Annotated in this window: 59 protein-coding genes and 1 pseudogene (2 of these 60 only partly in view); 26 read left to right on the top strand and 34 right to left on the bottom strand. The window is 68.2% G+C overall.

Features of this window, described 5'->3' with window-relative positions; genetic code table 11:
- The 3 genes from AB0J62_RS17875 to AB0J62_RS17865 form a co-directional block, all read right to left on the bottom strand.
- Positions 1–2,011, bottom strand: partial view of a glycosyltransferase family 2 protein gene (locus AB0J62_RS17875; protein ID WP_363871460.1) — the 5' portion only. The gene continues 905 nt to the left of window position 1, outside the view; the window shows 2,011 of its 2,916 coding nt (coding positions 1–2,011); it begins with the start codon at positions 2,009–2,011; the stop codon falls past the left edge of the window.
- 169 nt (positions 2,012–2,180) lie between these two features.
- Positions 2,181–2,444: a WhiB family transcriptional regulator gene (locus tag AB0J62_RS17870; protein WP_130382502.1), complete on the bottom strand. Its 264-nt coding sequence runs from the start codon at positions 2,442–2,444 to the stop codon at positions 2,181–2,183.
- Positions 2,445–2,796: 352 nt separating this feature from the next.
- Entirely contained in the window at positions 2,797–4,038 is a 1,242-nt protein-coding gene (locus AB0J62_RS17865) for a hypothetical protein (protein ID WP_363871457.1), read from the bottom strand.
- 115 nt (positions 4,039–4,153) lie between these two features.
- Here AB0J62_RS17865 and cofD point away from each other — a divergent pair, with 115 nt between their 5' ends.
- Genes cofD through AB0J62_RS17850 form a run of 3 tightly spaced genes read left to right on the top strand, consistent with a single transcriptional unit; the run spans position 4,154 to position 6,905 of the window.
- On the top strand, positions 4,154–5,131 hold the full coding sequence (gene cofD, locus AB0J62_RS17860; protein WP_363871454.1) for a 2-phospho-L-lactate transferase: 978 nt from the start codon (positions 4,154–4,156) through the stop codon (positions 5,129–5,131).
- On the top strand, positions 5,128–6,102 hold the full coding sequence (locus AB0J62_RS17855) for a coenzyme F420-0:L-glutamate ligase (RefSeq protein WP_363871451.1): 975 nt from the start codon (positions 5,128–5,130) through the stop codon (positions 6,100–6,102). Before cofD ends, AB0J62_RS17855 begins: the two co-directional genes overlap by 4 nt.
- A gap of 44 nt (positions 6,103–6,146) precedes the next feature.
- Positions 6,147–6,905 (top strand): DUF3105 domain-containing protein, encoded by a 759-nt coding sequence (locus AB0J62_RS17850; RefSeq protein ID WP_363871446.1) that lies wholly within the window; start codon positions 6,147–6,149, stop codon positions 6,903–6,905.
- On the opposite strand, the gene AB0J62_RS17845 is transcribed toward AB0J62_RS17850, so the two are convergent.
- From AB0J62_RS17845 to AB0J62_RS17825, 5 genes are all read right to left on the bottom strand, one after another.
- Positions 6,902–7,996 (bottom strand): mannose-1-phosphate guanylyltransferase, encoded by a 1,095-nt coding sequence (locus tag AB0J62_RS17845; RefSeq protein WP_363871443.1) that lies wholly within the window; start codon positions 7,994–7,996, stop codon positions 6,902–6,904. The two genes, AB0J62_RS17850 and AB0J62_RS17845, sit on opposite strands and share 4 nt — an antisense overlap.
- Before the next feature lie 11 nt (positions 7,997–8,007).
- The gene (locus AB0J62_RS17840; RefSeq protein ID WP_363871440.1) at positions 8,008–9,078 is read right to left on the bottom strand and encodes an NAD(+)/NADH kinase; all 1,071 of its coding nucleotides are present in this window, start codon (positions 9,076–9,078) and stop codon (positions 8,008–8,010) included.
- Between the two features lie 44 nt (positions 9,079–9,122).
- A complete protein-coding gene (locus AB0J62_RS17835) occupies positions 9,123–10,181 on the bottom strand; it encodes a hemolysin family protein (RefSeq protein WP_363871437.1) in 1,059 nt (352 codons plus the stop codon).
- Complete coding sequence (locus AB0J62_RS17830; protein ID WP_363871434.1) at positions 10,178–11,515, bottom strand: hemolysin family protein; 1,338 nt, start codon at positions 11,513–11,515, stop codon at positions 10,178–10,180. Before AB0J62_RS17830 ends, AB0J62_RS17835 begins: the two co-directional genes overlap by 4 nt.
- A gap of 79 nt (positions 11,516–11,594) precedes the next feature.
- Entirely contained in the window at positions 11,595–12,434 is an 840-nt protein-coding gene (locus AB0J62_RS17825) for an SDR family NAD(P)-dependent oxidoreductase (protein WP_363871431.1), read from the bottom strand.
- A 70-nt stretch (positions 12,435–12,504) separates the two neighbouring features.
- On the opposite strand from AB0J62_RS17825, the gene AB0J62_RS17820 reads away from it, so the two are divergent.
- Positions 12,505–13,428, top strand: coding sequence for a LysR family transcriptional regulator (locus AB0J62_RS17820; protein ID WP_363871428.1), 924 nt, complete (start codon positions 12,505–12,507; stop codon positions 13,426–13,428).
- Between the two features lie 27 nt (positions 13,429–13,455).
- Here AB0J62_RS17820 and AB0J62_RS17815 read toward each other — a convergent pair whose 3' ends face one another.
- On the bottom strand, positions 13,456–13,875 hold the full coding sequence (locus AB0J62_RS17815) for a twin-arginine translocase TatA/TatE family subunit (RefSeq protein ID WP_363871425.1): 420 nt from the start codon (positions 13,873–13,875) through the stop codon (positions 13,456–13,458).
- A gap of 67 nt (positions 13,876–13,942) precedes the next feature.
- Between AB0J62_RS17815 and AB0J62_RS17810 the strand changes: the two genes are divergently transcribed.
- Together AB0J62_RS17810 and AB0J62_RS17805 are read left to right on the top strand one after the other, a co-directional pair.
- On the top strand, positions 13,943–14,620 hold the full coding sequence (locus tag AB0J62_RS17810; RefSeq protein ID WP_363871422.1) for a TIGR03089 family protein: 678 nt from the start codon (positions 13,943–13,945) through the stop codon (positions 14,618–14,620).
- Positions 14,621–14,635: 15 nt separating this feature from the next.
- Positions 14,636–15,415, top strand: coding sequence for an SDR family NAD(P)-dependent oxidoreductase (locus AB0J62_RS17805; RefSeq protein ID WP_363871419.1), 780 nt, complete (start codon positions 14,636–14,638; stop codon positions 15,413–15,415).
- On the opposite strand, the gene galE is transcribed toward AB0J62_RS17805, so the two are convergent.
- The 4 genes from galE to AB0J62_RS17785 form a co-directional block, all read right to left on the bottom strand.
- On the bottom strand, positions 15,409–16,365 hold the full coding sequence (gene galE / locus AB0J62_RS17800; protein WP_363871416.1) for a UDP-glucose 4-epimerase GalE: 957 nt from the start codon (positions 16,363–16,365) through the stop codon (positions 15,409–15,411). The two genes, AB0J62_RS17805 and galE, sit on opposite strands and share 7 nt — an antisense overlap.
- Before the next feature lie 60 nt (positions 16,366–16,425).
- Positions 16,426–17,058 (bottom strand): class I SAM-dependent methyltransferase, encoded by a 633-nt coding sequence (locus tag AB0J62_RS17795; protein ID WP_363871412.1) that lies wholly within the window; start codon positions 17,056–17,058, stop codon positions 16,426–16,428.
- The gene (locus AB0J62_RS17790; RefSeq protein WP_363871409.1) at positions 17,055–19,139 is read right to left on the bottom strand and encodes a spermidine synthase; all 2,085 of its coding nucleotides are present in this window, start codon (positions 19,137–19,139) and stop codon (positions 17,055–17,057) included. The genes AB0J62_RS17795 and AB0J62_RS17790 overlap by 4 nt, the downstream gene beginning before the upstream one ends.
- A 64-nt stretch (positions 19,140–19,203) precedes the next feature.
- The gene (locus AB0J62_RS17785) at positions 19,204–20,037 is read right to left on the bottom strand and encodes a serine protease (protein WP_363871406.1); all 834 of its coding nucleotides are present in this window, start codon (positions 20,035–20,037) and stop codon (positions 19,204–19,206) included.
- A 245-nt stretch (positions 20,038–20,282) separates the two neighbouring features.
- On the opposite strand from AB0J62_RS17785, the gene AB0J62_RS17780 reads away from it, so the two are divergent.
- Together AB0J62_RS17780 and AB0J62_RS17775 are read left to right on the top strand one after the other, a co-directional pair.
- Positions 20,283–21,767 (top strand): LCP family protein, encoded by a 1,485-nt coding sequence (locus AB0J62_RS17780; RefSeq protein WP_363871403.1) that lies wholly within the window; start codon positions 20,283–20,285, stop codon positions 21,765–21,767.
- 12 nt (positions 21,768–21,779) lie between these two features.
- Positions 21,780–22,778 (top strand): glycosyltransferase family 2 protein, encoded by a 999-nt coding sequence (locus tag AB0J62_RS17775; RefSeq protein WP_363871997.1) that lies wholly within the window; start codon positions 21,780–21,782, stop codon positions 22,776–22,778.
- On the opposite strand, the gene AB0J62_RS17770 is transcribed toward AB0J62_RS17775, so the two are convergent.
- The 6 genes from AB0J62_RS17770 to AB0J62_RS17745 are packed head-to-tail and all read right to left on the bottom strand — an operon-like array spanning position 22,775 to position 26,918.
- The gene (locus tag AB0J62_RS17770) at positions 22,775–23,551 is read right to left on the bottom strand and encodes an ABC transporter ATP-binding protein (protein WP_363871400.1); all 777 of its coding nucleotides are present in this window, start codon (positions 23,549–23,551) and stop codon (positions 22,775–22,777) included. The two genes, AB0J62_RS17775 and AB0J62_RS17770, sit on opposite strands and share 4 nt — an antisense overlap.
- Before the next feature lie 4 nt (positions 23,552–23,555).
- Entirely contained in the window at positions 23,556–24,446 is an 891-nt protein-coding gene (locus tag AB0J62_RS17765; protein WP_363871397.1) for an ABC transporter permease, read from the bottom strand.
- Positions 24,447–24,488: 42 nt separating this feature from the next.
- Positions 24,489–25,190 carry a tyrosine-protein phosphatase gene (locus AB0J62_RS17760; RefSeq protein WP_363871393.1) on the bottom strand — a complete coding sequence of 234 codons (702 nt, stop codon included), beginning with the start codon at positions 25,188–25,190 and terminating at the stop codon, positions 24,489–24,491.
- Between the two features lie 5 nt (positions 25,191–25,195).
- Positions 25,196–25,864 (bottom strand): hypothetical protein, encoded by a 669-nt coding sequence (locus AB0J62_RS17755; protein ID WP_363871390.1) that lies wholly within the window; start codon positions 25,862–25,864, stop codon positions 25,196–25,198.
- 50 nt (positions 25,865–25,914) lie between these two features.
- Positions 25,915–26,235 carry an AzlD domain-containing protein gene (locus AB0J62_RS17750; RefSeq protein WP_363871387.1) on the bottom strand — a complete coding sequence of 107 codons (321 nt, stop codon included), beginning with the start codon at positions 26,233–26,235 and terminating at the stop codon, positions 25,915–25,917.
- Positions 26,232–26,918 carry an AzlC family ABC transporter permease gene (locus tag AB0J62_RS17745; RefSeq protein WP_363871384.1) on the bottom strand — a complete coding sequence of 229 codons (687 nt, stop codon included), beginning with the start codon at positions 26,916–26,918 and terminating at the stop codon, positions 26,232–26,234. The genes AB0J62_RS17750 and AB0J62_RS17745 overlap by 4 nt, the downstream gene beginning before the upstream one ends.
- Positions 26,919–26,988: 70 nt before the next feature.
- On the opposite strand from AB0J62_RS17745, the gene AB0J62_RS17740 reads away from it, so the two are divergent.
- Positions 26,989–27,543, top strand: a complete 555-nt coding sequence (locus tag AB0J62_RS17740) for an XRE family transcriptional regulator (protein ID WP_363871382.1) — start codon at positions 26,989–26,991, stop codon at positions 27,541–27,543.
- Between the two features lie 85 nt (positions 27,544–27,628).
- On the opposite strand, the gene AB0J62_RS17735 is transcribed toward AB0J62_RS17740, so the two are convergent.
- Positions 27,629–28,459 carry an SAM-dependent methyltransferase gene (locus AB0J62_RS17735; RefSeq protein WP_363871379.1) on the bottom strand — a complete coding sequence of 277 codons (831 nt, stop codon included), beginning with the start codon at positions 28,457–28,459 and terminating at the stop codon, positions 27,629–27,631.
- A 164-nt stretch (positions 28,460–28,623) separates the two neighbouring features.
- Between AB0J62_RS17735 and AB0J62_RS17730 the strand changes: the two genes are divergently transcribed.
- The gene (locus tag AB0J62_RS17730) at positions 28,624–29,499 is read left to right on the top strand and encodes a helix-turn-helix transcriptional regulator (protein ID WP_363871376.1); all 876 of its coding nucleotides are present in this window, start codon (positions 28,624–28,626) and stop codon (positions 29,497–29,499) included.
- On the opposite strand, the gene AB0J62_RS17725 is transcribed toward AB0J62_RS17730, so the two are convergent.
- The gene (locus AB0J62_RS17725; protein ID WP_363871373.1) at positions 29,496–29,987 is read right to left on the bottom strand and encodes a helix-turn-helix domain-containing protein; all 492 of its coding nucleotides are present in this window, start codon (positions 29,985–29,987) and stop codon (positions 29,496–29,498) included. The two genes, AB0J62_RS17730 and AB0J62_RS17725, sit on opposite strands and share 4 nt — an antisense overlap.
- Before the next feature lie 6 nt (positions 29,988–29,993).
- Between AB0J62_RS17725 and AB0J62_RS17720 the strand changes: the two are divergent.
- Positions 29,994–30,437: pseudogene (locus tag AB0J62_RS17720) on the top strand (GNAT family N-acetyltransferase); the annotation flags it as partial.
- Between the two features lie 78 nt (positions 30,438–30,515).
- Here AB0J62_RS17720 and AB0J62_RS17715 read toward each other — a convergent pair.
- The 3 genes from AB0J62_RS17715 to AB0J62_RS17705 are packed head-to-tail and all read right to left on the bottom strand — an operon-like array spanning position 30,516 to position 32,621.
- The gene (locus tag AB0J62_RS17715) at positions 30,516–31,634 is read right to left on the bottom strand and encodes an epoxide hydrolase family protein (protein WP_363871370.1); all 1,119 of its coding nucleotides are present in this window, start codon (positions 31,632–31,634) and stop codon (positions 30,516–30,518) included.
- Positions 31,624–31,968 (bottom strand): extradiol dioxygenase, encoded by a 345-nt coding sequence (locus AB0J62_RS17710; RefSeq protein ID WP_363871367.1) that lies wholly within the window; start codon positions 31,966–31,968, stop codon positions 31,624–31,626. The genes AB0J62_RS17715 and AB0J62_RS17710 overlap by 11 nt, the downstream gene beginning before the upstream one ends.
- Before the next feature lie 38 nt (positions 31,969–32,006).
- A complete protein-coding gene (locus AB0J62_RS17705) occupies positions 32,007–32,621 on the bottom strand; it encodes a helix-turn-helix domain-containing protein (RefSeq protein ID WP_363871364.1) in 615 nt (204 codons plus the stop codon).
- A 214-nt stretch (positions 32,622–32,835) separates the two neighbouring features.
- Here AB0J62_RS17705 and AB0J62_RS17700 point away from each other — a divergent pair, with 214 nt between their 5' ends.
- Positions 32,836–34,266 carry an MFS transporter gene (locus AB0J62_RS17700; protein ID WP_363871361.1) on the top strand — a complete coding sequence of 477 codons (1,431 nt, stop codon included), beginning with the start codon at positions 32,836–32,838 and terminating at the stop codon, positions 34,264–34,266.
- A gap of 61 nt (positions 34,267–34,327) precedes the next feature.
- On the opposite strand, the gene AB0J62_RS17695 is transcribed toward AB0J62_RS17700, so the two are convergent.
- Positions 34,328–34,897, bottom strand: a complete 570-nt coding sequence (locus tag AB0J62_RS17695; RefSeq protein ID WP_363871358.1) for a dienelactone hydrolase family protein — start codon at positions 34,895–34,897, stop codon at positions 34,328–34,330.
- Between the two features lie 58 nt (positions 34,898–34,955).
- Between AB0J62_RS17695 and AB0J62_RS17690 the strand changes: the two genes are divergently transcribed.
- Positions 34,956–35,537, top strand: a complete 582-nt coding sequence (locus AB0J62_RS17690; RefSeq protein WP_363871355.1) for a helix-turn-helix domain-containing protein — start codon at positions 34,956–34,958, stop codon at positions 35,535–35,537.
- Here the strand turns inward: AB0J62_RS17690 and AB0J62_RS17685 are convergent.
- The gene (locus AB0J62_RS17685; protein WP_363871352.1) at positions 35,501–36,004 is read right to left on the bottom strand and encodes a MarR family winged helix-turn-helix transcriptional regulator; all 504 of its coding nucleotides are present in this window, start codon (positions 36,002–36,004) and stop codon (positions 35,501–35,503) included. The genes AB0J62_RS17690 and AB0J62_RS17685 overlap by 37 nt on opposite strands.
- A gap of 59 nt (positions 36,005–36,063) precedes the next feature.
- Between AB0J62_RS17685 and AB0J62_RS17680 the strand changes: the two genes are divergently transcribed.
- From AB0J62_RS17680 to AB0J62_RS17670, 3 genes are read left to right on the top strand one after another with little or no spacing between them, the layout of a single operon-like run.
- Complete coding sequence (locus AB0J62_RS17680; protein ID WP_363871349.1) at positions 36,064–37,032, top strand: glutamate-cysteine ligase family protein; 969 nt, start codon at positions 36,064–36,066, stop codon at positions 37,030–37,032.
- The gene (locus AB0J62_RS17675) at positions 37,029–38,030 is read left to right on the top strand and encodes a hypothetical protein (RefSeq protein WP_363871346.1); all 1,002 of its coding nucleotides are present in this window, start codon (positions 37,029–37,031) and stop codon (positions 38,028–38,030) included. Before AB0J62_RS17680 ends, AB0J62_RS17675 begins: the two co-directional genes overlap by 4 nt.
- Complete coding sequence (locus AB0J62_RS17670; protein WP_363871343.1) at positions 38,027–38,425, top strand: MAPEG family protein; 399 nt, start codon at positions 38,027–38,029, stop codon at positions 38,423–38,425. Before AB0J62_RS17675 ends, AB0J62_RS17670 begins: the two co-directional genes overlap by 4 nt.
- On the opposite strand, the gene AB0J62_RS17665 is transcribed toward AB0J62_RS17670, so the two are convergent.
- Positions 38,403–39,239: an AraC family transcriptional regulator gene (locus AB0J62_RS17665; RefSeq protein ID WP_363871340.1), complete on the bottom strand. Its 837-nt coding sequence runs from the start codon at positions 39,237–39,239 to the stop codon at positions 38,403–38,405. The genes AB0J62_RS17670 and AB0J62_RS17665 overlap by 23 nt on opposite strands.
- A gap of 70 nt (positions 39,240–39,309) precedes the next feature.
- Here AB0J62_RS17665 and AB0J62_RS17660 point away from each other — a divergent pair, with 70 nt between their 5' ends.
- Genes AB0J62_RS17660 through AB0J62_RS17645 form a run of 4 tightly spaced genes read left to right on the top strand, consistent with a single transcriptional unit; the run spans position 39,310 to position 42,681 of the window.
- Entirely contained in the window at positions 39,310–40,128 is an 819-nt protein-coding gene (locus AB0J62_RS17660) for a phytanoyl-CoA dioxygenase family protein (RefSeq protein WP_363871337.1), read from the top strand.
- Positions 40,129–40,137: 9 nt separating this feature from the next.
- Positions 40,138–40,605, top strand: a complete 468-nt coding sequence (locus AB0J62_RS17655; protein WP_363871334.1) for a pyridoxamine 5'-phosphate oxidase — start codon at positions 40,138–40,140, stop codon at positions 40,603–40,605.
- Positions 40,598–41,740 (top strand): glycoside hydrolase family 99-like domain-containing protein, encoded by a 1,143-nt coding sequence (locus AB0J62_RS17650; protein WP_363871330.1) that lies wholly within the window; start codon positions 40,598–40,600, stop codon positions 41,738–41,740. Before AB0J62_RS17655 ends, AB0J62_RS17650 begins: the two co-directional genes overlap by 8 nt.
- Positions 41,741–41,754: 14 nt before the next feature.
- Positions 41,755–42,681, top strand: coding sequence for an aldo/keto reductase (locus AB0J62_RS17645; protein ID WP_363871327.1), 927 nt, complete (start codon positions 41,755–41,757; stop codon positions 42,679–42,681).
- 5 nt (positions 42,682–42,686) lie between these two features.
- On the opposite strand, the gene AB0J62_RS17640 is transcribed toward AB0J62_RS17645, so the two are convergent.
- On the bottom strand, positions 42,687–43,508 hold the full coding sequence (locus AB0J62_RS17640) for a MerR family transcriptional regulator (RefSeq protein WP_363871324.1): 822 nt from the start codon (positions 43,506–43,508) through the stop codon (positions 42,687–42,689).
- 167 nt (positions 43,509–43,675) lie between these two features.
- Between AB0J62_RS17640 and AB0J62_RS17635 the strand changes: the two genes are divergently transcribed.
- Positions 43,676–43,996, top strand: a complete 321-nt coding sequence (locus AB0J62_RS17635; protein ID WP_363871321.1) for a nuclear transport factor 2 family protein — start codon at positions 43,676–43,678, stop codon at positions 43,994–43,996.
- 53 nt (positions 43,997–44,049) lie between these two features.
- Here the strand turns inward: AB0J62_RS17635 and AB0J62_RS17630 are convergent, their stop codons facing one another.
- Positions 44,050–45,213, bottom strand: a complete 1,164-nt coding sequence (locus tag AB0J62_RS17630) for an acyl-CoA dehydrogenase family protein (protein WP_363871317.1) — start codon at positions 45,211–45,213, stop codon at positions 44,050–44,052.
- A gap of 124 nt (positions 45,214–45,337) precedes the next feature.
- Between AB0J62_RS17630 and AB0J62_RS17625 the strand changes: the two genes are divergently transcribed.
- Positions 45,338–46,675: a UDP-glucose/GDP-mannose dehydrogenase family protein gene (locus AB0J62_RS17625; protein ID WP_363871314.1), complete on the top strand. Its 1,338-nt coding sequence runs from the start codon at positions 45,338–45,340 to the stop codon at positions 46,673–46,675.
- Here the strand turns inward: AB0J62_RS17625 and AB0J62_RS17620 are convergent, their stop codons facing one another.
- From AB0J62_RS17620 to AB0J62_RS17610, 3 genes are all read right to left on the bottom strand, one after another.
- On the bottom strand, positions 46,676–47,896 hold the full coding sequence (locus AB0J62_RS17620) for an MFS transporter (RefSeq protein WP_363871310.1): 1,221 nt from the start codon (positions 47,894–47,896) through the stop codon (positions 46,676–46,678). It abuts the gene before it with no gap.
- A gap of 75 nt (positions 47,897–47,971) precedes the next feature.
- Complete coding sequence (gene purE / locus AB0J62_RS17615; protein ID WP_363871994.1) at positions 47,972–48,457, bottom strand: 5-(carboxyamino)imidazole ribonucleotide mutase; 486 nt, start codon at positions 48,455–48,457, stop codon at positions 47,972–47,974.
- Between the two features lie 27 nt (positions 48,458–48,484).
- Positions 48,485–49,657 (bottom strand): 5-(carboxyamino)imidazole ribonucleotide synthase, encoded by a 1,173-nt coding sequence (locus AB0J62_RS17610; protein ID WP_363871307.1) that lies wholly within the window; start codon positions 49,655–49,657, stop codon positions 48,485–48,487.
- A 154-nt stretch (positions 49,658–49,811) separates the two neighbouring features.
- Between AB0J62_RS17610 and AB0J62_RS17605 the strand changes: the two genes are divergently transcribed.
- Together AB0J62_RS17605 and AB0J62_RS17600 are read left to right on the top strand one after the other, a co-directional pair.
- On the top strand, positions 49,812–50,372 hold the full coding sequence (locus AB0J62_RS17605) for a GtrA family protein (protein ID WP_363871303.1): 561 nt from the start codon (positions 49,812–49,814) through the stop codon (positions 50,370–50,372).
- A gap of 15 nt (positions 50,373–50,387) precedes the next feature.
- Positions 50,388–50,948 carry a hypothetical protein gene (locus AB0J62_RS17600; RefSeq protein ID WP_363871300.1) on the top strand — a complete coding sequence of 187 codons (561 nt, stop codon included), beginning with the start codon at positions 50,388–50,390 and terminating at the stop codon, positions 50,946–50,948.
- A 3-nt stretch (positions 50,949–50,951) separates the two neighbouring features.
- Here the strand turns inward: AB0J62_RS17600 and AB0J62_RS17595 are convergent, their stop codons facing one another.
- Positions 50,952–51,872 (bottom strand): hypothetical protein, encoded by a 921-nt coding sequence (locus AB0J62_RS17595; protein WP_363871297.1) that lies wholly within the window; start codon positions 51,870–51,872, stop codon positions 50,952–50,954.
- Between the two features lie 70 nt (positions 51,873–51,942).
- Here AB0J62_RS17595 and AB0J62_RS17590 point away from each other — a divergent pair, with 70 nt between their 5' ends.
- The gene (locus tag AB0J62_RS17590) at positions 51,943–53,163 is read left to right on the top strand and encodes a GNAT family N-acetyltransferase (RefSeq protein ID WP_363871294.1); all 1,221 of its coding nucleotides are present in this window, start codon (positions 51,943–51,945) and stop codon (positions 53,161–53,163) included.
- Here the strand turns inward: AB0J62_RS17590 and AB0J62_RS17585 are convergent.
- The gene (locus AB0J62_RS17585) at positions 53,160–53,786 is read right to left on the bottom strand and encodes a PH domain-containing protein (RefSeq protein ID WP_363871291.1); all 627 of its coding nucleotides are present in this window, start codon (positions 53,784–53,786) and stop codon (positions 53,160–53,162) included. The two genes, AB0J62_RS17590 and AB0J62_RS17585, sit on opposite strands and share 4 nt — an antisense overlap.
- Positions 53,787–53,951: 165 nt before the next feature.
- Between AB0J62_RS17585 and AB0J62_RS17580 the strand changes: the two genes are divergently transcribed.
- A protein-coding gene (locus AB0J62_RS17580; RefSeq protein ID WP_363871288.1) for an OFA family MFS transporter crosses the window boundary here: on the top strand, positions 53,952–54,345 show its start. It continues 1,001 nt past the right edge of the window; the window shows 394 of its 1,395 coding nt (coding positions 1–394); the start codon lies at positions 53,952–53,954; its stop codon lies off the right edge, out of view.

Here is a 54,345-nt window from a genome sequence, read left to right as displayed (position 1 = left end):
CCGGACCGACCGCAGCGGTCGGCGGACCGCCCGCCTCCTGGCCGAGCTTGGACGGGTGCTGCACCAGGTCGATCGTCCACGGCAGCACGAGCAGCAGACCCAGTACGACGGAGAACACCAACTGCCGGCCCTGTCGACGCCAGCCGAGCCCGAACACTGCGCCCAGCACCAGGATGACCGCGATCAGCAGACCAAGGGCCGGCGTGAACGCGAACAGCACCGCCAGACAGATACCGGCGAACCACGCAGCGCGCCAACTGCCCTGAACGTACACGCGCCGACGCCGGGCAACCGTGTGTACGGCGGCACCGAGCAGCGGCAGCACGATCGCTGCCACACACGTCCCGAGCCGCCCCTGCGAGATAGCGCCGTTCGTGAACACGGCCAGCCCGTACGCCGCTGCGCCCCAGGCCCGCGCGACGCGGTCGACGACGAACGAACGCAGCATCGCCCACGCAGCCAGAGCAGCGAGCGGCACCGCGCCCAGCAGGAGGATGTTCGTCGCACCGGATGGACCGAACATCACCGTTGAGAACGCCCAGAGCTGCCCCAGCCAAGCAGGCGGAGTCACACCGGGCGGAGCGGAAGCTGCTGCGTGCCAGAGGGCCGCGATGTTGTCGTGCGCCGGGAGCAACAGGTTCGACCGCAGGAACCCGCCGCCGATCAGGTCGCGCGCAGCAATCAGCGCACCGATCGCCAGCACGACCCAGGCGCCGAGGAACGGCCGCCGGATCAGCTGACGGCGCCACCGCGGCTGGTCGACCGCCACGCGGGCCGTGGATTTGGCTCGCCGTGCAGTGGTGACGACCTGCTCTTCGGGCTCGTCCGCCCAGGCTTCCCGGATCCGCTCGGAGATCGTGCCGGTCGTCTCCTCCAGGTTGTGCCGCAGTGCGTGCACCGACCGGGAGAACAGGCCTTTGATGTGGTCGTACGGAACCTGATCGAGATTGCGTCTGTTCTTGCGGGCCTGCGTCCAGCCGCCGGCCAGCAGCGTGCCGAGCAACGCGGTCCACTCGTCGACAGCACCTGATGGCGTCTTGCCGATCAAGAACCAGATCGAGCGCAGCACTGTGCCGAACAGGAACCGCAGGATCAGCAGCGGCAGCAGCTTGCCCGGCGCGTTCGCGAGAACCGTGTAGTAGGCATGCGCGCGGTCCAACTGGTACGCGTGCCGCCTCGTGCCGGCCAGTGCCCGCTCACCGGTCGCGGCGGCCTGTGCGTGGTAGATGACCGCGTCGGGTGCGACGCCCACCTGGTACCCCGCGCGGCTGGCGCGCCAGCCGAAGTCGATGTCGTCGCGGAACATCGGCAGCCGCGGGTCGAAACCGTGCAGCGCCTCCCAGACGTCGCGACGTACGAGCATGCCGGCCGAGCTGACCGCGAGGACGTTCCGCGGTTGGTCGTGCTGGCCCTGGTCGAGCTCACCGGTTTCGATCCCGGTGTCCCGGCGGCCGCCGAGCGAGGTGGTGACGCCGACCTCGAGCAGCTCGCGGTCACGCGGCCACAGCCGCAGCTTCGGGCCCCAGACGCCGGTCGCCGGCGACATAGTGGCCTGAAGCAACAATTTCTCCAGGGCCTTCGGCGCCGGCGCGCAGTCGTCGTGCAGCAGCCACAGCCACTCGACCACGGGCATGTGCCCGTCATCGCCGTACGGACCGACGGCGCTCGGGATCGGCGCGAAACCGTGTGCTTCGAGGCCGCGGGCGACCGCCGTACCGAAACCGGTGCGGGCCGAGACGCTGACGACAGGCTCGACGCCCGGCATCGCGGCGAGCAGCTCGGCGGTCTCGTCGGTGGATCCGGTGTCGACCGCGATCAGCCGGTCCGGCCGTGGGTTCAGCGCCCACAGTGCCTCGGACAGGCGCGGCAGCCAGGCCGCACCCTCGTGACCCACCACCACCGCGGTGACGACATGCCGGACCCGCGGACGACCCATCGGGTCGTCGATGTGATCGGTCGGGAAGTCGACGGAGTCGAAGAATTCCCAGCCGGCCGGAGCTTCTTGTTCCATGCGGAGCTGTGACACCTCGATGCTTGCGGACGGTCACCGTGACCGCAGGTCCCGGCGAGGACTCACCATACAGCCGCCCGCCGAGCGCATGGAAAGCCGCGGGCCCCGGGCGACGTTCGCCCGGGGCCTCGCGGAAGTCCTGATGTTGTGGTGCTCTGGTTACCTACGGTCAGACGGCCTTCTTCTTCAGCTTGCGGCGCTCCCGCTCCGACAGGCCGCCCCAGATCCCGAAGCGCTCGTCGTTCTGCAGCGCGTACTCGAGGCACTCGCCGCGGACGTCGCAGCCGAGGCACACCTTCTTGGCTTCGCGGGTGGAACCGCCCTTCTCCGGGAAGAAAGCCTCTGGATCGGTCTGGGCGCACAACGCCCTTTCCTGCCAGTTCGGCTCCTCCTCGATCGCCTCACCGTCGACAATCGCCATCAGCTCTGTCACGGTACGACCTCCTCGACCCTGTTCGTTCCCCTGTACATGTGGGTTTGCGGTCCACATGCCTGACCTCGTCCGTCCTGCGCTCTGCAACGGTCCCCGATACCGAGTGTCCAACGAACGACACGGTTGAAATTACATTCCTGCAATCCACGAAAGTCAAGCCGTGCTCTGCTATTGGGATCATCCGCAACATGGCCGCAAAAGAACGAGAGGCCTGCAGATACAGGCCTCTCGCGCTGGGTACCCCGGCTCAAACCTGATTCTGCCGGGATTTTCCTGCTAGCTCGGGCAAGGGCTTGCCGCTCCAGATCCCTTGCCCTGCCAGGAAAGCTGTCCTGTCAGGGACGCTGTCCTGTCAGGAAGGCTGGGACCACCAGCCCTGCTGTCCCTGACCCTGCTGGTTCGGGTCGTTCTTGTCCGGCTCGACGCGCGGGTCGACGCGGGTCTCGTCGGCCGGCTCGGTCTGCGCGGGCTCCGAAGCACTCGGCTGCTGCTCGGCGGCCGGGGTCTCCTCGGCCTGCCAGGCCTGCTCCTGCTGCCATGCCTGCGGCTGGGCGTCGGACTGCTCGTGCGAGCCCTCCTCCGTCACCGGGTGCTCCTGCTGGGCCCACTCCTGCTGCCCGGGCTGAGCCGGCTGGGCCTGCCCGTACTCCTGACCGGCCCACTGCTGCTGGCCGGCGTCTGCACCGGCCCACTGCTGCTCCTGCGGCCATTGCTGGCCCTGGGCCGCGTCCTGTCCGCCCCACTGCTGCTGGCCTTCGGAGCTCCACGGCTGGGTCGGCTCGGCGCCCTCGGCGGTCCAGGCCTGCTCACCCTGCTGCTGACCGGCAGAGTGCTGTGCGGAGTGCTGCGCCTCGGCCTCACCGGCCGACCACGCCTGCTGCTGCTCGCCCTGGTTCCAACCCTGCTCCTGCGGCCACTGCTGCTGCTCGCCCTGGCCCGCGACGTACCCGCCGGCAGCACCGGCCGCCGCGTAGCCGCCGTACTGGCCCTGACCCTGGTCGTACTGGCCGCCGTACTGCTGGCCCTGCGGGCCGGGCTGGCCGTAACCCTGCTGGCCCGGCTGGCCCTGCTGCGGGTAGCCCGGCTGACCGTACGGAGCGGTCTGGCCGTACTGCTGGCCCTGCTGCTGGAACTGACCCGGCTTCGGCGCACGCACCGGCGCGGGCATCGACTGGAAGGTCTTGAGGATGTAGAGACCTGCAGCGCCGTACAGCGCGAGGCCGCCGAGCGCGTAGATGAAGCCGACGATCTTCATGCCGGCCGTGCTGGTCTCGTTGAAACCGGCGAAGGCGGTGATCAGGCCGATCAGCGCGGTGACGCCGATGATGACGAGCGCTACCAGGGCGACGGTGCGCGCGTTCGGGGTCCGCTCATCTTCGTTGACCAGCCAGACGGCACCGACCAGGACAAGGAGAATCACCAGCCCGGAGATCGAGGGTGGGGTGACTACGCCTTGCACTGTGCCTGCGGCGGCCGTGAAGCCGGCTCCGCCGACGAACAGCCGGATCAGCGAGGCCAGCGCGAGCAGGCCGGCGAATGCGAGCAGGATGTACGCGACCGGCTCTCTGAGCTTCTTGGTTGCGTCGGTGACCACGAGGGCTCCTCGGATGTTGGGGGGCCGTACAACTGAGCTGTGCGGATGGTTCGGACCCACCGCAGCATAGTCCCGCGGTGGTTCGACGCATTGACGACTCGTGCAGACTCTTCCCATGCGATTGACAGTGCTGGCCGGTGGCATCGGCGGTTCCACCTTCCTGCGCGGGCTGCTCAAGGCCCGCCCGGACGCCGAGATCACCGTCGTGGGGAACACCGCGGACGACATCACCCTGTTCGGGCTGCGGGTCTGCCCCGACCTCGACACAGTGATGTACACGCTCGGCGGCGGCATCTCGGAGGAACGCAAGTGGGGCCGCGAGGACGAGACCTGGGTGATCAAGGAGGAGCTCGCGGCGTACGGCGTGGAGCCCACCTGGTTCGGGCTCGGCGACCGGGACGTCGCGACGCACCTGGTGCGCACGCAGATGCTCGACGCCGGCTACACGCTCAGCGCGGTCACCGAGGCGCTGTGCACGCGCTGGAAGCTCCCGGTGCGGCTGCTGCCGATGAGTGACGACCGGATCGAGACGCACGTCGTGGTGGAGGACCCGGACCAGCCGGGACGGCGCAAGGCCATCCACTTCCAGGAGTACTGGGTCCGCTGGCACGCCGAGATCACCGCGCACCAGATCGTCGCCGTCGGCCAGGACAAGGCCAAGCCGGCTCCCGGCGTACTGGAGGCGATCGCGGACTGCGACGTACTGATCATCCCGCCGTCCAACCCGGTCGTGTCGGTCGGCACGATCCTCGGCGTCCCCGGCGTACGGGATGCGGTCCGGGAGACCAAGGCTCCGGTCATCGGGTTGTCGCCGATCATCGGCAGCGGTCCGGTCCGCGGAATGGCCGACAAGGTGCTCGCCACGGTCGGTGTAGCGTCCACAGCGTCGGCAGTCGCGCGGTACTACGGTTCGCGCGCGACCGGCGGAGTACTCGACGGGTGGCTGATCGACACGTCGGACGCGATGCAGGCGGACTCGATCGCCGGCGCCGGAATTCATGTCCAGGCCGTCCCGTTGTGGATGACGGACGAGACCAAGACCGCCGCGATGGCTGACGCGGCACTCAACCTCGCGGAGGCCGTGCGGCAATGAGGAAGCACCTGGAGATCTTCCCGGTGACCGGACTGCCGGAGGTGGCGGCCGGGGCAGACCTGGCCGCACTGATCGCGGACGGCACCGACCTGCGCGACGGGGACGTCGTCGCGGTCACGTCGAAGATCGTCAGCAAGGCGGAGGGCCGGCTCACGTACGGCACCCGCCAGGAGGCTGTCGACGCCGAGCTGGTGCGGGTCGTCGCACAGCGCGGCGAGACCCGGATCGTGCAGACGCGGCACGGCCTCGTGATGGCTGCTGCCGGCACCGACACGTCCAACACGGCGCCTGGCACGGTCCTGCTGCTTCCGGTCGACCCTGACGAGTCGGCGCGGGTGCTGCGGACCGCGCTGAAGGAGCGGTACGACGTCAACGTCGGCATCGTCGTGACCGACACGCTCGGCCGCCCGTGGCGCAACGGTCAGACCGATCTGGCCATCGGTGCGGCCGGCGTGCGGGTCATCGAAGACCTGCGCGGTACGACGGACAGCCACGGGAACGTCCTCGCTGTGACGGAGCCTGCCCTGGCGGACGAGATCGCCAGTGCGGGTGAGCTCGTCAAGGGCAAGGCGGACGGCGTACCCGTCGCAGTACTGCGTGGGCTGCAGGACGCCGTACTGCCGGTCGGCGAGCACGGACCGGGTGCGCGGGCGCTGGTGCGGGACGCCGAGCTCGACATGTTCAGCCTGGGCACGCGGGAGGCCGCGCGGGCCGCGGTGCTGTCGCGGCAGGAGCCGTCCGGTCCGCGCGAGGTGGACCCGGCCGTGTGGGCCGGGTTGCTGCGCGATGTGGACGACGTACGACTCGAGTTGGCCGACAACGCTGTCACGGTGTTCGGTGTGGAGCCGGTGACCGTCGGGGTGATCGCCGAGAAGCTCGCCGTACTGCTGCACGCCGAGGGGTACGGCGTGACCGTGCGGCCGGGACCGGGCGCTGAGGCGACGGTCACGTTCGGCTCACGGTCGCGGTAGTTTTCTAGGCAACTTCTTAGGGTTGCCTCGTACACTGCCTTCGCATGGCGGCGCGGTGGCCGCCCTTAGCCGGGAAGACCAACACTGTGGGTAAAGCGTCGTCGCAGAAGCAGTCGCGCCGCGAGATGATCGAGAGGATGCAGCGCGAGCAGTCCAGGTCGGACCGCCGCCGCACCATCATCATCGTGGTGTGCTCGATCGTGGTCGGCCTGGCGATCATCGCCTACCCGGCGATCAAGCTGGTGCAGGATTCGCGGACCAAGAACCAGGCCCTGACCGACTTCGGCGTGGCCGCCTCGGCGGCATCCTGCGATCCGGCCACCAACGACGCGGCCGGCGGCACCCAGGACCACCGCCCCGACGGCGAGAAGATCCTGTACTCCGTCTCCCCGCCCTCGTCCGGCCCGCACTACGCGGTCTGGGCGCCGTTCGACAAGAAGTTCTACTCGACGAGCGACCGCCCGCCGGTGGAGAACCTGGTCCACAACCTGGAGCACGGCTACACGATCCTCTGGTACCGCGACACCCTGCCGAAGAACCAGATCGACGAGATCGAGAAGCTCTCCAAGTCCAAGCTCCCCGACAGTGCGTCCGGCAAGTTCATCGCCGCGCCGTACAAGCAGTCCGAGGGCAAGGGCTGGCCGGACGGCAAGAACCTGGCCTTCGCCCACTGGAGCGGCCCCGGCGCCGACCAGAAGTCCTTCGGCCACCGTCAGTTCTGCGGCTCGGTCAGCGGCGACGCACTGAAGCAGTTCCTGGAGAAGTACCCGGCCACGGACGCCCAGGAGCCCAACGGCGGCTAGATGTAGTTCGCGTGGTCCGACTGGACCCGGGCCACGAGATCCTTCACGCGCTCACCGTCGGACAGCGGGCAGACCATCGTGACGTCCTGGGTGTGAACGATGATGTGGCTGCGGAGCCCCACCGCAGCCACCAGGTGGTCCGGGTCGTCGGTGACGATGATGTTGTCGTGGGAGTCGAGTAGGCAGCTCAGCGTGATGCTGTCGGTGCGGTTGCCGTTGGCGTCCGCGGTGTACGTGTCGGCCAGCGCCGCCCACGAACCCACGTCCAGCCAGTGCACAGGCATCGGTACGACGACCACGTCCGCGTCGACCTTGCCCTGGGAAGCCGGCTCCATCACCGCGTAGTCGACGGAGATCTTCTGCAGGTTCGGGTAGATCTCCGCGAGCGTCGCGTCCCGCTCCGGCGTGTCCCACACCGACGCGACCTCGCGCAACTTGGCCGCCGACTCGGGCAGCAGCGAGTCGAGCACCGAAAGCACCGTCGACGCCTGCCAGACGAACATCCCGGAGTTCCACCAGAAGCGTCCAGTGGCCAGGTACTCCTCGGCCGTCTCCCGATCCGGCTTCTCCCGGAACCGGTCCACGACGAAGGCCCGCGTGCCGTCGATCGCATCGCCGCGCTCGATGTAGCCGAGCCCGGTGTGCGGATGCGTCGGCTCGATGCCGAACGTGACCAGCGACCGCCCACGAGCCTCGACGACCTCGAACCCGTGCTCGATCGCCGCCCGGAACTCGTCCTCCGGGCTGATCAGGTGATCCGATCCGACGAAGGCGACCACCGCGTCGGGATCGTTCCGCGCCACGACAGCAGACGCGAGCCCGACCGCGTTGGCAGTGTCGCGCCGAGCCGGCTCGCCGATGATGTTGTGCTCGCCGAGCTCGGGCAGTTCCTTGCGTACGACGTCCGTGTATGCACCGACCGTGCAGACGTAGATGTTCTCCGGCTCGACCAGTCCGCGGAGCCGGTTGAACGCCACCCGCAGCAGCGATTGTCCTGCCGCCAGCGGCAGCACCTGCTTCGGCCTGTCGTCTCTCGACATCGGCCACAGCCGCGTCCCCGAACCACCCGCCAGGATCACCACGTTTCGCATGAGGGAAGACCCTACCGGTCGTCACCAGGTGGCTGCGGAATCCGGAGGTGCTTGAGGTCCGGCGGGATCGGCGAATCGGCCGGCTGCCAGAACAGTTCGGGTTCGCCGTCGAGCGCCGTCGCCGGTGCGTCGGTGAGCTTGAAGCGGTCGCGCAAGCGCCCGTAGAAATCTGTCGGCCGCAGCCGCACGAGCCGCAGCCGCTGCGGCGACCCGTACACGCCGATCCAGTCCCCCGGATCGAGTACGCCGCGCAACTGCCCGTCGATACTGACCGCGGCCTGTCCCGAGTGCGGCAGTACACGCAGCGCGATCGGCTCGTCCGGCGCCGCGACGACCGTTCGGTTGAAGGTCATGTGCGGTGCGACCGGAGTGAACACGATCGCCTCGGTGTTCGGCGACAGGATCGGCCCGCCGGCCGCGAAGCTGTACGCCGTCGATCCGGTCGGTGTCGCCACGATCACCGCATCGGCGGAGTACGACGCCAGCAGCCGGCCCGACAGGTACACGCCGAGCGCGACCTGGTGATCGCGCGCCAGCTTCTCCACGACCACGTCGTTCAGCGCGGTCACATCGAGCGCCATCCCCCACCCGTCGCCCTCGGCCATCTCGTGCCGTACCGGCGGTGGCGGCAGCGCCGGGCCGTGCCCGTACCGCAGCAAGGACTCGATCCCGTGCGGGATCTCCAGCGGTCGCGACGCCCGCATGGTCAGCGTCATCCGTTCCTCGTATGTCGCTCCGCCGTGATGCACCGCCTCCAGCGCGGGCTCGACGTCGCGGCACGCCACCTCGGTCAGGAACCCGACCTTGCCCAGATCGACCCCGAGCACGGCCGCGTTGTTCTTCGCCGCGATCCGGGCCCCGCGCAGGAACGTGCCGTCACCGCCGAGCGTGACGACCAGGTCCGGGTCGCCGGCGTGATGCAGCTCGTCGGTGCCGCTGCGACGCTCCTTGTGGTCCTTCCAGACGTCGATGTCGGTGCAGCCGATGCCGTGGTCGGCCGCCCATTTCCGCACGGTCTCCGCGGTCTGCACCGCAACCGGCCGCCCCTGGTGGACCACAAGCCCAATCCGGGTGATCGCCACGCCACCCCTCCTCCGCGTCGGTTTCTGCCTACAAGGTAGCCGGGCTAGTCACGCTTGGATGCGCTGACGATCGGGTCGGTCTCGTCGTCGAACTCGCCGATGACCTCTTCCAGGAGGTCCTCGAGCGCCACCACGCCGATCGCCACGTCGCCGCCGCAGACCACGGCGAGCTGGGCGCGTTCGTCGCGCATCGTGCGGATCGCCTTCGCGACCGGCGTACGGTCACCGAGCTCGAGCGCCGGCATCATCAGGTCGGAGGCGCGCGCGTTCGTGTCACCGGCGGTGGTCGCGCGGGCCGCATCACGGACGTGCACGATGCCGCAGATCGTCGTACCGGTGCTGACGACCGCGAGGCGCGAGTGGCCCTCACGCCGGCTGGTCAGCTCGACCTCGCGGGCTGACGCGGTCGCGGGCACCGTCGACAGTTCAGCGATCGGTGTCATCACCTGACCGACCGTGGTGTTCTGCAATGCGAGCATCGCGGTCAGCAGTTCGTGCTCGGGCTCTTCGAGCGTGCCGTGTTCGCGTGAGGACTCGATCAGCAGCCGGAGCTCATCCGGGCCGTGTGCGTTGGCGATCTCGTTCTGCGGCGTGACCTTCACCAACCGCAGGCACAGGTTGGCGAGCCAGTTGAGCACGATCAGCAGCGGGCGGAAGACCCACGTGAACGCCCGGAACGGCATCGCCAGTACCAACGCCGACCGCTCCGGATCGCTGATCGCCCACGACTTGGGCGCCATCTCACCGAGCAGGACGTGCAGCAGGCCGATTCCGCCGACCGCGATGATCAACGCGATCACATGTCCGACACCCTCGGGGACGTGCGCCAGCTCGAACAGCGGGTGCAGCAGGTGCGCGACCGCCGGCTCGCTCAACGACCCGAGTCCCAACGTGCACAACGTGATTCCGAGCTGGGCGCCGGCCAGCATCAGCGACAACTCGCTGACCCCGGCGAGCGCGGCCCGGGCGGCCAGGCTGCCGGACGCCGCCGCTTCCTCGAGTCGGTGGCGCTTGGAGGCGACCAGCGAGAACTCGGCAGCGACGAAGAACCCGTTCAGCGCCAGCAGTACGGCGGAGATGACGAGGGCCCACGTCGTACTCATGCCGTCCGCTCCATCACCACGATGCCGGGCACCCGGCGTTCGATGGTTTGCACGGTCAGCCGTACGAACTCCGCCGGGATCGGCCGGCCGTCGTGATCGATCCGCTGCGGCAGCTCCACCGTGATCTCGTCGCCGACCAGCGGGATGCGACCGAGCCGCGCCATCACCAGACCGGACACCGTCTCGTAGTCGTCGCTCTCAGGCAGTTGTACGCCGGTCATCTCCTCGACCTGGTCGAGCCGCCAGCGGGCCGGCACCACCCAGGACCCGTCGCCGCCCTCCACCAGACCGGTCTCCGGTAGATCGTCCTCGTCGCGGATCTCGCCGACGAGCTCTTCCGCGATGTCCTCGAGCGACACGATCCCGGCGAACCCGCCGTACTCGTCGACCACGATGGCGAGCTGGCGGCGCGCGACCCGCAGCCGCTCGAGTACGCCGGGCAGCGGCAAGGTGGTGGGTACGGCGACCGCGGGCGAAGCCAGCGAACCGACGGCGATCGCGGCCCGATCGGCCGGCTCCAGCTCGACGACGTCGCCGATCGCGACCACGCCGACCACTTCGTCGACCGAGTCGCCGATGACCGGAAACCTGCTGTGCCCGGTGTCCAGCAGCTCGACCACGCGGGTCAGCGGCTCGTCGCGATGCATCGTCACCACGTCGACGCGCGGGACCATCGCCTCGCCCGCCGTACGACCGCGGAAGTCGAGGCCGCGATCGAGCAGCCGCATGGTGTCCTGGTCCAGCAGGCCCTGTTCGTACGACGTCTCGATGATCCGGTCGAGCTCCTTCGGGGTCGCGCCCTGCGGCAGCTCCTCGACCGGTTCGATGCCTACCCGGCGGAGGATCCGGTTCGACGCCGAGTCGAACAGGTGGATCACCGGGCCGGCGAGGCGCAGGTACCACAGGGTCGACCAGGACAGCCGCAGCGCGATCGCCTCGGCCTTCGCGATCGCGAGGTTCTTCGGCGCCAGCTCGCCGAGCACCATCTGGATGATCGTTGCCAACAGCAACGCCAGGATCACCGAGATCGAGGTGCTCACGGCAGTCGGCACACCGGCCGAACCGAGCAGGTCCTCCAGGCCCGCGCCGAGATACGGCTCCGCGAAGTACCCGGCCAGCAACGCGGTGATCGTGATGCCGACCTGCGCGCCGGACAGCACGAACGACAGCCTCGACGTGACCTTGAGTGCGCGTGCGGCCGACGCGTCACCGTCCTCGGCCAGCGTGCGCAGGCGACTCCGGTCGACGGCGACGTACGCGAATTCCTGGGAGACGAAGTAGCCGGTGGCAACGGTCAGCACCAGGATCAGGCCCAGGCCGGCCAGGATCAGCATGAGACGACTTTATGAGAACTCCAGCGATTGCAGTACTGCGGGGTCCGCGCGGCCTCAACTACTCTCCGTGGGCGAAGGCTTACCGAGTCGGCTTCCAAGCGACGACCTTGCCGTCGCGGACCAGCTCGCCGTACAGCGCCGGGTCGACGTGGTCGGCCAGGATCAGGTCCACGATCGGTTGGACGGCGTCCTTCGGCGATTTCGCCTGGCTGAAGTCGTCGAACCACGGCCGTGACGCGCGAGTATCCACGAGCCCAGGACAAACGGACGCGACCAGGGTGCCGTCGGCGAGATCCTGTTCGCGCCGCTCGGCCGCCACCGCGCGGACCGCCGCGACCTGAGCGACCTTCGACGGAAGGTTGATCCACTCCGGCCAGCCCTGCGCCGCCGCCGTACCGTCGTGCACCGCCGCCCGCCACTCCTCCACAACCTTCTCGACGTCCGCCAAGGCGACCCCGTCGAACCGCCCCCACAACTCCTCCGGCAGCTGCTCCAACGTCCCCAACGAACTAGCCACCACAATCAACCGCCCACCAGCCCGCAGCCTCGGCCCGAACGCCCGCAAGATGTACTGCGCCCCCAGATTCGCCACATCCACAAACCCATCCACCTGCTCCGCCGGCGTCTTCCCCGGCTCCAACGCCCCCACCGCGTTGGACACCACAATGTCCACGCTCCCCAACTCCTCCCCCAACCGCTGCACAGCCCCCTCATCCGTCACATCCAGCACCCGCCCCTCAACCCGAGCCCGGAGTGCTCGGTGGTTGAGCTGGGCGGCGGCTGCGGCGACTCGTTCGGGGTTTCTGCCGGTGAGGAGGACGAGGTCTTCGGGGTTCATGCGGTTAGCGAGTTCTTCTACGAGGGCATATCCGATGCCTTGGTTGGCTCCGGTGACCAGCGCGATGCGTGGTTGTGTCATGGGGCCAACGTAGGTCTGAGGTTGCCATGACTCCAGCGAAAATTCGGCACAGGTGGTATGCGTAGATGTCATGGACTTCACCGACGTCTCGCTGATCGCGTTGCGGGTGTTCCGGGAGGTGGCTGAGCGGGGTACGTTCACCGCCGCGGCATCGGCGCTCGGTTACACGCAGTCCGCGGTCTCCCGTCAGATCGCAAGTCTCGAACGGGCCGCGGGCAACCAGCTGCTGGAACGCCGCCGCGAAGGTGTCGCGTTGACCGCTGCCGGTCAGGTCGTACTGCGGAACGCCGCCGCCGTGCTCGACCAACTCGACGCGACCGCGCGCGAGCTCGCCGGACTACCGCTCGAGGGCGGGACCGTGCGGCTCGGCTGGTTCCCGAGTGCCGGCGCGGTTCTGTTGCCGCGGGCAATCAGCGCGGTACGGCGTACGCACCCGTCGATCACCGTGACGACCAGGGAAGGATCCACGCCCAACCTGGTCCGGGCGCTCCGGGCCGGGACGATCGACCTCGCGCTGATCGCGTCCGCACCGCCGTTCCGCCCGCCGGATGCCGAGTCGCCCGCGTTGAAGCTGGAGACGCTCGCCGAGCGGAGCCTGCTACTGGCCGTCCCGACCGGGCACCCGCTGGCAGCGCACGACTCGATCGACGTCGGCGACCTCCGGGGCCAACGCTGGATCGCCGGACCCACCTCATCCAGCGAGCTGTGGATGGGCGTCTGGCCCGGCCTGGACGAACGCCCGGTCATCGCGCACACGGTCCGCGACTGGCTCGCCAAACTCCACTTGGTCGCCGCCGGCGCCGGGCTCACCACAGTCTCCGCGTCGATGGCGTCCGCCGTACCCCCAGGTGTCCGAGTGGTCACAGTCCGCGGCGGCCCACAAGAACTCCGCCGCACGATCCTCGCCCACCTACCCGGCCGACTACCAGAACCAGCCACCCACTTAGCCGCCGCCCTCAGAGCCGCCGCCCTCGACCTCAACCCAGCTACCTGACGGCGGCGCCGATGTGAGCCGGGGCAGCTACAGCGCGGTGCCGCCCTCGGCGTCCGTGGGGCGGTCCGTGGGGCGCACGGGCTGGCTGTCTGCCGGCGGCTGGGTCGGGGATGCCTGGGGCGGTGCTGCCTGGGGCTGGGGCTGAGTCGACGGTGCCGGCGCCGTCTGAGCGGGAGCTGCCTGGGTCGGCTGTGTCGGTGCTGCCTGGGTCGCCTGGACGGGCGCTGCCTGAGCTGCCTGGACCGCCTGGGGCTGGGACTGGGCGGGGGCTACCTGGGCGGGGGTGTCGTCGTCATCGTCGCCGTGGCGGGCCTTTTCGAATTCTTTCATTGCGCGGGCGGCGTTCTTGGTCAGCTCCGGCAGCTTCTTCGCGCCGAAGAGCAGGACCACGATGACCAGGATGACGATCCATTCGCCGCCTTCGGGCAGCGCGAGCAGTGGCACCATGACAAGCCTTCTTTCGAGAAAATCCCCCACCACGGTACGCCGGAGTACGAACCGTAGGGTGGGCCATATGTCACGAGTCCTCCCCGAGCTGTTCGCGGCCGCGGTCCGCCGGGACGGCGGCGCCCCGTTCCTCACCTACTACGACGACGCGACCGGCGAGCGGATCGAGCTGAGCGCGGTCACCACCGCGAACTGGGTCGCGAAGACCGCGAACCTGCTGGTCGACGAGTACGACCTTGAGGCAGGCGAGACCGTCGCGATCGGCCTCCCGCCGCACTGGCTCGGCGTCGTCTGGGCGCTCTCCACCTGGTCGGTCGGCGCCTCGCTGACCAGCAAGACCGGCACGCTCGCGATCACCGGCCCCGACTTCGCCGTCCGCGGCGACCGCGAGACCGTTGCCTCCGCGCTCCTCCCACTCGGCGGCCGCTTCCGCGAGCCTCTCCCGGACGGCATCCAGGACTACGGCGCGGAGGTCTACAACCACCCCGACGTCTTCGTCCCGTTCGACCCGCCGACGCCCGCTTCCCCGGCGTACGACGACCTCACGCACGAGGATCTGATCGGTACGGCGGAACCCATCGGCGACCGCATTCTGGTCCAGCGGACGCTCACGGACCGGGACGGCCTGGGACTGCTGGTCGGCGTGATCGCCGGAGGTGGTTCGATCGTCCTCTGCCGCAACCTGGACGCCGCCAAGCTGGAGCGCCGGGTCGCGGACGAGAAGGTCGACCGGGTTCTCGAGTAACAACGGAGGGGTAGCGTGCGTCGGTTCGAAGGAAAGGTCGCGCTGGTCACGGCGGCGGCGCAGGGCATCGGGTCCGCGGTCGCGCGGCGGCTGGCCGACGAAGGCGCGTCGGTGGTGGTGACCGACTTGCAAGAGGAGAAGCTCGGCGAGGTCGCCGCCGGCATCGGCGAGCAAGCGCTGCCTGTCAGGGTCGATGTGACGAAGCGCGACGACGTCGACGCAGCCGTCTCCGCCGCGGTCGAGCGGTTCGGCCGGCTGGACGTGGTCGTCAACAACGCGGGCGGTTGCATCGTGTCGACCGTGCCGGAGGACACGACCGCCGAGGAATGGCACGCGCAGCTCGACCTCACCCTGGTCGGTGCGTCACGCTGCATCCAGGCGGCGCTGCCGCAGCTCGTGAAGAACCGCGGCAACGTCGTCACGATCAGCTCGGTCAACGGACTGGCTGCCTTCGGCAACATCGAGTACGCCGCGGCCAAGGCCGGCCAGATCGCGATGACGGTCAACTACGCCGCGCGGTACGGCGACCTCGGCGTCCGCTTCAACGTCGTTGCCCCCGGCACCATTCGGACGCCGAACTGGGACAACCAGCCCGACACGCTCGAGCGCTTCGAGAAGATGTACCCGCTCGGCCGCGTCGGCGAGCCCGAGGACATCGCCGCCGCGGTCGCGTTCCTGGCCTCCGACGACGCGGCCTGGATCACCGGTCACACCCTGCCGGTGGAAGGCGGCGTCCTCACCGGCCCAGGAATGATGGACCTGTCAACGAACGGCCCCTTCAAGAAGACCTACTGACCCTTCGGCCAGGCTTCCCAGGCGGTCGCGAACATCTCGTCGACCGTGTAGGTGTTCTTCCACGCGAGGTCGCGGGCGGCGAGATCGCCGTTCGCGACCACGCGGGACGGGTCACCCGGCCGGCGCGGGCCTTCGGTCGGGGTGAAGTCGATGCCGGTCACCCGGCGGGCGGCGTCCATGATCTCGCGCACCGACGTCCCCGTGCCGCTGCCCAGGTTGTAGACGGGCTCGAGTGTCTTGCCGGACTCGAGCGCGCGGGCGGCCGCGACGTGGGCACGGGCGAGATCGGCGACGTGCACGTAGTCCTTGACCGACGTGCCGTCCGGGGTCGGGTGATCAGTGCCGTAGATCTGCGGGACTTTGCCCTGCGTCAGCAGGTTGCAGACGATCGGGAACAGGTTGTACGGGCTGGCGTCGTACACCGTCGGATCGCCCGACCCGACCACGTTGAAGTAGCGCAGTGAGGTGTGGTGCAGCTCCGAGGCGGCGGCCTGGTCGCGGAGCAGCCACTCGCCGATCAGCTTCGACTCGCCGTACGGCGACTGCGGGTCGGGCTCGGTGTCCTCGGTCACCACCTCGTCCTTCGGCGTCCCGTACACCCCGGCGCTGGACGAGAAGACGATGTTGCGCACCGACTTCTCCGCCATCGCTTCGAGCAGCGACACCATCCCCGTCACGTTCTGCGTGTACGTGTGCAGCGGGCGCTCCACCGACACCCCGGCGTACTTGAACCCGGCGAGATGTACGACGCCGTCGACGCCGTCGAGCGCCTCCCGAACCGCCGCACCGTCCAGCACGTTCGCCTGCACGAACGGCACGCCGTCGGGTACGAACTCCGCCTTCCCGCTCGACAGGTCGTCGATGACGACCACGTCGATCCCGTCGTTGCGGAACGCGCGCACCACATGCGCCCCGATGTACCCGGCACCACCAGTCACAAGCCACGTCATGTCTCAGATCCTGCCATCCAGATCCACCAGGCCCCCGCAAACGGGCCGAACCCGTACCAACTAGCAGACAGTCGCCAGCCAGAAGTAAGTCAACTCGGTCCACTCGACCTCGGCCGGCGCCACGTCCGCGACCAGTTCCTCGCGCGACGGGAAGTTCTTCAGCACCTCGTAAACGCGTCCGTCCGACAGCGCCCGGTTCTGGTAGGTGTCGCCGTCGTCAGTCGTCCGGGTGATCGGATAGTTACTCCCCTCCACATACCGGTTGTCCGCCAGGATCACCACCCCGCCCGGCTCGACCCGGTCCAGCAGGCTCCGGGCAAACCGCCGTACGTCGGCACGCAGCACATGTGACCAGAAGAAGCCGGCGAAGATCGCGTCGAAGCGACCAGGAGTTGCCGCGAGGTCGTAGGCATCCGCGACAGCGAACTCCACCTCACCGGGACCGTAGGAGCGCGTCCGCGCAACGGCCAGCGTCTCCTCGTTCACGTCGGTCGCCAGGACCGACGCGGCCGTGGTGGACAGCGCGGTCGTCCAATAACCGGTGCCGGCGGCAACTTCCAGGACGGACCGACCGGCGACGAGCGGTGGCAGGAGGGCCCGCAGGCGGGCGAGGTCCTGCTGCCGTTCCGGCTTGTTGTAGACCGCGTCGTACTCGCCGGCGCGGTCGCGATAGTAGTCCGCCAGCTCATTCATCGGGCGAGTGAGCGGGCTTTGGGGGTGAGCAGGAACGCGCCGGCGTACAGCAACGCGGCGATGATCAGCAGGCCGTGGAAGCCGATGATCAGCGCGGCGTACTCCAGGCAGCCGCCGAGCATCGCGCCCAGGAGGTTGGCGCCGAAGGAGGCTGTGCCGTCCGCCGTGTCGGTGAAGCGTTTCGCGAAGATCACGTTCGCGGCGAAGATCGGCGTGAACGCGATCAGGACCGCGACGATCACCCGCAACCCGACCGGCATGCTCAGCAGCCAGCTGTCCGGGAACACCCACGACAACGCGAGCCCGCCGAACAGCACGGCGAACATCACCTTGATCGGTGGTGTTTTGAACCGTCTCGTGACTTCGACCGCGGCCAGCACCGCCACCAGCACGCCCGCGAACACGATCGCGTTCACGACCCACGTCGTACCGAACAGCAACGCGAACCCGGTGATGCTCTTCGTCTCCAGCAACATGAAGCCCGCGCCCAGCAGGAACAGGTCCGCGTACGGCCGCATCCGCCGGTACGACGACCCGCCGCCCGCGATGCCGACGCCGACGAGGCCCGCGACCAGGATCAGCCCGAGCGTGACCAGATACAGCGACGGAATCCGGTCCGTGAACAGGTACAGGAACGGCCGGTTGTCGGTGGCCGGCGGCGGGGTGATCGCGGACGGACCGGGCCACTCGGCGGCACACGTCTGGTCCTGCTCGGTCAGACCGACCGTCACCACGGCCTGCTGCAGGCCGTCACCGATCTTGTCCACACACGGCTTGTGCCCGAAGGCCTCCTGCGCCGTCGACGCGAGCCGGTCGATCAACCACGTCTCGCGGTAGTAGTTGTACATGGCAAAGGCCCCGCCCGGGTTCAGGTGGTCCTTCGCGCTCTCGAACGCCTGCTTGGTGAACAGGTAGCTCTCCAGCCGCAGCGAGCTCGCGCCGTTCACCAGCGTCAACGAGTCCGGCAGTGCCAGCAGGATCAGGTCGTACTTCTTGTTGGTCCGCGACAGGTACGCGCGCCCGTCGTCGATATGCGACGTCACCCGCGGGTCCTGGTACGGACGGTCCGGGTGCAGCGCCTTGCCGAGGTCGCGGATCCGCGGGTCGATCTCGACCGCGTCCACGTGCGTCGCGCCCTTCTTCAACGCGATCGCCACGTCCGAACCGGAGCCGGCGCCGATGATCAGCACGTTCTTCGGCGTCTTCCCGACGTTCGCCCGCTCGTACGGCAGCCCGTACTGCGGCTCCCACTGCAATCGCGCGTCGGCCGGAATCGCCTGCTGGTGCGGTACGCCGTTCACCGTGATCGTCAGCAGCGGGACACCCTCGTAGGTGTACTGCTTGGTCTTCACCTTGTAGTACGGCGACCAGCTGAGGTCCGAGCGGGTCGACTCGTGGAAGAGCACGCCCAGCATCACCAGCAGCGGCACGAGCACCATCGCGGCGCTCAACCCGGTGGCAACCGCCCGGCGACCCGATCCGGCCGACCGCGGGATCATCAGCACCGCGAAGACGATGGTGACGATCAGGCCCCACCAGATCGGCGGCGCGCCCAGGAACGACAGCGCCGTGAAGCTGACGATGCCGGCCAGGCTGCCGATCAGATCGAAGCGGTACGCCGTCAGCCGCGGCAGCTCGGCGAAACAGCGGCCGACCAACTCGGCCGGACCGGCCAGCACCACCGCGGCCGCGATGAAGACGATCGGCAGGATCACCCAGACCGGCGGGCCGGTGGTGTTCAGGCTGGTGAAGTAGATGACGCTCGACGAGCTGCCCCGGTTGACCGTCACCGGTTTCCAGGCGATCACCAGAACCAGCAGGCCGAGCATGATCGGCGAGTAGTACGGCAGCCGCTTCGCGCGGCCGGATCGCAGGACGCCGATCCCGATGCCCAGGAACGAGCCGAGCAGCACGAAGTTCGAGAAGTAGCTGAGGTGGACCACGTTCGAACCGGTCCACCGGATCAGCGCAAGCTCGGTGAAGAGCATCAGCGCACTGGCCGCAACCAGCCGTGTCCGCACTCCGAACGGGCTCGGCCAGTTGGTGGTCGGGACGCGGTCAGTGGAGGAGTCGACTGCCATGCGGGGCGACGTTACCGGATATCGGAGTGGTCTGCGTCACCCCGCACGTCCTGATGACGGACAGTCAGCGGCGACGGGCCGGCTTCGGAAGTTCGCAGCCGGACCGGTTGAGGTCGATCGTGCGGTTCGCGGTCAGGCAGGTGTAGAGCCACCAGGTCTGCTGGCCGTACGCCGCGCCTTGGTCGACCGTGACGTTGCCGTTGGCGTCGACCTCGCACGGGTTGTTCACCGTGCAGCGCTCGCCGTCCTCGTTACCGGTGTTGTTGATGCCGATCATCTCGCCGGTCGCGGTGCTGACCACGGGCGATCCCGACGTACCGCCGATCGTCTCGCAACCAGGCTGCTGGTACTTGATCGAGTTCTGCCAGGTCCAGTCGCCCTCGCGTAGTTGCGGGATCGTCGCCTGCACCGAGCAGGTGTAGATGCGCCTCCAGTAACCGGACACGACCGCCATCCCGGCGCCGTCGGCCGGTCCCTGCTTGGCCAGGGTCAGCGGAGTGACGTTCAGCCGGCTCTTGATCGACGCGTACGTCTCGTTGACCTCGTACACGATCATGTCGGTCTTGGTCATCGTGCCGAACAGGATCTTGTCGGCGCGGACCGTGCCGGCGCGGCTGGAGTCCGGCTTCAGCAGCGTGATCGAACGCGTGGACGCCTTGTTCACCAGCACCTGGCCGGGTTGCAGGAACCCGCCCTCGTAGCAGTGCCCGTTGGTGAGCACGAGCGCCTTGTCGGTGCTGACCGATTCGGCGTACCGGACGAGGGATGCCGAGCAGTTGCTCAGCGCGGCGATGCCGGTGAAGTCGGTACCGGGCGCCGCGGCGTGTGCGGACGTCGTACCGAGCAGGGTGGTGGTCGCGACCGCGGTGACGGCCAGGACGGAGCGGAAGAGTTTCATGGGGCGGTTTCCTCACTGGTTGTACTTAGAGGACTTCGTAACGCATCGATCCGCCGCCGACCATCACAACTGTGTGAAGCAGGGTGAGCGCACGGGTTTTCCTGCGCTGAGTGAAGGGGCTGCTACTCTTCGTCTCCGGATCCGCCTCCGCCCGAACCAGCGCGTACTGCGGCACGTCATACCAAAGTGACAGTGAGGGACAAGGTACGGTCGGAATCAGACCGGTTGGAGAACGGAAGGACGTCATGCCGCAGGAGAAGCCAGACCTGCGCAATCTCCGCGAACCGGTCCGGTTCAAGCGGGCGCTGACCCTGTTGTTGATGACGCTGATCCTGCCGGGATCGGCGCAGATCGTCGCGGGCAGCCGGCGGGCCGGCCGCTGGGCCTGGCGGGTGGTCTTCGGCCTGATCGCGATCATCGTGTTCCTGATCGTCCTGGGCCTGATCTGGCGCTCGGGGACGATCAACTTCCTGGCCCGGCCCGGGACGCTGCGGCTGGTGCAGATCACCCTGATCGTGCTCGCGGTCGGCTGGGCGGCGCTGTTCATCGACGCGTACCGGATCGCGCAGCCGCTCACGCTGGAGCGCAATCACCGCCTGATCACGAGCATCCTCGACGGCGCGCTGATCTTCGTCGTCGTCGGCGCACTGATCTACGCGAGTGTGATCGTGAACACCCAGCGCGACTTCGTCGCCAGCGTGTTCGGCAGCGGGAAGTCCTCGAAGGCCGAGAAGGGCCGCTACAACGTCCTGATGATGGGCGGCGACTCCGGCGCGGACCGGATCGGCACCCGGCCGGACAGCATGACGGTGGCCAGCATCGACGCGGACACCGGCCGGACCGTCCTGATCGGTCTCCCGCGGAACCTGGCCAAGGTCCCGTTCCCGGCCGGTACGGCGATGGCGAAGCAGTTCCCCGACGGCTTCAAGTGGGACAAGTGCGCCGCCGAGTGCCTGCTCAACGCCGTCTACACGTACGCCGCCAACCACAAGGCCCTGTTCCCCGGCGACCCGAACCCGGGCGAAACCGCCACCACACAGGCGATCGAGGCCGTCACCGGGCTGAAGATCAACTACTTCGTGCTGATCGACCTGGCCGGGTTCCGCGACCTGCTCAACGCGGTCGGCGGGATCACGCTGGACATCGGCAAGCGGGTCCCGATCGGCGGCGGCAGCTCCCCGATCAAGGGCTACATCGAGCCCGGCAAGAACCAGCACCTGGACGGGTACCACGCGCTGTGGTTCGCCCGGTCCCGGGCCGAGTCGTCGGACTACGAGCGGATGGCACGGCAGAAATGCGTGATGTCCGCGATGCTGAACCAGCTGTCGCCGCAGACCGTGCTGACCAAGTTCCAGGGCATCGCGTCGGCCAGCAAACAGGTGGTCAAGACCGACATTCCGGCCGGTGAGCTGGGAACGTTCACCGATCTCGCGCTGGACGCGAAGAAGCTCCCGGTGTCAAGCTTCTCCGCGGTCCCGCCGTTGATCCACACCGGCGACCCGGACTTCGCGCTGATCCGGACGAAGGTCGCCGAGGCGATCGCCAGGTCCGAATCGCTGGACAAGGGCGGCTCAGGAGGAGACGGTAAGACCTCGACCACTCCGCGTAGTACCACGAGCAACCCGAGTAGTAGTACGACGAAGAAGCCGAGCTCCACGAAGAAACCCACCACCTCTCCGACCACACCCGCCACCGGCGTCGACGACGTCGCATCGATCTGTAAGGCCTGACCTGATATGCCGCTGTCCCACTGGCCACCCGTTTCCGTCGTGATGCCCGTGCTGAACGAGGAACGCCATCTCGAGGAGGCGGCCGGCCGCGTCCTCGAGCAGGACTACCCCGGTGAGCTGGAGGTCGTCCTCGCGATCGGCCCGAGCAAGGACCGGACCCAGGAGATCGCGGACAAGCTGGCCGAGAAGGACCCCCGGATCACCATCGTCCCGAACCCGACCGGCAAGACCCCGGCCGCGCTGAACGTCGGCATCGCCCACGCCAAGCACGACATCCTGGTCCGGGTCGACGGGCACGGCGCGCTCACCGACGGGTACATCACCCGCGCGGTCGAGGTGCTGGAGGAGACCGGCGCGGACAACGTCGGCGGCGTGATGGCGGCGGAGGGCCGGACGCCGACGGAGATGGCAGTCGCCTGCGCGTACCGCTCGCGGCTGGGCCTGGGCGCGTCCACGTTCCACCAGGGCGGCAAGGCCGGACCGGCCGACACCGTGTACCTCGGCGTGTTCCGGCGGGCCGCGCTGGAGCGGGTCGGCGGCTTCGACGAGACCATGCACCGGGCCCAGGACTGGGAGCTCAACTACCGGATCCGCAAGACCGGCGGGCTGATCTGGTTCACCCCGGACCTCTCGGTCACCTACCGGCCGCGCTCGTCGCTGTCCGCGGTGGCGAAGCAGTTCTTCCACACCGGTCAGTGGCGCCGCGAGGTCATCCGCCGGCACCCGGAGACCGCCAACAAGCGGTACCTCGCGCCGCCGGTCGCCGTCATCCTGCTGGCCGTCGGCACGATCCTCGGCATCGTCGGCCTGGCCACCGGCGTCAGCTGGCTCGACCTCGGCTTCATCGCGCCGCTGGGCTACGCGCTGCTGCTGATCTTCGGCTCCGCGATGGAAGGCCGCTACCTGCCCTGGAAGGCGCTCTTCTGGATGCCGCTGGTCTGCGCGACCATGCACATCTCGTGGGGCCTCGGCTTCCTGATCGGCCTCCGCGAGAAGCCGAAGGCCGTCTAGCCGGCCCGAGTCGACGCGATATAGGCCTCGACGACCTCTTTGACGGGGCCGTCGAGGCGGAGTACGCCCGCGTCCAGCCAGATCGCGCGGTTGCAGGTCTCCTGGACCACGTCGAGGCTGTGGCTGACCAGGAAGACCGTGCCGGCCTGGTCGCGGAGCTCCTTGATCTTGCGCTCGGACCGCACCCGGAACTCGGCGTCGCCGGTGGCCAGTGCCTCGTCGACGAGCAGGATGTCGTGCGTCTTCGCGGACGCGATCGCGAACTTCAGCCGCGCCGCCATCCCCGACGAGTACGTCGACATCGGCAGGTCGATGAAATCGCCGATCCCGGAGAACTCGACGATCTCGTCGTACCGGCGCTGGACCTCGGCCGGGGACATGCCCATCGCGAGGCAGCCGAGGACCACGTTGCGGTCGCCGGTGAGGTCGTTCATCATCGCCGCGTTCACGCCCAGCAGCGACGGCCGCCCGCCGGTGTAGACGGCGCCGGACGCGGGCGGCAGCAGGCCGGCGATCGCACGCAGCAGCGTCGACTTCCCGGAGCCGTTGCGGCCGATCACGCCGATCGCGTCGCCCTTGTTCGCGGTGAAGCTCACACTCTTCACCGCGTGGACTTCGCGGATCGTCGGCCGGTCCTGTCGTTTCAGGATCCGCCGGAGCGCGGTGGCCGCCGTACCCTTGCCGCCCTGGCCGGCGATCACCTTGTAGATGATGTCCAGGCGGTCGGCGATGACAGTGGGCTCAGCCGTTGAATCAGCCGTTGAACCAGACATCGAATCAGCCGCGGCCATAACGGTCCTCCGCCCGCCAGAAGTACCAGAAGCCGCCGGCCAGCATCACGAACGACCAGACGATCGCGATCGTCCAGGCGTGCGGCAGTTCGTTCTGCTTGTGCTCCTGGAGCAGCGATCGCCGGACGATGTCGATGTACGCCGAGATCGGGTTGAACGCGAGCACCTGGACCACCCAGCTCGGGGCGTTCAGCTGCTCCAGCTTGGACGGCAGCGAGAAGAAGATGCCGGACGCGTACAGCCAGGTGCGGGTGACGAACGGCAGCAGCTGGGTGATGTCGGAGACGAACGTCCCGATCCGCGCGAAGACCAGCGTGATGCCGATGTTGAACATCATCTGCAGCAGCATCGCGGGCACGATCAGGAACCAGCGCCACGCCGGGCCGTCGGTGAACCCGACCACCACGAACAGGATCGCGAGCGAGACCAGCATCTGGTTCAGCTCGTTCAGCACGTAGGCGAGCGGGAGGGTCGCGCGGGGGAAGTGCAGCGTGCGGATCAGCGACAGGTTCAGCGCGAGTGAGCGGGAGCCCTCGGTCATGCAGCGCTGCGTGAACGTGAACACGAAGATCCCGCTGAGCAGGAACGCGACGTAGTTGTCGATCCCGTTCTTGGTGCCGAGCAGGACGCCGAAGGCGAGGTAGTACACCCCGGCGTTCAGCAGCGGCGTCAGCACCTGCCAGATCGAGCCGAGGCGCGCTCCGGCGTACATGGCGTAGGTGCGTGCGGTGGCGTAGCTGAGGACGAACTGGCGACGGCTCCACAGCTCACGGAGATACGAGCTGAGCGGGGGGCGGATCGAGCTCTTGGAGAGTCCGTAGCGTTCGGCCAGCTCGGCCGGGCTGGTCATCCCGGTCGGCTCTGCGGCGGTCGGCATTGCGCCAATGTACTGCGCTGTGTGATCCCGCCGTGACGCAGGTCAGCCCACTAAGCGGGCTCTCAGCTTGCTCAGATCCTCGTCGGTGAGACCACCGTGCCGCAGGTATGCCTCCGGTCCGCCGTACTTCGTGTCGAGGTGGCGCAGGATCGCGACGATCGACTCGGCCCGGGTGTCGCGGAACTCGATCATCTCCGGATGCTTGGAGGTGTCTGGCTCGGCGGCCAGCTGCTCCTCCAGCCACGGCGCGAGCCGCTCCTGGGTCAGGAAGTAGTCGGCAACGATCTCTTCCTCCGGTACACCGGCGACGCTGAGCGCCAGCGCGACGACCATCCCGGTCCGGTCCTTCCCGCCGTGGCAGTGCACGACGACCGCGCCGTCCTCCTCGTCCGCGATCGCCTTCACCGCGGCCGCGAACAGCTCCGGCCGCCGATCGAGCATCCACGTGCACGCCTCGACGATCGTCGGCTGCCCGTGCTCCGGATCCGCCGGATCCTGCAACGCCTGCCGCAGGGCCAACGGCGTACCGGTGAACGGCGTCGGGTACTCCGCGACCTCGCCATCACCCCGCAGATCAAGAATCCGCCCCACCCCGGCCCGCCGTACGGCGTCGACACCGTCGTCGGTCAGGTACTGCAAACTGTCGGCCCGAATCAGCACGCCCTCCCGCACAACCCGCCCATCAGCAGTCCGCAACCCACCCACATCACGAACATTCCGGCACCCCGCCCACTCCAGATCCATCGCGGTCACCGGTCCTGGGGGCGGTCGGGGTTCGGGCCCGGGTTGTACGGCGGGGGCGGGGGGAAGAGCCGGCTCGGCTGTTGGGGATAGCCGGGCTGGGGATAGCCGGGGGGTGGGTAGTTGCCTGGGGCACCTGGTTGGTGGGGGCGGTTGCGGCGCGACTTGCGGACGGCCCAGATGATGAGGAAGACGATGCCGAGGCCGGCGAAGATCAGGAACGAGAAGACCGCGCCGAGGATCGACAGCACGAATGCCACGATCGACGACTTCGGGCCGGCGGCGTACGTCGCGCTGGTCTCGTCGTCGGTGCACGAGATGCTGTAGACCCCGGCCGGCACGGGATGCTCCGACCGGGCGACGACGTACCAGCTGTCGCCGTTGATCGTGATCGTCTCCGAGCCGGTCTCCCGTTGGAGCGGTACGTCGTTGCCGTCGGCGTCCTGCGCCTTGCACGGCGGCGTCAGCACCGGGACCGACGAGTAGATCGTCAGCCCCTCCTCCTTCAGCTCGACCCGCCCGGACTCGATCGGCTGCGGCGTCTGCGGCACCGTGACCACGATCCGCCAGACGAAGAACCCGACCAGCACCGCACCGACGACGAAACAGGCGATGGCGATCATCGGAAGTACCGACTTCTTCGGCGCTGGCATCGGCAGGCCTGGCTGCATGGTCATGCCCGCACGGTACCTGTTGGGCGGACTGCCACGGCCAGCTCGGCAGCCGCCTACGGCACGCCGAGCAACCTGAGCCCGGCCGCGGTCGCAGCTGCGGCCACCACCACCAGCACGAACGGCGCCTTCCGCCAGGCAAGCACGCCTCCGACCAGCACTCCTGCCGGCCGCGCAACGCCCGCCGGCCCGTGCCCATCCATGAGCGCCGAAGTCGCGACCAACGCGGTCAGCAACACAATCGCAGCCACCGCCAGCACCTGCTGTGCCCGCTCCGGCACCTCGAACCGGCTTCGCAGCGCGGGCCCGGCGAACCTGAGCGAAAAGGTGCCGACAGCAAGCACCATGATCCCCACCAACAGCACCGGGGTATTCATCGACTCACCTCCAACGCACCCTTCGGCGCCCGGTAGAACAGCAACCCCACCAACGCACACAGCACGGGCAGGCCGGCTGGCAGGAACGGCGTTGCGGCCAAGGCGACCACGACACCGACAAGAGCCGCCGTACGCGTCGAGCGATCCCGCAGCGCCGGCAGCACCAACGCGAGCAACACCGCCGGGAACGCCGCATCCAGCCCAAACGCGTCCGTGTCGGTGATGACCGAACCGGCTAACCCGCCCACTACGACGCCGATGTTCCAGCAGACGAAGATGCCGAGGCCACCGGCCCAGTACGCCGCCCGCTTCTGCTCCAACTCGCCCTGCCCCATCGCGAACGCGACGTTCTCATCGGTCATCACGTGACTGCCCGCGAACCGCCGCCACCCACTGCCGATCACATCGCTGACCGCCAGGCCGAACGGGATGTGCCGGGTGTTGACCAGCAGCCCCGCGATCATCGCCGCGATCGGGCTCCCGCCGGCCGCGACGATCCCGACGAACAGGAACTGCGACGCGCCCGCGAAGACCACGATCGACAGCAGGATCGGCACCCACAACGGCAGGCCGCCGCCGACGCTGATCGCGCCGTACGAGAGGCCCACGACGCCGTCGGCCAGGCAGACCAGGCCGATGTCGCGGGCGAGTCGCCGGTCGAGTGTTCGCCAGATCGAACGCATGAGCATTATGATGAACAACAACCCCGCCGTTCGTCAAGCCGAACAAGCAGACCGATGGAGCGAACACGCGATGGACAACAGGGCACCACTGGACGTGATCGCCGCGTCCCTGCGTCGGCACCGGGCCCGCACCGGGCTCTCCCTGACCGAGGTGGCGAAACGCGCCGGCGTCGCCAAGTCCACGCTGTCGCAACTGGAGTCCGGCACCGGTAACCCCAGCGTCGAAACCCTGTGGGCGCTGGCCGTTGCGCTCGACACCCCGTTCGCGGCACTGCTCGATCCGCCGCGCCCGAAGGTCCAGATCATCCGCGCCGGCGAAGGCCCCGCCATCTACTCCGACCAGGCCGACTACAGCGCCACTCTGGTCGCCTCCAGCCCACCGAACGCCCGCCGCGACATCTACCGCATCGTCGCCTCCCCCGGCCCCGGCCGAAAGTCCGAGTCCCACATGCCCGGCGTCGTCGAGCACGTCATCCTGGGCTCCGGCCGAGCCCTAGTCGGCCCCACCGACGACCCGATCGAACTCTCCCCCGGCGACTACATCGCCTACCCCGGCGACCTCCCCCACATCTTCCAAGCCCTAGAGGAAGGCACAGCAGCAACGCTCGTCTCCGAGCACGTGTAGCGCCAACTGCTCAGCCCGGTAGTGCGTCGGCGGCGGAGACAGCACGACGCCCGGGACCGCGAAGGGTCCCGGGCGTCACGGCGTACTAGCTCTTGCGGCCGACCCCGCCGACGATGCACTCCTCGACCTGGTTCAGGGGCTTGAGCCGCGGGCCGTCCGGCCACCAGTCGTCGCAGAGCACCAGGCCTGGGGCGACGAGCTCCTGATCGGGGAAGAACTCCATCAGCTCCTTGCGGGTGCGGAACCGGCCGCTGCCCATCGGGCTGTGGATGAACTTCTCCTCCATCTTCCGGGCGACCTCGGAGTGCTCCGGAGTCTCCGGGTTGTAGAAGTGTGAAATCACCGTGTACGACCCGGGCACCACCGCGTCGACGTACTTCTGCATGATCTGCGCGCCCTCGGTGCCGATGTAATGGTGCAGCGTGCCGGCCTGCACCACGGCGATCGGCTGGCTGAAGTCGAGGAAGTCACGCACCTCCGGCTTACTCAGCACCTCGTCCGGATCGAAGATGTCGGCGCTGACGAACAGCGTGTTCTCGTTCTCCTCGAGCAGGGCGCGGCCGTGCGCGAGCACCACCGGGTCGTTGTCGATGTAGAGCACCTTGGCCTCGGGCTGGATCCGCTGCACGACCTGGTGGGTGTTCTCGGCGGTCGGCAGACCGGACCCGCAGTCGAGGTACTGCGTGATACCGGCCTGGCCGGCCAGGAACCGGCACGCGCGGATCAGGAAGTTCCGGTTCGACCAGGCCAGGTCCTGGGCCTGCGGCGCCGCGGCCTGGACCCCGCGCAGTACCTCGCGGTCGACCTCGAAGTTGTCCTTGCCGCCCAGGAAGGCGTCGTACACCCGGGCGATGCTGGCCCGGCTGGTGTCGACGCCGACCGGGATCGAGCTTGGCGCTTTGGTGGCATCGACCATCGGTGAACCTCGCAGAGAGTGATCGGGAGTCTGTGCGACCGACTCTACCGAGAGTGCGGCGCACTGAACACATCGTGTCGGCGCGTGCGGTATGGACACGTTCACGATCCGTTATGGAATGATCAACTGCTGCACACCGAATCACAGCTGCTGGGAGGCCAGAGGTGACCGAGCCGGGCGCGTACGGCGGTCCGACCGCCCTGCGCATCATGCTTGGTGTGCATCTGCGTCGTCTCCGCGAGGAAGCCCAGATCAGCCGTACCGACGCGGGCTGGGCGATCCGCGGCTCGGAGTCCAAGATCAGCCGGCTCGAGCTCGGCCGGGTCGGCTTCAAGGTGCGCGACGTCGACGACCTGCTGACGCTCTACAAGGTCGAGGACGAACAGGAGCGCGATCGCCTGCTGACGTTGGCCCGCGAGGCCAACAGCCCGGGCTGGTGGCAACGGTACGACGACCTCACACCGCAGTGGTTCCACTCGTACCTCGGCCTCGAGATGGCGGCGGACCTCATTCGTACGTTCGAGTTGCAGTTCGTGCCGGGGCTGCTGCAGACACCGGAGTACGCGCGGGCCGTCGTACAACTCGGCCGGCAGGACCTCCCGTTGGCGCGGGCCGAGCAGGATCGCCTTGTTTCGTTGCGGATGAGCCGTCAGGACGTGCTGACGCGGCAGCGCCCGGCGCGACTGTGGGCAGTCATCGACGAGGCAGTACTCCGGCGTCCGATCGGCAGCCCGGCGATCCTCAAAGCCCAACTCGAGCATTTGATCGACGCGTCGCGACGGCACAACGTCACGCTGCAGATCATCCCGTTCTCCAAGGGCGGTTACACAGCGACCGGCGGCGCGTTCACCCTGCTCCGTTTCAACGACGCCGACCTTCCGGACATCGTCTACATCGAACACTTGACCAGCGCGGTCTACCTGGACAAGCGCGAGGAACTCGACACGTACGTCGTCACGATGGACGCCGTCTCGATCACCGCCGCCCAGCCCCGTGAAACCGAAAGCCTGATCCGTCAGGCGATCGACCGCTTACCCTAGCGCCGCCGGGCGCCCGGGCCGGGGCGGAAGGCAACTTCCCTCGGGGCCGGCTCGTGGCCGGCCTCGCAGTGCATGGTCACGGTGACGCGTTCGCCGCAGTCGCCACGGTGACGTGGCTCGATCGGTGCGCCGGCGGCAAGCGGAAGGTACTCATCGCCCCACTGGATCATTGCCACCAGCACCGGGTAGAGGTCCATCCCGGCCTCGGTCAGCCGGTACTCCGACCTCTCGCGCTGGCCGGGCAACCGGTACGGATGCCGGCGGATCAGGCCGCGCTCGATCAGCGCGGCGAGGCGCTCGGTGAGGACCTGGCGCGGGATGCCGGCCCGGGCCCGGATGTCCTCGAACCGCCGCACGCCGACGAAGATCTCGCGGAGAACGTGAAAAGTCCACTTGTCGCCGAGGATTTCCATCACCCGGGAGATCGTGCAGTTCTCCGTGGACCAGGTCATCGCCTCGGGCATCTGCTCACTAACGGCCGTACTCATGGGTTCATGATAAGTCCGCTTGACAGACTCAGCCAAGCAGGCAACGCTGAATCCGTGAACCAGACTCAGGCGAGACCGCCACTCGTCCGTCGCGCCGGCGAACCCGACGCGGACGAGCTGGCCAGGATGCTGTCGGGGCTGACCGACCTCAGCCGCTACTTCCGCTTCCAGACCGCGATCGGTTCTCCCCCGCGCGCCGCGCTGCTCCTCCGCCTGTTGTGCCCCACCGGCGCGGCCTTCGTGGCAACGCGCGAGGACACGATCGTCGGCCACGCGATGTGGGCCTGGGCACCCGGTGAGTGGACGGCCGAGCTCGCGGCCGTCATCGGGGAGGACGATCAGCGCCGCGGGCTCGGGATCCGGATGCTGGCGATCGCGGCCGCGGACGCGATCGCAGCCGGCGCGAAGCATTTTCTGTTCGTCGTGAGTGCGGCCAACGAACGGTCGATCCGGATGGTACGTCGTCGGTGGCCGGACGCGAGCGTCGAGCGCGACGGCACACTGCTCACGTTCGTCGCACCGGCCCGGCTACCGGACCAACCGGAAGAACGCCCGGATGTCGTCGACGAGCAGGTCGGGAGCCTCGAGGGCGGCGAAGTGCCCGCCACGGCTGAACTCCGACCAATGGACGATGTGGTGCCGGCGGTCTAGCACGCGGCGGATGGCCGGATCCGTCGGGAAGACCGCGACGCCCGTCGGCACGCTCGGCCGGATGGCGTCGGCGGCGCGGCGATTCTCGTAGTACAGGTTGGCAGACGTCGCGCTGCTGTTGGTGAACCAGTAGATCGAGACGTCCGTGAGCAGGTGGTCCAGGTCGACCGCCTTCTCCGGCAGCGCGTGCTCCGGATCGGTCCACTCCCAGAACTTCTCCAGGATCCACGCCAGCTGCCCGACCGGCGAATCGCTCAACCCGTACGAGACCGTCTGCGGACGCGTCCCCTGCAGGTCGGCGTACCCGGTCCCGACCGCACGCAACCGCTCAGCCGCGGCCAACCGTTCGCGCTCTGCATCGGTCTGGACATCACCTGGCTCGACCTCAGGAAACGCCAGTCCGCCGTTGATATGTACGCCGACCACGTGCTCCGGATCGAGCTGTCCGAGGAGCGGCGAGACGACCGATCCCGTGTCGCCACCTTGCGCGCCGTACCGCTCGTACCCGAGCCGGCTCATCAACTCCGCCCAGGCGCGCGCGATCCGCCCGTGGTTCCAGCCGTCCTGCAACGGGACCGAGAAGCCGTGCCCCGGCACGGACGGCGCGACGACATGAAACGCATCCCGCGGATTCCCGCCGTACGCCGATGGATCGGTCAGCGGGCCGAGCACTTCGAGGAACTCCGCCACCGATCCGGGCCACCCATGGGTCAGCATCAACGGCAACGCATCCGGCTCCGGCGATCGCACGTGCAGGAAGTGGATCGTCTGCCCGTCGATCTCGGTCGTGTACTGCGGATAGTCGTTGAGCCGCGCTTCCCAGACCCGCCAGTCATAGGCCGCCCAACGCTCGGCGACCCGCTGCAGGTAATCCACCGGGACGCCGCGCTCCCACCCTTGTCCAGGTAGTTGCCGGGGCCAACGAGTTTGCCGGAGCCGCTCCCGCAGCGCGACAACCTCCGCCTCCGGTACCGCGATCCGGAACTCAGAGATCATGCGCCCGCGGGTGCAACGGCTCGTACAACCCGACCTGACCCCCGCCAGGCAACCGGAACGACGTCAGCACGCCCCACCGCATCCGCTCGACCGGCCCGAACTCCACCCCGCGGCCGGTCAGGTCGGCCATCGTCTGCTCGAGGTTGTCGCACATCAGCAGCAGCTCGTGTGACGCTGCCGCGGCCGGGTGCACCGCCACCTCGGCGGGCGGCAATTTGAAGATCAGCCAGCCGGATCCCGCATCCACCGACGGATACTCCAGCACATCGGCGAAGAACGCCCGATCCGCCTCGGCGTCAGTGCTGTAGATGATCACATGCGCTCCGTTGATCATCTACAGCACTGTAGCCACCTCAGCCCCGCCAGGTCAGCTCAGGAAGTCACCGGGGCGGTCAGCAGGCCGACGATGCCGTCGATCAGGCCGTCGGCCATCTCCTGCCAGGACGCCCGCGCCGTCGGCGTACCCTCGGCCTGCGCCCGCTCGAACTCCGCCGTCATCTGGATGATCAGATGCCGGGCCATGTCACCACGCTCCATCCGAACCGCCGGCGGAAGCTCCGCGAGGTGTTCGGCGAGCCCTTCGATGACACGCTGCAGGGTCGGTGAGTTCAGCGACTCCTGGAGCTGGATCTCGCGCAGCAACGGGTCGTACATCAGCTGGGCGCTGAACCGCGCGAGCCAGCTGGGCGGACCCAAGCTGCTCATGTGGTCGGTCGCCGACCGGACCAGCACCGTCACCCAGTCCCTGACATCCGGATCGGTTCCGAGCTCCGCGATCAGCTCGCGGCGCCGATCCTCGACCGGCACCGCATGCTTGCGCACGATCTCCCGGATCAGGTCGGTCTTGGTCCCGAAGTGGTAGCCGACCGCGGTGTTGTTGCCCTGCCCGGCCGCCTCGCTGATCTGCCGGTTCGACACCTCGTGTACGCCGCGCTCGGCGAACATCCGCTCGGCCGTCGTGAGGATCAGGTCCCGCGTCGCACTCACCCTCGCGGATCGATCCGTCTTCGACATCATCATCGCCACATCACCCTTACCTCCCGCAGCGCCACCGGTCCGAGGTCGTGTCGCTGTCGGTCATTGCCCACTACCTCCGCGCGGGTGCCCCTCCAGCTTGCCTCGCGGACTTGTTTAAGTCAACTGCCTGACTTAACGTGTAGTTGCACAAACCAACTATCTTTCGCTGCCCCGGAGGCTGATGATGTCCGCTGCTCCAACCGTGCGCGCCGATGCCGTGGTGCCGGTGCTCGCCTCGGCCGGGATCACGGTCGCGCTGATGCAGACGCTGGTGATCCCGCTGGTTCCCGAGCTGCCGCGACTGCTGAACGCGTCGGCCGCCGGGACCGCCTGGGCGATCACCGCGACACTGCTCGCGGCCGCGGTCGCGACCCCGATCATGGGTCGCCTCGGCGACATGTACGGCAAGCGCCGGATGCTGCTGATCAGCATCGGCATGCTGGTGGCCGGCTCCGTCGTCGCCGCGCTGAGCAGCTCACTCGTGCCGATGATCGCCGGTCGCGCGCTGCAGGGCCTGGCCGCGGGCGTGATCCCGCTCGGCATCAGCATCATGCGCGACGAACTCCCCAGCGAGAAGCTCGGCACGGCGACCGCGCAGATGAGCGCCTCGCTCGGTGTCGGCGGCGCACTCGGCCTGCCGCTGGCAGCGCTGCTCGCCGAAAACTTCAACTGGCACACGATGTTCTGGCTGTCGGCCGGTCTCGGCGTGATCGTGTTCGGGCTGGTCCTGCGGCTTGTCCCGGAGTCGTCCGTACGCTCCGGCGGCCGGTTCGACCTGCTCGGCGGCCTCGGTCTGTCGATCGGCCTGATTTCGTTGCTGCTGGCAATCTCTCAGGGCGCCGACTGGGGGTGGACGGGCGGCCGGACGCTCGGCCTGTTCGCTCTCGCGGTCGTCGCGCTGCTCGCCTGGGGCTGGTGGGAACGCCGTACCAGAGAGCCGCTCGTCGACCTGCGGACGACGGCGCGCCCGCAGGTGCTGCTGACCAACCTGGCGTCGATGGTGTTCGGGTTCGCGATGTTCGCGATGTCACTGGTCCTGCCGCAGCTGCTGCAGATGCCCAAGGCCACTGGTTTCGGACTCGGTCAGTCGATGCTCGCGTCCGGTCTGGTGATGGGTCCGTCGGGCCTGGTGATGCTGATCGCGGCGCCCTTCTCGGCGAAGATCTCGAACACCCGCGGCCCCAAGGTCACGTTGATGCTCGGCGCCGTCGTGGTCGCCGCCGGGTACGCCGTGGGCAGCGTGCTGATGGGATCGGTCTGGGAGCTCGTGCTGGTCTCGCTGCTGATCGGCGCCGGCATCGGTCTGGCGTACGGCGCGATGCCGGCGCTGATCATGGCCGCCGTACCGGTCTCGGAGACCGCGGCTGCGAACAGCTTCAACACGCTGATGCGGTCGATCGGAACGTCGGTCTCGAGCGCGGTCGCGGGCGTGATCCTGGCCAACCTGACGATCAGTCTCGGCGGCTACACCCTGCCCTCGCAGAGCGGCTTCCGAACGGTCCTCCTCATCGGCGCAGGCGCCGCCCTTGCCGCCCTGGCGATCGCCTCCTTCATCCCCACCCGCCGCGCGGTCGCCGAGGCGTCGCCGGTCGAGGCGGAGGCCGTCGCCGGCTAGCGGGTTGTTGACCGGCTGGCGGGTTGTTACGCGTTAGCGGCGAAACAACCCGCCATCGGCCTCAGCCCAGGAAGTCCAGCGTGCGCTGCATCAGGAGTTTGGCGGCGGGCTCGTCGTAGCCGGGGAGCGACGAGTCCGCGAAGAGGTGCTCCTTGCCGGGGTAGAGGAACAGCTCCACGGAACTGTTGGCGGCGACCAGGGCGCGCGCGGCGTCGATATCGCCGCCTTCCTCGGCGAAGAACGGATCCTCCTCCATCGCGTGCACCTGCGCCGGCACGCCTTCCGGCCAGGCGCCGAACTCCTCGGCCGACAGGCACGAGTAGTAGAACAACCCGCCGACCGCTCCCGGCCGGGTCTGCGCCAGCTGCTGGGCAGGCACGACGCCGAGCGAGAAACCGGCGTACACGACATTCGCCGGCAGGTTCTGCGCCGCCTCGACACCGCGCTCGGCGATCGTCCCGAAGCCCGTCGCACGCGCGTACTCCATGCCCTCGTCGATGGTCGCGTACGTGTTGCCTTCGTACAGGTCGGGCGTGTGGACGGTGTGCCCCGCCTGCCGAAGCTCCTCCGCGAACGCCTTCACCCCGTCGGTGAGGCCCTGCGAGTGGTGGTACAGAACGATCTCAGCCATCGTCGGCTCCAATGATCCAGATATCTCGAACAATCGGCGATGTTAGTCTATTCAGACTATGTCGATCAACAGTTCGGTCCCCGATTACGAGCTCGCGGACACCGTCGAGCTGACCACCGCGGAGCAGGTGCGGGCGATCAGCGACCCGTTGCGGACGACGATTCTCGGGCTGCTGCACGAGCGGGCCGCGACGGTGACCGAGCTGGCCACCGCGGTCGGCCGGCCGAAGAGCACGGTCGCGCACCACGTGAAGGTGCTGACCGACGCGGGCATCCTCCGGGTGGTCCGGACCCGGCGGGTGCGGGCGATCGAGGAGCGGTTCTACGGCCGTGCGGCCCGGATGTTCTACGTCGGACTCGGACGGCAGGGGCCGGACGGGATGCTGCCCCATGATTTCAACGACTTCGAGGTCGCTGCCGAGGAGTCCAAACCGGCGTACGACGCGGGTGAGCTGCGCTCGTTCATCCGGCATGCCCGGATCCCGGAAAAGCGCGCGGCGGAGTTCTGGCAGCAGGTGGATCGGCTGATCCACAGCTTCGACCAGCTCCCCCGGTCCGGCGACACGACGTACGGCTTCACCGTCGGCCTCTACCCGATCGTCGACTACCCGACCTTGCCTCCGACCGACGACGAGGCCTGAGACTCCTCGGCAGCGAACCGGTCGAGTACGTCGACCAGGCGGGCCAGCACGTCCCGGGCGATCTCGTACTCCTGCTCACCGAACTCCTCGGTGAAGCGACGCTCGAGCTGACCCAGGTACCGGAAGCCGTCACCCGCCACCGCCAGACCGTGCTCGGAGTACCTGACGATCTTGGCCCGGCCGTCGGCGGGGTCGGACTGCATCTCCAGCAGGTCGAGCCCGACCATCTCACGGATGATCTCGCCCATCGACTGCCGCGTGATTCCGGCGCGGACGGCCATGTCGGCGGCCCGGGCGCCCTCGGCGTGCAGCGTGCCGAAGACGGAGTTGTGCGCCATCTTCACCTCGGTATGTCCTTCAGCGTGGGCGCGCCGGACCATGTCGTTCTGCATCGCCCGGTTGGCCCGGTCGACCAGAGCGATCAACGGCTTGCGATCGAGATGTGGTTCGGCATAACCCCTTGACATGTTGTAAGGATACCTTCCAATATTTCGACAGGAATCCTTACGGTATCAGGGAGGGCCCGATGGATGCCATGGAGCTTCACCCGGTGGTTGCGGGCCTGTTCGCGCGGGGGCGCCGGCGGACGGTCCGGGTCGCGGTCGAGCAGGAGTACGTCGTCGCCGACGCGGACGGCGGCGTGGTCCCGATCGAGCGGGTACGGCGGGCCGCCGCCGGCGCGGTCGCGGCGCCGTACATCACGTTCGAACCGGGCGGCCAGCTCGAGCTGAGCCTGCCACCGTCGCTCGATCCGGTCGGGGATCTCGGTGCGCTGACGGCGGACCTGCGGAGTCGGTTGAGCCGCGACGGCATCAGGTTGCTGACGATCCCGGTGGATCCGCGCACCGATGTGCCGCTGCAGCTGACCTCTTCGCGGTACGTCGCGATGCAGCGGCACTTCGACACGATCGGGCCGGCCGGGCGGCGGATGATGCGGCGGACCGCGTCGACGCAGATCTGCCTGGATTGGTGGCCGGGCGCGGCGGGGATCGAGCAGTGGCGGGTGCTGAATCTCGCCGGACCGTTCTTGGCGGCGGCGTTCGCACGCGATGGCGGGCGGTTGAGCACCTGGCTGGACGTCGATCCGACGCGCACCGGCTTCGACGACCTTGTGCTTCGCGGCGAGCCAGTCAGCTCCTACACCGCCTTCGCGGCCGGGGCGACGAGGTTCTTGGATGGGGCGGAGGCGCACGTGAGCACGCTGTTTCCGCCGGTGCGTCCACGCGGCAGGTACCTGGAGGTCCGCTTCCTCGACGCCCAGGAACCAGCCGGCGTCGAACGCGCGATCGGGGTACTCGGTCGGCTGATGTACGACGACGCGCTGCGGCGCGCCGCACTTGAGGCACTCGAACCCGAGCGCCCTCTGCTGGCCGAACTGTGGCGCACCGTCGCCGCGGGCGAGCACACTCGGAACGCTCAGCTATCACGCGACCTGGCGCTCCCCGCCGCCGCCGTACCATACGGTTTGGTATGGCCGTCGGAGGTGGCGGCATGAACGGCCGTACGAGCGGCGGCGTGAGCGCCGGTACGAGCGGCGGGGTTCTGTTTGTGACCGATCCGCTGGTCGGCCTCGCGGGTGACATCGACGCGAGTGTCGGCTTGATGAGCGCGACTCAGGAGCTGGGGTCCGAGGTCTGGTGTTGCGGACCGGAGGAGCTTGCGGTGGTCGACGGCCGGGTGCGGGCTCGTGCCCGACGGATCCGGCTTCGGCCGCGCCATGCGATCCGTGGCGACCATCGGTGGATCGTCGATGCGACCTGGTGGGACGAGCTCGAGACCGCCGTTGTCGACGTTGCCTCGCTTGACCTGGTGCACCTGCGGATCGATCCGCCGGTCGATTCGCGGTACCTGCACACGACGTACCTGCTGGATCTGGTGGAGCGGGCCGGTACGCGAGTGATCAACCGGCCGGAAGGCATCCGGGCGATGCACGAGAAGCTGGTCGCGCTGCACTTCCCCGAGCTTTGTCCGGCCACCTATGTCGGAGCGGATCCCGCAGAGCTGCGGTCATTCGTCGCTCGCGTCGGCACGGCCGTGGTCAAGCCGGTCGACGGATTCGCGGGACTCGACGTCTGGCTCGTGCACGACGACCAAGGCGCGGTCGCACTCCTGGAGTCCGCGAGCCACGGCGGACGGCGGCAGGTGATCGCCCAGCAGTACCTGCCGGCTGTTGCACATGGCAACAAACGGTTGTTCCTGCTCGACGGCGACATCGTCGGCGCAGTACTTCGCCGGCCGGCCGTCGACGACTTCCGGATCGGGCCACCGATCGCACCGGCCGAACTCGACGAGGACGACCACGCGATCGTCGCCGCCCTCGGGCCCGTCCTGCGCAAGCACGGCCTCGCCATCGCCGGTCTCGATGTGATCGGCGGCCGGCTGATCGAGGTCAACGTCACCTGCCCGGGCGGTATGCACAAGACCGATGCCCTGCTCGGCACCCAACTCAGTCAAACCATCGTGAGTCGTTTGTTCGAAGGAGTACTCGTATGAATCTCGACACCGTCACCATCGTCTGCATCGCGCTGCTGGGCATCCTGCTGTTCCTACTCGGCGCCAACGTCACACGCAACCGAGCTCTGCGCGGAGGCGGCAATCAGATGCCGACCGATCCGTCCGACAAGCTGCTGATCGCGGTCCGCGCGCACGGCAACGCGGCGGAGTACATCCCGACGATGATCGTGCTGCTGCTGGTCTGCTCGGTCCTGTCCGACAGCTGGGTGGTCGACGTCCTCGCGATCGCGGCCGTCTTCGTCCGGACCGTGCACGCGGCCGGCATGCTGACGTCTCGTACGCTGGCCAGCCACGGACCGCTCCGCGATATCGGTGCCATGGGCACCTATCTCGTCGGGGTCGCGCTGGGCGTCACCGCGCTGGTGACGATCTGAATGCCGTGGGGGTGGTCCCGGTGAGCTGACGGAACACGCGGGCGAAATGCTGGCTGGAACTGAAGCCCAGGCTGACGGCCAGCGCGGTGATGGTGATGTCGCTGGTCTCGAGGAGTTGGCGGGCGCGCTCGATCCGGCGTTCGTTGAGGTACCGGTGCGGTGGCTGGCCGAGCTCGGCGGTGAACAGCTCGGCCAGGTACGCCGGGGCGAGCCCGCTTCGGTCGCCTAGCTCCCGCAGGGTCCATCGCTCGTGAAACTCCTGGTCCAGCAGGCGTTTCACGGCCCGCACCGCCGGATGCATCGCAAGCTGCGGCACGGCGGCCGGCGCGAGACACCGGGACACCGCCAACACCAGGTGGTCGACCGCGAGCGTCAGACCCGTGTCGGCGTACTCGTAGCGGGTGGTGACCTCGCGGACCAGTTGCGCGAAGGCGTGCGCGAGCTCACCCGCTTCACGATGGACGACGGTCTTAGGCCAGGGCAGCCCGAGCGCAGGCTGGCGTCGTACGACGGGTTCGCGGTCGATCGCGGCGAAGTAGAAGTGGTGGTTGCCGGAACGGCCGGCCAGGTGATGGGTGAGGCCGGGCGGTACGGCGAAGAGATGGCCCGGGTGGAGGACGTAGCTCTCGCCGCCGGCAACCCAGTGCGTGCTGCCGTGTTGCTGCAGGTAGATCTCCCAGACCGGATGCTGATGCGACTCGATCAGGAACTGCTCGGGCACCCACTGCTCACCCGCATGCAGCAGACCGCTCTCCCCCGCGAATCCCTCGGCGTGGAATCCGGCGCGGAGCCCACTGGGACGGTGCAACGACACCTGAAGATTGTGTCCAGTTGCCTGAACATCGGCAACGCCTGTTCGTCCATGCCTTCCTAGGTTGGTCCGCATGGAGCGACCTGGAGCAGACGACATCGCCTTCTACCGCGAGAACGGCTATTGGATCTCGCCGGTGATCGTGCCGTCCGACGTACTCGATGCAGCCGAGCGCGGGATGGAGCGGTTCTACGCCGGCGACCACGACCACACGCTGCCCGATCTGCCCGCGACGCGAGGGTGGCAGGCGGCGGACGGCGACGTACTGCGGAAGAACGACTACTCGTCCTTGCGGGTCGACGAGTTGGCCGCGTTGGTACGGCACCCGGCGATCGGTGCGACGGCGGCCGCGTTGTCCGGCGCGGACGGGATCCGGTTGTGGCACGACCAGTTGTTGTTCAAGCCGCCAGGTGGTTCGGCGAAGGTCGGGTGGCACACGGATCGGCAGTACTGGCAGTCGTGTACGTCGGACGACATGCTCACCGCGTGGGTCGGGTTCCACGACGTGGATGAGGTGAACGGGGCGGTCGGGTTCCTGCCAGGGAGCCATCGGTGGTCCGTGACCGGGCTGGACTTCTTCTCGCAGGACAACGCGGGGCTGGAGGCGTCGATCGCGGCGCAGGGGTTCGACCCGACTCCCGTCGTACCGCGGATGAAGCGTGGACAGGTCAGCTTCCACCACTGCCGGACTGTGCACGGGAGCTCGGCCAATCTGAGTACGGCGCCGCGCCGGTCGATCGCCATTCATCTGCAGCCGGCGAACAACCGCTGGCGTCCCGGCTCGGCGCATCCCAACGACACGCTCGTCCGGCAGAACCCCGACCCGGATTACACGGACCCGGCGATCCAGCCGACGCTCTGGCCACTTGATAACCGGACCACGGTCCGTTAGCTTCGTGGCATGCAAGGACTTGAGCGGATCAACGAACTCGGGCGGCGGGATCATTTCCTGGCGGTAGCGATCACGCAGCGCCGGTCCGGCGAGCCGGCCGCCTCGGTCGTCAATGCCGGCGTCCTCGACCATCCCCTGACGGGTGAGCCGGTCGTGGCGTTTGTCGCGCGCGGGCACACGGCGAAGCTCACTCACCTGCGGCGGACCCCGCAGGCGACGTTGGTGTTCCGCGCGGGCTGGGAGTGGATCGGCGTCAGCGGATCGGTCGAGCTGGCCGGGCCCGACGACCCGCTGCCGGGGATCGACGCGGAGCGTCTGCGCGTGTTGCTGCGCGACATCTACGCGGCGGCGGGAGGCGTACATCCGGATCTCGACGAGTACGACCGCGAGATGGTCGCGGACCGGCGTACGGCGGTGCTGATCCGCCCGGAGCACTTCACGAACAACCCACGTGGCGCGGACCCGCAGCGTGGCTGAGCGGCCGAAGGTGCTCGCGTACTACTTCCCGGATTGGCACGCCGATCAGCGGAACGCGACGTGGTTCGGGCAGGGCTGGGACGAGTGGAGGCTGCTCGAGGCCGCGAAGCCACGCTTCGACGGGCACCGGCAGCCACGCATTCCCCGTGACGGGCGCTTCGACGAGGCGACCCCGGCCGCGGCCGAACATCAGATTCGCCTGGCCAAGGAGTACGGCGTCGACGGCTTTCTCGTCGACTACTACTGGTACGACGACGGGCCCTATCTCCAGGGCGCCCTCGACGACGGACTGCTCGCCGCGCGGAACAGCGACGACATCACGTTCGCGCTGATGTGGGCGAACCACGAACTCGTCAACATCTTCCCGCACGACGATCCCGCCAACGAGTCGCCGCAACGGCTCAAGAACGGCGCGATCGATCGCGCTGCCTTCGAGCGGATGGCCAGGCACGTCATCGACGCGTACTTCGCGCGCCCGAACTACCTGACCGTCGACAGCCGGCCCTGGCTGACGATCTACGAACTCGGCAACCTCATCGCCGGGCTCGGCGGCGTCGAGGAGACGGCTGACGCGCTGCGGTGGTTCGACGAGCAGACGCGGCAGGCCGGGTTCGAGGGACTTCATCTGGATGCGGTGGTGTGGGGCATCGGCGTACTCCCGGCGGCGATCACGCTCGACGATCCCGCCGAGCTGGTGCGGAAGCTCGGGTTCCGGTCCGCGACGTCGTACGTCTGGGTTCATCACGCCGACCTCGGCAGGTTCGAGTTCCCGCGCGCCGGGATCGGCCCGCTGCGCGCGGCCGCGTTCGCGGAGTACGAGCGGTACGCCGCGGAGCTCGACGTACCGTTCTATCCGAACGTGACGGTCGGGTGGGACGCGTCGCCGCGGACCGCGCAGGATCGCGAGTTCGTCCGCGGACGGTACCCGTGGACGACGACGTTCGATCCGTCGCCGGAGGAGTTCAAGGAGGGGCTGCTGATGGCGAAGTCGTTCCTGGAACGGCACGGTCAACCGCACCCGATCATCACCGTCAACGCGTGGAACGAGTGGACGGAGGGCTCGGCGCTGCTCCCCGACAGCCACAACGGCTACGGCTTCCTCGAGATGATCCGCGCCGTGTTCGGCGCCAGGTGATACAACCAGCTGTCATGGAGACGGTTGAGTTGACCAAAGCCGGGATGTCCGTGTCGCGGGTCGTGCTGGGGCTGATGCGGATCAAGAACCTCAGCGACGCCGAGATCCGGGAGCTGGTCGGAACGGCGCGCGACGCCGGCGTGACGATGTTCGACCACGCCGACATCTACGGCGGCTCCCACGGCTGCGAGCAGCGGTACGGCGACGCGCAGGCGGTGCCCGCCTCGGAGCGCGACCAGATCACGCTCCAGTCCAAGGTCGGCATCCGTTCCGGGTACTTCGACTTCTCCTATGAGCACATCGTCTCGAGCGTCGAGCAGTCGCTGACCGCGCTCCGGACCGACCACCTCGACATTCTGCTGCTGCACCGGCCGGACACCCTGATGGAGCCCGACGAGGTCGCCAAGGCCTTCGACGAACTGCACTCGGCCGGCAAGGTCGCGGCGTTCGGCGTCTCGAACCACACTCCCGGCCAGATCGAGCTGCTGGCCCGATCCGTCCGTCAGCCCCTGGTCGCCAACCAACTGCAGTTCAGCATCGCGAACGCAGCCCTGGTCGCGCAGGGCCTGGCCGCCAACATCATGGGCCTCGACCAATCCGCCGACCGCGACCTCGGCATCCTCGACTACAGCCGCCTGAACGACATGACGATCCAGACCTGGGGTTCCGTCCAGAAGCCGCCACCCGGAGGCGTCTTCATCGGCGACCGCGAAAACTACGGCCCGCTGAACGAGGCTCTGGACGAACTCGCGGCCGCGTACAACGTGACTCCGGACGCGATCGCCATCGCCTGGATAGCCCGCCACCCCGCCAACATGCAGATCGTCATCGGCACGACGAACCCATCCCGCGTGAAGGAATCCGCCACCGGCGCCGCCCTCCGCCTCACCCGCGAAGAGTGGTACCACCTCTTCACAGCCGCCGGGCACACACTTCCCTAGCGGCCCTACTCTCCACCAGCGCCGGACAGCCGGAAGATCGGCCAGGCCAACTCGGTGCGCCAGGTAGCCGGGTCAGAGTTGTCCTGAGGGCCGACTGTGTAGGTTTCCTGGATCGGGCCGGCGACTCCCAAGGCATGGTCGTGAACCCAGGAGCCGAGGCGGCCGTAGGTGACGTCGATGTCGTCGTGGGGCCCGGAATGGATCGTCACCGCGAGTTCGGCAGCGGGTAGCTCGATCGGCTGCACGCGACCGATGGCGGGTGGATCGGCGATCGGACGGTAGACAACGACGGTGCCGCGGCCGGCCGTGAAGAGAGCGTTGTCGTAGTGACCACCGGGCGGCCCGAGCCGCGTCCGAGCTGCAACGGCCGAGTCGATCTCCGCCATGGCACCGGCGTACCACGCCAGCACGTCAGCCAGGTCGACCACATCGGTGATCCCGGCAACCAGTCGCGCGGGCTCCGAGCGCAGCTCGACGACAACGTCGCCCGGGACAGGGCGAAGCAGCCGTTGGAGCGAGGTCACGGCGGCGCGAGTCCGATCCAATGAGTCCTGCAGCCGATCGAGGTGTCCAGCGATCAACTCCGAGCGGACGGCAGGATCATCGGTGCCGAGAATCTTCCTGACCTCGACCAGCGGCACATCGAGCTCGCGCAGCCTCTGGATCACCTGTGCGGAAGGAATCTGGTCGGTCGTGTAGTAGCGGTACCCGCTCGACCGATCCACTGTCGACGGCACCAGCAGTCCACTCTCGTGATACCGCCGCAGCGTGCGCACACTGAGGTGCGTCACCACCGCGAACTCCCCGATCGTCAGCCCTCGGCCCACGCCGCTACTGTGCACCCTCCCCCTGAGAGAGAGTCAATTCCTTGACCCTCCCCGTCCGGGAACCGGCACCGTGGCCGCCATGAACCTGAAAGCCCGCCGCATCGTCGTCACCGGCGCCGAATACCCCATCGACGGCGGCACCATCTCAACGATCTGAGGAGATCGCCATGCTCCCTGACACGCTCAAGAACTACCTCGCCAGCCACATCGCCCGCGACCTCGACGCCGCCATGCAGTGCTACGCCGCCGACGCCGAGGTCACGGACGACGGCAAGACCTACTACGGCCCTGACGAGATCCGTTCCTGGCTCAGCAGTGCCACAAGCGAGTACAGCTACACCGCCGAACTGATCGCCACCCGCCAGCTCGATCCGCAGACCTACGTAGCCAGCCACCACCTCGAAGGCAACTTCCCAGGCGGCTCAGCCGACCTCGACTTCACCTTCACCCTGAAAAACAACCTGATCACACGCCTCGTCATCACCTGACACCTGACCAGCCGGAGCGACGAAAGACGCCCGCGCAGTACCGCGGGGGCTGTTTACCCCAGGCCCTTCAAGAGCTGGCGGGCCATGACGATGCGTTGGACCTGGTTGGTGCCTTCGTAGATTTGGGTGATTTTGGCGTCGCGCATCATGCGTTCTACGGGGTAGTCGTGGGTGTAGCCGTAGCCGCCGAGGAGTTGTACGGCGTCGGTGGTTACGGCCATCGCCACGTCGGACGCGAAGCACTTGGCCGCGGCGCCGAAGTACGTCAGGTCGGCGTCGCCGCGTTCGGAGCGCGCGGCAGCGGCGTACGTGAGCTGTCGGGCCGCTTCGATCTTCATGCCCATGTCGGCGAGCATGAACTGCAGGCCCTGGAACTCCGCGATCGCCTTGCCGAACTGCTTGCGCTCCTTCACGTACCCGAGCGCGTAGTCCAAAGCACCTTGAGCGATCCCGAGTGCCTGCGCGGCGATCGTCACCCGCGTGTGGTCCAGCGTCGCCATGGCGGTCGAGAATCCAGTGCCCGGCTCCCCGATCATCCGCGACAAAGGGATCCGCACGTTGTCGAAGTACACCTCGCGCGTCGGTGAGCCCTTGATGCCGAGCTTCTTCTCCGGCGCGCCGAAGGACACGCCGTCGTCGGACTTCTCGACCACGAACGCCGAGATCCCCCGCGACCGCGCTGACGGATCCGTCACCGCGAAGACCGTGTAGAAGTCCGACACCCCGGCGTTCGTGATCCACCGCTTCACGCCGTTCAGCACGTACGAATCACCGTCGGCAACCGCCCGCGTCTTCATCGAGGCCGCGTCCGATCCCGCCTCGGGCTCCGACAGGCAGTACGAGAACATCGAGTCACCCGCGGCGACCGGCGGCAGGTAGCGCTGCTTCACCTCGTCCGAGGCGGACAGCAGCAGCGGCAGCGAGCCGAGCTTGTTCACGGCCGGGATCAGCGAGGTCGAGGCGCACGCGCGGGCGACCTCCTCGATCACGATCACCGTCGCGAGCGCGTCCGCGCCGGCACCGCCGTACTGCTCGGGGATGTGCGGCGCGTGGAAGTCCGAGGCCTTCAGCGCGTCGTACGATGCCTTGGGGAACTCGGCCAGCTCGTCCACGTCCCCGGCGTGCGGGGCAACCTTGGCGTCGCAGACGTCCCGGACGGCCTCCCGGATCGCCTGGTGCTCCTCCGACAGCGCGTACAGCTCGAATGAGTTACTCACGAGTCACACAGTACGACGAACAACCCGCCGGGACAGGGCGTCGTACCCCGAAAGTGAGCAAGAGCGCACTCCACAGCCATGAGCCGGTCACCGTCTGATAACCACGATGGGTAGAGTCCCCGACATGAGTGAAGCGACCTCCCGCCCCCTGCGGATCGCCGTCATCGGCACGAACTACCTCGGCGCGAACACCGCCGCCGGGATGGCCGAGTTCGGTTTCGACGTCATCGGGGTCGAGATCGACGAGCACCGGCTGAAGCTGCTGAACGACGGCAAGGCGCCGCTGTACGAACCCGGTCTGGACCCGCTGCTGAAGAAGCACGTGGACTCCGGCCGGCTGCGGTTCACCAAGGACTACCGCGAGATCGCGGACTGGGCCGACGTGCACTTCATCTGCGTCGGCACGCCGCAACTCGAGGGCAGCGAGGCGGCCGACCTGGCCCAGGTGCACTCGGTCGTCAGCATGCTCGCGCCGCTACTGACCAAGCCGACGCTGGTCGTCGGGCGCTCCACCGTCCCGGTCGGTACGTCGAAGATCGTCGAGGCCCGCTTCCACGCCGAGGCCCCGGCCGGCACAAGCGTCGAGATCGCCTGGCAGCCCGAATTCCTCCGCGAGGCGCACGGCGTCGACGACACGCTGCACCCGGACCGGCTGGTGTTCGGCGTACAGTCCGACGCCGCCGAGACGCGGCTGCGCCAGGTGTTCGCCACCCCGATCGGCGAGGGTACGCCGGTCGTCGTGTGCAACCTGCCGACCGCGGAGCTGGTGAAGGGCGGCGCGAACGCCTTCCTGGCCACGAAGATCTCGTTCATCAACGCGCTCGCCGAGATGGCCGACGCGAGCGGCGCCGACGTGACGCTGCTCGCCGACGCGCTCGGGTACGACAAGCGGATCGGCCGCGGCATGCTGAACGCCGGCCCGGGATACGGCGGCGGCTGCCTGCCGAAGGACCTGCGCGCGTTCATGCACCGCGCCGGCGAGCTCGGCGTCGAAGAGGTCATCACGTTCCTGCGGGAGGTCGACGACATCAACCAGCGCCGCCGTGCCGGGATCGTGGACCTGACCCACGAGATGCTCGGCGGCGAATGGGTCGGCAAGAACGTGACCGTCCTCGGCGCCGCGTTCAAGGCCGGTACGGACGACGTCCGCGACTCGCCGGCGCTCGACGTGGCCGGCCGGATCCAGCTGCACGGCGCGAACGTCACCGTCTACGACCCGGAGGCGATGGAGAACGCCCGCCGCGTCCGCCCGACCCTGCGCTACGCCCCGACCGCGGCCGAGGCCTGCCGCGACGCCCACGCCGTACTGCACCTCACCGAGTGGCCCGAGTTCCGCGAACTCGACCCAGCCGCACTGCGCGGCCTCGTCACCCACCCGGTCGTCATCGACGCCCGCCTCAACCTGAACGCCGAAGCCTGGCGCGCAGCGGGCTGGACGTACCGCGCTCCTGGCAGGCCGTAGCTACGCGACCCGCGCGCTGCGGATGACGGGGCGGCTGAGTGCTACCAGGCCGATCAGCGCGATGGCGACGCCGATGCCGAGGCAGACGCCGGTGATCCGGATGCTCTCGACGTCGGCGAGGCTGCCGAGTATCGGGTTCATCACGACCAGCGCGAGGCTCTGGCAGAGCACGATGACCGACTGCAGGCGGGACTGATACTCACGCTCGACCGAGTTCATCAGCAGTGGCAGGACATGTCCGGTGAAGGTGCCGACCCCGATGCCGCTGATCACAGCGGCCGCGATGGTCAGCGGGAGCGGAGCGACCTGGGACAGGCCGATGAATCCGACCGCGGCCAGCAACAAGCCGAGCATCGCGACTACCCCCGGGCGCTGGAAGGCGCCGCGCATCAAGATTCGGATCGACACGACGCCGACTCCGATGCTGCGGGTCGCGATCAGGATGGCCGCCGTCTTCGCGTCCCAGTGATGGTCGCGGGCCAGCAGCGGCAGGAGCAGCGCATCCATCGGCATCAGCAGACCGGCGGCGATCGTCATCGTGATCAGCAGCGCCCGCGTCAGCGGCCGTACGAATGCCGCCCGGACGCCGTCGACGATCGAGCGGAACATGGTGGTTGTCCTCGACCCGTGCGGGGCCGTGGTGCCGCGCAGCAGGTAGAGCACGACGATCATGACGCCGAAGGTGATCGCGTCGAAGCCCGCCGCCGCGGACAAGCCGGTCCAGTTGACCAGCACGCCGCCGACCGCGGTACCGGAGACGGCGAAGACGACTCCCGCCACCTGGAAACTCGCCAGCGCCCGCGGCACCTGCTCCGCCGGCACGAGCAGGCGCGGCATCGACCGGGACGAGGGCAGGAAGAACGCGTCGATGATGCCGACCACCGGGGCCAGGACGACCAGGAGCCAGATCGGCTCCCCCACCGCGCGGGTCGCGGGAACCAGAGCCGCAGTCACCAGGAACATCGCCACGCAGCTCACCAGCAAGACTCGCGGAGCGCCGTACCGGTCGCCGACCGCACCGCCGATCAGAAGGAGCACGGCTCGGGGTGCCGCCGCGAGAAGCAGGATCAGCCCGGCGACACCGCCGCCGTGACGGGTGGCGGACCAGCCGATGGCAAACGTCATCGTCAAGTCGCCGAGCAAGGAGACAAGCGCGCCGAACAACCAGATCCAATAGCGGACCGGTATGCGCTGCGTGTCCGAATCAGTGGGCGGAGTCACGATCGACGACCTTAGACGACAACCAATGGGATCTCACGACTACCCGCCCCCATCCTGTGGAAACCAGCGACTGCCTCAGGCTTTACGCAACTCTGCCGCCCCGTCACGCACCGTGCTGCCCTTCCCTCGTGCCACTTCGGCCAGCGATTCCTGGAATGCCAGCATCTTGTCCCGCAACTCGTCGTCCGTCGCGGCCAGAATCCGGACCGCGAGCAGCCCCGCATTCCGAGCGTTCCCGATTGACACCGTTGCAACCGGGACTCCGGCCGGCATCTGCACGATCGACAGCAGGGAGTCCATTCCGTCGAGGTATTTCAGCGGAACCGGTACGCCGATGACCGGCAACGGTGTCACCGACGCGAGCATGCCGGGCAGATGCGCGGCGCCGCCCGCACCCGCGATCAGCACCTTCAGCCCTCGTTCGTGGGCTGACCGTCCGTAGTCGATCATCTCGATCGGCATCCGGTGCGCGGACACGACGTCTGCCTCAAAGGGCACGTCGAACTCGGCACACACCTCGGCCGCGGCTTTCATCGTCGGCCAGTCGCTGTCCGACCCCATGACAATGCCAATCACTGTCTGTCTGTCCTATTCGTCGATGGTGCCGGTCAGGTACGCCGCCGCGTGCCGCGCGCGTTCGCGGGTCTCTTCGAGGTCGTCGCCGTACGCCGTCACATGGCCGATCTTGCGGCCCGGCTTCACCGACTTCCCGTAGAAGTGGACCTTCAGCCCCGGGTCGCGGGCCATGCAGTGCAGCAGACCGCGGTGCATGTCCTCGACGTCGCCACCGAGCACGTTGACCATCACCGTGTACGGCGCTCGCGCGGCCGGTGATCCGAGCGGCAGGTCGAGTACTGCGCGCAGGTGGTTCTCGAACTGCGACGTGACCGCGCCGTCGATCGACCAATGCCCGGTGTTGTGCGGCCGCATCGCCAACTCGTTCACCAGCAGGCGTCCGTCACGCGCCTCGAACATCTCCACCGCGAGTACGCCGACCACGCCGAGCTCACCGGCGATCCGCAGCGCGGTCTGCTGTGCCTGCGCGGCCCTCTCCGGTGCCAGGCCGGGTGCCGGCGCGGTGACCTCGACGCAGATGCCGTTCTTCTGCACCGACTCGACGATCGGGTACGCGACCGCCTGCCCATGTGGCGAACGCGCCACGATCGCGGACAACTCGCGGACGAAGTCCACCTTTTCCTCGGCCAGGATCGGTACGCCGCTGGCGAAGGCGGTCGCGATGTCCTCGTCGTCCGGCCCGTCGACGAACCAGACGCCCTTGCCGTCGTACCCGCCGCGGGTCGTCTTGAGGATGATCGGGAATCCGCCGACCCGCTTGGCGAAGTCCTCGACCTCGCCCGGTGTGGCGACCACCTGGTGCGCCGGCGACGGGGCGTCGAAGGTGTCGAGCCGGGCGCGCATCACGGCCTTGTCCTGGGCGTGCACCAGCGCGTCCGGCCCCGGGTGGACCTTCAGCCCGTCCGCCTCGAGGGTGTGCAGGATCTCGGTCGGCACGTGCTCGTGGTCGAACGTCACCACGTCACATTCCGCGGCGAACCGCCGTACGGTCTCGAGGTCCTTGTAGTCGCCGACCGGCGCGTCCGCGACGGCCTGAGCGGCCGACACGGCGGGGCCTTCGGCGAGCACGCGGAGCTGGATGCCCAGGGCGACGGCCGTTTCCTGCGTCATCCGGGCCAATTGGCCGCCGCCGACCATGCCGACCACCGGGGTGCCGACGGGGAGGTCTTTTCGATCGAACTTCACAACCGGAGCCTAATGTCCATACAACAGGAGTCCGTCGGCGGCCACCGCGCCACACCCGGGTTACTCTGCCGATTTCGGCGTGGGACCGGTCGCCGGGTACCGTGGGAAGCTGCCCCTCCCGTCGCTGTGTGATCACAGAAGGTTCCGAAGACCGTTGAAGCTCGTCACCACGCTGTACCGCCAGTTCCAGCATCTGGTGCACGAAGTGGCCAAGTTCGGTCTGGTCGGTCTGCTCGGTCTGTTCGTCGACCTGCCGATCTACAACTGGCTCGTGTTCAACAACCCGCTGGTGCTCGCCGACTCCGGCGAGGGCATGCTGCACCACAAGCCGCTGACCGCGAAGCTGATCTCGACCACGGTCGCCACCGTCGTGACGTACTTCGGGAACCGCTACTGGACGTGGCGTCATCGTGAGCGCAGCGGTCTGCACCGTGAGTACGTGCTGTTCTTCGTGCTGAACGGGATCGGTCTGCTGATCGCGGCCGGCTGTCTGGCCTTCTCGCGGTATGTGCTGGACCTGCACACCTGGCTGTCCGACAACATCGCCGCGAACTTCATCGGCCTCGGACTCGGCACCCTGTTCCGCTTCTGGTCGTACCGGAAGTTCGTGTTCAAGGAAGAGATCGAACTCGACGAGGCCGAGCACACCCCCGCGCCGGACTCCCCGGCCGACCTCGACAACGAGAACACCGGCGACCTCCCCGCCATCCGCTGACCGCGGTCCGGCCGGATGAGCAATCCTTCATCGCCTCAGCGGCCGCGTCCGGCGGTTGTGATCAGCATCGTTCTCGCCGTACTTCTGGTGGTCGCCGTCGGCTCCGGGATCGCCGCTGTCGCCGTCGTGCGGGCTGACGCGCACACCCAGCAGAAGCGCGCCGACGACCTGCAGCAGAAGCTCGACGAGGCCGCGCCGGACGAGCAGTTGCGGAAGGACGTACTCGCGGCCGCGCAGACCAACGTGGGCGTCCTGTTCAGCTACGACTACCGCAAGCTCGATGAGTACGCAGCGGCGACGCGGAAGGTCACAACGGACAAGTTCGGGTCCGAGTTCGCGCAGACCGTGGCCGCCATCCGCGCCCAGCAACTGAGCCAGCAGGCCGTGGCCAAGGCCGCCGTCAAGGAGGCCGCGGTTCAGGACGCCAACGCAACCACCGCGCACGTTCTCCTGTTCGTCGACACCACCACGACGACCAAGACTCTGAAGACGCCGAGCGTCCAGCGGACCCGCGTAGTCCTCACGCTCCAGTCAGTGGCCGGCCACTGGCTGGTCGACGGGGTCGAAGCTATCTGAGGGTCACTCTCCGAACGGTGGCTTGAAGGTGGCGTTGCCGTCGGTCCAGTGGAAGTAGACGGGGTCGGTGAAGGTGCCGGGGGCCTTGCCGAACGACTGGATGACGGTGGTCGTCCCAGTGGCGTGGCCGACGGCGTACACGTAGCCGGTGTGGGTGTCGCGGTCGATGCCGAGCAGGAGCGTGCCGTACTGGCCACACTGCTGTGCGAGCAGCGTCTCGAAACCTTGCCAGGTCGAACTGCGGACCTGCTTGACGATCGGCTTCATCGGCGCGGTCGTCGGAATGTGGATCGTGTACAGCGCCCCGCCGCGGGTGTTCGCGAGGAACGTGTCGTAGGTCTTGGTCGAGCTGATCAGCGCCATCGACTTCACCGAGGCGAACCCGGGTGCGGAGACCTTGTTCCGCCAGACATCTTTGTCGATGGTCCAGCGGTACAGCGTCCCGTTGCTGAGTCCGTACGTGTTGTGCCGGAGCACCTTGTCGAAGTACACCGTCTCGTCGAGGGCGACGAAGCTGCCCCAACCGCCGCCGATCCGCTTGTTCCCGCCTTGGATGACGCCGCTGTCACCGGTCGAGTACTGGGTGTAGTACAGCGCGTCCCCCACGACGCTGTAGCCCCCGACGAAGGCGATGCTGACGCCGTCGTCACCCCACGACATCGACGAACTGATCCGGACCGCTCCAGCGGGGTACACCGCGCGCCCCAGGATGCCGGTGGTCGTCGTCCTGGGCGGCGTCGCGGCGACGACGCCCTTGTACCCGTGGTCGCCGCCGGCCGTCACGGACCCGGCCAGGATCGCGCAGCCCCCAGCCGACGTGGCGTTCGGCTTCGAGACCACGCTCGGCCCCGCCACCGCTGTTCCAGGGAGCATCCCTGCTGCCGCGAGCAGGATCGCCGCGGCCGTTCCGAGTGGTTTGCGCATGTGCTACCACCGCCTTTCACCAGGCTTGATGCTCCCGTGAGGGCTGTGGTTGTCGGCAGGGCGTGTGAAGATGCCGTACGTGACCGATATCGAGGTGCGGACGGCCCAGGCAAGCGAGTACGACGCGGTCCAGGCCGTGTTCGGCGCGGCGATGATGTTCGAGGTCACGCCCGACGAACTCGGGCGGCAACTGTTCGAGCCCGAGCGCGCCCTGGTGGCGGCCGACGGCGACGAAGTCGTCGGTACGACGCGTGCCCTGACACGTGACCTGTCGGTGCCGGGCGGTGTCGTGGCCGCGGCGCATGTGACCGGAGTCGGCGTGAAGTCGACCCATCGCCGGCGTGGCGTGATGTCAGGGTTGATTGGCCGGCAGCTGCGCGAGGTGCCGGAGGCGATCGCTGTCCTGTGGGCGAGCGAGCCCGCGATCTACGGCCGCTTCGGGTACGCCGCAGCCGCGTGGGGTACGTCGTACGACGTCGACCTGCATCGCGTCGGCGCGCCGACCGGACCGATCCGACCGGGCGAGCTCGGCGAACTGTCCGCGGACGAGGCACTCAAGGAGCTGCCGCGCATCCTGAGCCTGATGCAGCAGCTCCGGCCTGGAGTGTCCGATCGCTCGGACTTGCGCTGGCAGCAACACCTGCAAGACAAGCCGGACGAGCGCGGCGGCCGCACGGCCCTCCGTATCGTGGTCCACCGAGACGAGACCGACACCGTCGACGGCTACGCCCTCTGGCGCGGCAAGATGGTCTGGGGTCCGACCGGACCTGCGTACGAGGTCCACGTCAACGAACTCGTCGCCCCGTCCCCCACGGCATACCGGGTCCTCTGGCAACACCTCCTGACCATGGACCTCAGTGCCAAGCTCAGTTACGGCTACGCAGCCGTCGACGAGCCCCTCCTCCAACTGGTGAAGACACCAACGGCCTTGGACCGCCGCGTCAGCGAGTCCCTCTGGCTCCGCATCACCGATGTCCGCCGCGCCCTCCAGGAACGCCAGTACGCCGTCCCCGTCGACGTCGTCCTGGACGTAACCGACAACCTGCTCGAGGCAAACACGGGCCGTTTCCGCCTGACCGCGACCGGATCGTCCGTCTCGTGCGAACGCACCGACGACGCACCCGACCTGAGCCTGTCAGTAGCCGAACTCGCCGCCGCCTACCTGGGCGGCCGCCCCCTGGCCGAGTTCGCAACCACCGCCCGCGTCACCGAACACACCCCCGGCTCCCTAAACCAAGCCACCGCAGCCTTCCGCTGGCCGCTGGCTCCGGTCAGCCTCGAGGTCTTCTAACGGTCGTCGTCTGAGCTGAAGAGGGTTTCGGCGTCGTCCGTGCGGGACTGCTGGGGTTGTTGCGGCTGCTGGGGGCGGCGGCGCATGTGTTCCGGCGGGGCTTCGTTCTCGAGGATGCCGTCGCCGGGTTTGCCGTCCGGGCCGCCGAAGAGGAGGTCGGACATCTGCAGGTGGACGTGCTCGACATGCGGTACGTCGGGAAGCACCACCTGGCCGCGCTCACCGGCGGACTCGATGTGGAGCGTGCCGCAGCCGAGGATGCGGTCGATCAGGCCGTGTTCGTAGGACACGTCGTTGACCCGCATCAGCGGGATGTCCCGCCCGGTGCGGGTGAGGATGCCGTGCCGGGTGATCAGCCGCCGGTTCGTGATCGTGTACGTCGAGAAGAACCAGTTCAGGAACGGCTTCAGCGCGAACGCCGCCAGGATCACCACGCCGACGGCGAGGATCGCGATCCGGGCCGGGGTCTGCAACGACCCGGTGGGCACGATCGCGGCCAGGAAACCGCCCGCGCCCGCCACCACCAGCAGCAGAAGCACCGGGCCGATCAGCGCCTTCCAGTGCGTCCGGGTGCTGACGACGACGTACTCGTCCTCACCCAACAACTTCGCCGAGATCGCCATACCCCCAGTCTCACAGCTACCGGGTCCGAATGTCCCCTGTCGACACGACCGAGCGCAGCCGGCCCGACACGATCGGGCGACAAACTGGTTTAACACTTCACAAAGTGCATACAGTGAGCCAAGATGCGCGAGGGGTTACCAACTGGGGGACGAGAAGGAGCCGTGATGGCAGTCTTGTCGATACTCGATCGGGAGCACACGATCGCGCCGCCGGGGTACAGCCGCTGGCTGATCCCGCCGGCCGCGCTGGCGGTCCACCTGTGCATCGGGCAGGCGTACGCGACCAGCGTCTACAAGACCTCGATGGTGAAGCACTTCGACAGCAGTCAGACCGCGGTCGGCGTGGTGTTCAGCATCGCGATCGTGATGCTCGGCCTGTCCGCCGCGATCGGCGGCACCTGGGTCGAACGCAACGGCCCACGGAAGGCGATGTTCGTCGCCGCCTGTTTCTGGGCCACCGGCTTCCTCGTCGGCGCCCTCGGCATCGGCACCGGCCAGCTCTGGCTGGTCTACCTCGGGTACGGCGTGATCGGCGGTATCGGTCTCGGGATCGGCTACA

The organism is Kribbella sp. NPDC049584 (genome assembly GCF_040675555.1).
GTDB lineage: Bacteria > Actinomycetota > Actinomycetes > Propionibacteriales > Kribbellaceae > Kribbella.
This window is presented reverse-complemented; position numbering and strand designations above follow the sequence as displayed.

What these genes read in the sequence shown, in the direction of transcription:
- cofD (WP_363871454.1), top strand. Translation starts at nt 4,154, where the DNA reads ATGCGATTGACAGTGCTGGCCGGTGGCATCGGCGGTTCCACCTTCCTG.
- AB0J62_RS17855 (WP_363871451.1), top strand. Translation starts at nt 5,128, where the DNA reads ATGAGGAAGCACCTGGAGATCTTCCCGGTGACCGGACTGCCGGAGGTG.
- AB0J62_RS17850 (WP_363871446.1), top strand. Translation starts at nt 6,147, where the DNA reads ATGGCGGCGCGGTGGCCGCCCTTAGCCGGGAAGACCAACACTGTGGGT.
- AB0J62_RS17845 (WP_363871443.1), bottom strand. Translation starts at nt 7,996, where the DNA reads ATGCGAAACGTGGTGATCCTGGCGGGTGGTTCGGGGACGCGGCTGTGG.
- AB0J62_RS17835 (WP_363871437.1), bottom strand. Translation starts at nt 10,181, where the DNA reads ATGAGTACGACGTGGGCCCTCGTCATCTCCGCCGTACTGCTGGCGCTG.
- AB0J62_RS17830 (WP_363871434.1), bottom strand. Translation starts at nt 11,515, where the DNA reads ATGCTGATCCTGGCCGGCCTGGGCCTGATCCTGGTGCTGACCGTTGCC.
- AB0J62_RS17825 (WP_363871431.1), bottom strand. Translation starts at nt 12,434, where the DNA reads ATGACACAACCACGCATCGCGCTGGTCACCGGAGCCAACCAAGGCATC.
- AB0J62_RS17820 (WP_363871428.1), top strand. Translation starts at nt 12,505, where the DNA reads ATGGACTTCACCGACGTCTCGCTGATCGCGTTGCGGGTGTTCCGGGAG.
- AB0J62_RS17815 (WP_363871425.1), bottom strand. Translation starts at nt 13,875, where the DNA reads ATGGTGCCACTGCTCGCGCTGCCCGAAGGCGGCGAATGGATCGTCATC.
- AB0J62_RS17810 (WP_363871422.1), top strand. Translation starts at nt 13,943, where the DNA reads ATGTCACGAGTCCTCCCCGAGCTGTTCGCGGCCGCGGTCCGCCGGGAC.
- galE (WP_363871416.1), bottom strand. Translation starts at nt 16,365, where the DNA reads ATGACGTGGCTTGTGACTGGTGGTGCCGGGTACATCGGGGCGCATGTG.
- AB0J62_RS17795 (WP_363871412.1), bottom strand. Translation starts at nt 17,058, where the DNA reads ATGAATGAGCTGGCGGACTACTATCGCGACCGCGCCGGCGAGTACGAC.
- AB0J62_RS17790 (WP_363871409.1), bottom strand. Translation starts at nt 19,139, where the DNA reads ATGGCAGTCGACTCCTCCACTGACCGCGTCCCGACCACCAACTGGCCG.
- AB0J62_RS17785 (WP_363871406.1), bottom strand. Translation starts at nt 20,037, where the DNA reads ATGAAACTCTTCCGCTCCGTCCTGGCCGTCACCGCGGTCGCGACCACC.
- AB0J62_RS17780 (WP_363871403.1), top strand. Translation starts at nt 20,283, where the DNA reads ATGCCGCAGGAGAAGCCAGACCTGCGCAATCTCCGCGAACCGGTCCGG.
- AB0J62_RS17770 (WP_363871400.1), bottom strand. Translation starts at nt 23,551, where the DNA reads ATGTCTGGTTCAACGGCTGATTCAACGGCTGAGCCCACTGTCATCGCC.
- AB0J62_RS17765 (WP_363871397.1), bottom strand. Translation starts at nt 24,446, where the DNA reads ATGCCGACCGCCGCAGAGCCGACCGGGATGACCAGCCCGGCCGAGCTG.
- AB0J62_RS17760 (WP_363871393.1), bottom strand. Translation starts at nt 25,190, where the DNA reads ATGGATCTGGAGTGGGCGGGGTGCCGGAATGTTCGTGATGTGGGTGGG.
- AB0J62_RS17755 (WP_363871390.1), bottom strand. Translation starts at nt 25,864, where the DNA reads ATGACCATGCAGCCAGGCCTGCCGATGCCAGCGCCGAAGAAGTCGGTA.
- AB0J62_RS17750 (WP_363871387.1), bottom strand. Translation starts at nt 26,235, where the DNA reads ATGAATACCCCGGTGCTGTTGGTGGGGATCATGGTGCTTGCTGTCGGC.
- AB0J62_RS17745 (WP_363871384.1), bottom strand. Translation starts at nt 26,918, where the DNA reads ATGCGTTCGATCTGGCGAACACTCGACCGGCGACTCGCCCGCGACATC.
- AB0J62_RS17740 (WP_363871382.1), top strand. Translation starts at nt 26,989, where the DNA reads ATGGACAACAGGGCACCACTGGACGTGATCGCCGCGTCCCTGCGTCGG.
- AB0J62_RS17735 (WP_363871379.1), bottom strand. Translation starts at nt 28,459, where the DNA reads ATGGTCGATGCCACCAAAGCGCCAAGCTCGATCCCGGTCGGCGTCGAC.
- AB0J62_RS17725 (WP_363871373.1), bottom strand. Translation starts at nt 29,987, where the DNA reads ATGAGTACGGCCGTTAGTGAGCAGATGCCCGAGGCGATGACCTGGTCC.
- AB0J62_RS17715 (WP_363871370.1), bottom strand. Translation starts at nt 31,634, where the DNA reads ATGATCTCTGAGTTCCGGATCGCGGTACCGGAGGCGGAGGTTGTCGCG.
- AB0J62_RS17710 (WP_363871367.1), bottom strand. Translation starts at nt 31,968, where the DNA reads ATGATCAACGGAGCGCATGTGATCATCTACAGCACTGACGCCGAGGCG.
- AB0J62_RS17700 (WP_363871361.1), top strand. Translation starts at nt 32,836, where the DNA reads ATGTCCGCTGCTCCAACCGTGCGCGCCGATGCCGTGGTGCCGGTGCTC.
- AB0J62_RS17695 (WP_363871358.1), bottom strand. Translation starts at nt 34,897, where the DNA reads ATGGCTGAGATCGTTCTGTACCACCACTCGCAGGGCCTCACCGACGGG.
- AB0J62_RS17690 (WP_363871355.1), top strand. Translation starts at nt 34,956, where the DNA reads ATGTCGATCAACAGTTCGGTCCCCGATTACGAGCTCGCGGACACCGTC.
- AB0J62_RS17685 (WP_363871352.1), bottom strand. Translation starts at nt 36,004, where the DNA reads ATGTCAAGGGGTTATGCCGAACCACATCTCGATCGCAAGCCGTTGATC.
- AB0J62_RS17680 (WP_363871349.1), top strand. Translation starts at nt 36,064, where the DNA reads ATGGATGCCATGGAGCTTCACCCGGTGGTTGCGGGCCTGTTCGCGCGG.
- AB0J62_RS17675 (WP_363871346.1), top strand. Translation starts at nt 37,029, where the DNA reads ATGAACGGCCGTACGAGCGGCGGCGTGAGCGCCGGTACGAGCGGCGGG.
- AB0J62_RS17670 (WP_363871343.1), top strand. Translation starts at nt 38,027, where the DNA reads ATGAATCTCGACACCGTCACCATCGTCTGCATCGCGCTGCTGGGCATC.
- AB0J62_RS17660 (WP_363871337.1), top strand. Translation starts at nt 39,310, where the DNA reads ATGGAGCGACCTGGAGCAGACGACATCGCCTTCTACCGCGAGAACGGC.
- AB0J62_RS17655 (WP_363871334.1), top strand. Translation starts at nt 40,138, where the DNA reads ATGCAAGGACTTGAGCGGATCAACGAACTCGGGCGGCGGGATCATTTC.
- AB0J62_RS17645 (WP_363871327.1), top strand. Translation starts at nt 41,755, where the DNA reads ATGGAGACGGTTGAGTTGACCAAAGCCGGGATGTCCGTGTCGCGGGTC.
- AB0J62_RS17635 (WP_363871321.1), top strand. Translation starts at nt 43,676, where the DNA reads ATGCTCCCTGACACGCTCAAGAACTACCTCGCCAGCCACATCGCCCGC.
- AB0J62_RS17625 (WP_363871314.1), top strand. Translation starts at nt 45,338, where the DNA reads ATGAGTGAAGCGACCTCCCGCCCCCTGCGGATCGCCGTCATCGGCACG.
- purE (WP_363871994.1), bottom strand. Translation starts at nt 48,457, where the DNA reads ATGGGGTCGGACAGCGACTGGCCGACGATGAAAGCCGCGGCCGAGGTG.
- AB0J62_RS17600 (WP_363871300.1), top strand. Translation starts at nt 50,388, where the DNA reads ATGAGCAATCCTTCATCGCCTCAGCGGCCGCGTCCGGCGGTTGTGATC.
- AB0J62_RS17595 (WP_363871297.1), bottom strand. Translation starts at nt 51,872, where the DNA reads ATGCGCAAACCACTCGGAACGGCCGCGGCGATCCTGCTCGCGGCAGCA.
- AB0J62_RS17590 (WP_363871294.1), top strand. Translation starts at nt 51,943, where the DNA reads ATGCCGTACGTGACCGATATCGAGGTGCGGACGGCCCAGGCAAGCGAG.
- AB0J62_RS17585 (WP_363871291.1), bottom strand. Translation starts at nt 53,786, where the DNA reads ATGGCGATCTCGGCGAAGTTGTTGGGTGAGGACGAGTACGTCGTCGTC.